The following is a 57671-nucleotide window of genomic DNA, read 5'->3' on the forward strand; positions in this document are numbered from 1 at the left end:
TCAATTGCATTCACATACAACTTGTTTTGATTATTGATGGTCACCGTCCATGTCGGGGAAAAAACTTGTTCACCCTCCAAAGGAAAGCGTGTATAGAAGCCCATGCTGACATCGCTAATCTTATCACCATATTCCAGCCTGTTACTGTTAAACAGCTTCTTAATAGCACCTATTGGCTTGATAAGCGGTTCATCTTTCGTAGGTGAATTCTGCTTAACAAGCATGGTCTGAGTATAAAACAGCATGTCATTATCATCATCTAAATAGACAAGCAGGATGCCATTTTGATTGTAATAAATAGGAACATCATTCTTTGTCTGGAAAAACATCAGAACATTCATATCCTCATTCCAGCCGCCGAACGTATAATCATCAAAAAAAGGAACCCTGTCTTTCATCAATTTAGTCAGCTTGTCACTGCCAGCACCATCAGGTATTGAGACCGGTTCATCAAACCGTGACAGAATCAGTTTGTTATCAATAAGTTTTGTCTGCTGATTATCTATGTCATCAAAAAATGCCAGTTCATGCTCAGTAAAGCTTTTTTGCTTTAATTCAACGTTGGATTCCTCAAAGCTTTTATCGGGTAAATCTGCATTGATTGCGATATCTTCTGAATCCAGTTGCTGTTCAAATGACTTCTCAGCCGTATCCATCGAGGCAACTTCAGTTTCATCCTGTTTATTGATAATCAGCACTGCTAAATAAACATCCAGAATGAGGAAACAGAGGATAAATAGCGTTTTAATTTGCTTCCATTGCATCCTCATCCCCCCCTATGTTCTTTTTCAATAGCATTAAAATCAATTTCCCGCCAGTTGTCATTTCTGTTTATAAACCAGTTCGGCTCCAGGGTAACAGCATCATAATCACTTCGATAAATCAATTGATAACCGATTTTAATATTGTCTATATCAGCCAGGTCATATGTTGAACTGTTCTCAATCATATTGATCACCTTATCGCCGGAGCGAAGTGTTTTTGTCTCATCTTCACTTAAATAATTCGCCAAACTGAATAATGGACGGTTATATTTATGCAGTTCACCCTCACGGTACTGCTGCTCAATCATCGTTGAATAATTATGGCCAAACACAGGATAATTGTCATAAGCTAATTGATAGCGGACGGTGTTGCCAGCCGCAATATCAATTGATGTTAATCGGTAATTGTCAGTCCACCCTAAATGATCATTAATCTGTGATATGCTGCGGGAAAGCAGCTTATCCGGTTGCATTTGCTTAAAGGAGGACTGCAGCGGATTCTGGTATTCCATCGTCCGTCTATTCGGATAAACACGCATAATGCCGCGGGCACTATCTGTGAAGTAGATTTCATTCTTACTGATCCGGTTACGGTTGACATTATCGGGTTCTACAAACATTATATCGACCATATTAATAGAGTCAATCGTCCTGACTGCTCTGTATTCAACAGCTAGCTTCGTACTTTTGGCTGGTATATAGAATGGTTCGTTTGCCTTATCCACCCGTTTAAATTTCTCCAGTCCGTCATACGTCTCCAGTCGGTCCCATAAGCGGTCGTGTTTTTTGGAATTGTTAACAACAGCCGATGCCTGCCGTCGTCCATTTTTCGACATAAAGGTGATATTCAGTGAACTTTTATCCCGATTAAATGTAATGATTAAACGGTCAAACTGCCAATTGGGAAAATTCCTTTTTTCATTAAATGTAAACATATCACCTGCCATAGACATGGGTATAGCGCCTGGAAAGTCAAATTCAACCTGTTTTTTTGCAGATGGCGGCCCATTGCTTTCAACCGTTCGGAAATTATACAAGACCCAGGACTGCATATCCTTATAGAGCGATGCACGATCTGACGGATTAGAAAAGCCATAATAGTGATTGTTATTCCGGAAGATAACCGACTCCGGTTTGGCAAGTTCTTTTATGCTTTCCTCATCTCCGCCAAGATCCGTACTTTCTTGAACAACATCCTCTGTAGAAGTCTCATTATCAGGCTTGTAGGTCCACAGGGTAAAAGAAAGCAATAAACTAGTTCCAATCAGAACCGTCAGTGCAAATGATTTTACTGTTTCCAGATGCATTAGTCACCCCTCCGCTTCTGGTTCTCCAGCGGAAGTGTAAAGAGGATAGTTGTCCCTTTACCTTCTTTGCTTTTTGCCCAAATGCTGCCCTGATGAGCCTCAACGATTTCTCTTGTAATCGCCAGCCCCAGACCTGTACCGCCCAGCTTCCGGGATCTTGCCTTATCCGCACGGTAAAAACGGTCAAATATCTTATCAACTTTATCATATGGTATGCCTGTTCCCTCATCAGTGACCGATGCGAGAAGCTGTCCATTTTGTACTGCTGCATCAAAATGGATGACACCACCCTCAGGAGAATACTTGACCGCGTTGGAAATAACGTTATCCAGTACCTGCACCATTTTATCCTGATCAAGCCAGACATCGAGAGACCCTTCCGGCAGATCACGCTCCAGCGTTATATGTTCTGATACGTTCATTTCAAACCGGTCAATAACGCCATGGAAGAAGTTGATAAAGTCAACCTGTTCCTGATGCAGCGACTCACTTCTATTATCCATGCGGGAAAGCTGCAGAAGATCATTCACCATCCGAATCATTCTGTCAGTTTCATTTTGAGTGACCTGCAGAAATTTCGGTGCGATTGTTTTATCTTCCCAGGCTCCTTCCGTCAGTGCTTCAATATAGCTGCGCATAGTTGTCAGCGGTGTACGCAGTTCGTGCGAAACATTTGAAACAAATTCACGGCGCTCCCGCTCGATTTCCTGCTGCTCTGTAACATCACTCAGCACTGTAATAAACCCGCTCACATCCTGATCCTCATCCGTAATCGTGGAAAACTTTGCCCGGATTTCAAAAATAGTGTTCTCATCACTAAAATCAATGATCATCGAACCGCTGTCCGGAAGCTCAGATATATCCACAGAACGATCCTCCAATTGCAGAACATCAAGCAGGAACTTGCCCTCTGCCTCTTCTGTCTCCTGATGAATGAGCATCCCAGCGGCATCGTTCAGAAGTGTAATATACCCATTGCGGTCCGTTGCAATGACCCCGTCTGACATATTGGATAAAACCAGGCTTAACTTGCGCCTTTCTTCTTCCGTTAAAGCTCTGGAATGTTTTAATTTAGCGTTCAGATCGTTAAACGATTCCGCTAGCTGACCGATCTCATCTTTACCATAGACATTAACTTTTTGCGAGAAATCTTCCCGGGCCATTTTCTGTGCCTGCCCGCGCATTTCCTGAATCGGCCTTGTAATAGCTCTGGCCACCAGAATTCCCAAAAAGGCTGATATCGTAATTGCTAAGGCTGAACCTTTCAGGAAAACACTGTTGATATCATTCAGCTGACTGTAGACACCTTCCAGGGATGCCTCAACGTAAAGTGCTCCGGTCTGTGTATGTTCGTCATCGTAAATCGGGACAGCGCGCCGGTAAATACGATTGTTTTCCTCGTCGTAAACATTACTCTTGTTCTCATTTCCGTTACGCAGAACATTCGTAATGAAATCCTTAGTCGTCTTTTTACCGATATTGCTGCCGCCTGTTGTATCATTTGAGGCAATAATCCGGCTTTGCATATTCATAACCTGAATTTTGACATCCCTCGTATTATTAACCTGCACAATATCCTGTACTTCATCTTCTAATGATGGGGTATCAGGATTATCATCCGACCGGTCCTTACTGAAAGCCTGTTTCAGATTTACTTCCATAATGCCCACAGTTGCTTCGATAGACTCTTCAAAGTTCTCCCGGAGCTCAGTTTCCAGACCGCGGACAAAATAGGCACCGATAATTTGAATCGTGACCAGCAGCAATAATATAAAAATAACGATAAATTTCAGTTGTATAGAACGAAACAGGCTAACCTTATGCATGAACACACCCTATTCCTGCTCGGGGTTACGCAAATAATAACCGACTCCTCTGCGTGTCACAATCCAGGTTGGGTTGCTTGGATTATCCTCGATTTTTTCGCGTAAACGTCTGACAGTCACATCTACGGTTCTGACGTCGCCAAAATAATCATAGCCCCATACGGTCTCCAGCAAATGTTCACGTGTCATCACTTGCCCAATGTGACGGGCCAGATAGTGCAGCAATTCAAATTCCCGGTGTGTCAAATCCACCTGTTCATTGTCCCGTGTCACAGCATAAGCATCCGGGTTGATGACAAGGCGGCCAATCTGAATATTTTTCGTTGGCTGGACAGCATCATCCGGGAGCTGCTGCTGCCGGCGCAGGTTAGCCTTAACCCGGGCAATAACTTCCCGGTTGCTGAAAGGCTTGGTCACATAGTCATCCGCACCAAGTTCCAGACCCAGAACTTTATCGATTTCCGCATCTTTGGCAGTCAGCATGATAATGGGCATTGCCTGTGTTTTGCGAATTTCCCGGCATACTTCATTCCCATCTTTGCCTGGGAGCATGATATCCAGCAATATTAAATCCGGTTTCTCTTCATCTGCACGCTCGATCGCTTCATCGCCGTCATAAGCAACAACGACCTCATAACCCTCTTTTTCCAGATTGAATTGCAGAATATCCGCGATTGGTTGCTCGTCATCGACGACCAGTACTTTATGCGCCATAGCCATCCCTTCCTTTATCACGGTTGTTCAGGCAGTCCGAAACAAATGCTGAAATCAGCTGCCTTCAATACATGCGTCTCTTATCCATTTTACCTTATTTATGCGTAAATGTCTTTTGTTAAATAAAAAAAGTGATGAGCGACTATGGCTCACTTGCCGTCCATAACAAAAGACTGACTCTAACAAGGGATTGAGTCAGTCTTTTCTTCGCTATAATGTTTCTATTATCATTCTAAGGGGCTTGCAGAAATCCGCCGGATATATCGTGGACAACATTGGTTTGCTGGCGATCCGGACCAACAGAAAACGTGACCAAAGGAATACCCGTCAACTGCGAAATCCGCTCCAGATAATGCCGGGCATTTTCCGGTAAATCGTCTATATCCGTCATTCCTGTGATATCGTCATGCCAGCCCGGCATTTCCTCGTATACAGGCTCGCATTCAGCCAGTTTATTTAAATTAGCCGGAAATTCATAAATGGTTTCACCCTGATAAGTATAAGCGACACAGATTTTCACAGTATCAAGGCCGGTCAAAACATCGAGGGAATTAAGTGATAAATCAGTAATGCCACTGACGCGCTGTGCATGCCGGACAACCACACTGTCAAACCAGCCTACGCGGCGCGGCCGCCCTGTCGTTGCCCCGTATTCATGCCCGATCTCACGAATCTGTCGGCCGGTCTCACCATGCAGCTCCGTTGGAAACGGCCCATCACCGACACGCGTTGTATAAGCCTTGGAGACACCAACAACGTGATTGACTTTCGATGGACCCACGCCACTGCCAATGGTAACTCCCCCGGCAATCGGACTGGAGGACGTGACATATGGATAAGTCCCTTGATCAATATCCAGCATCGCACCCTGCGCACCTTCAAACAAAACACGCTGATCATCATCAAGGGCGTCATTCAATAAAACGGACGTGTCACACACATACGGCGCCAGCTGCTGGCCATAGTCATAATATGCCTCAAAAATATCAGCCATCTGGAAAGGTTCCACACCATAAAGCTTTTCCAGCCAGCGATTCTTTTCCTGCAGATTTTGTTCCAGCTTCATACGGAATGTCTCTTTATCCAGTAAATCTGCCACCCGTATCCCGCTTCTGGAAACTTTATCCACATAAGCAGGGCCAATGCCTTTTTTTGTTGTACCAATTTGATGCACGCCTTTTGCCTCTTCCTGCAGGGCATCCAGTGTCAGGTGGTAAGGCAGAATAATATGAGCACGGTTGCTGATTCGCAAATTATCTGTTGCTACACCGTGCTCTTGCAGATAGGCTATTTCATCCATTAACGCCTTGGGATCAATTACCATCCCATTTCCGAGCAAACATGTTTTATCGGCATAGAAAATCCCCGATGGAATCAGATGCAATTTGTAGGTTGTATTCGCAAATTGAATCGTATGCCCGGCATTATTGCCTCCCTGGTAACGGACCACAACATCGGCATTCTGTGATAGAAAGTCCGTTATTTTTCCTTTTCCTTCATCTCCCCACTGGGTTCCAACTACAACGACTGAGGACATAACGTGCACCTCCGTATGTTTTCATTTGTCTTTTCGTCATGAACAGCGTTAGTTTATCATCAAGTTATCAGACTGTCAAAGTAATAAACGAACAATTTATTACTTAATAATTATAATGTTCGATAATGGTATAAAGCTCCAAAAATATAGACTGACTGACAGAAGCGGGTGGAAAACAGTGAGACTTGCCTGCTTGTCTCAGGACTCTAATAAAAAAACAGCTTCAACACGTGAAGCTGTTTTTTGCTCAGGTCTGAGCCGGTTCCGGCGGCACATCATTTTCCGCATAGCGATGGTCAAGGTCAACAAACTTACTGTATTCTTTAACAAAAGCCAGTTCAACATTGCCAACAGGACCATTTCGCTGTTTGGAAATAATGATTTCAATAATATTCTGCTTCTCTGATTCTTCGTCATAATAATCATCACGGTATAAGAACCCCACAATATCGGCGTCTTGTTCAATACTGCCTGATTCACGCAAATCCGACATCATAGGCCGCTTATCCTGCCGTGATTCTACTCCGCGGGAAAGCTGTGACAGAGCAATCAGCGGCACATTCAGTTCCCGGGCAAGTGCCTTTAAGGAACGCGAGATTTCGGAAACTTCCTGCTGTCTGTTCTCCCGGGAATTGCCACTTCCCTGAATCAGCTGCAGATAATCAATGACAATCATACCCAGTCCATTTTCCTGCTTCAGACGACGACATTTTGAACGAATTTCACCGACATGGATCCCCGGCGAATCATCAATATAAATACCAGCATTGGAGAGACTTCCCATAGCCATCGTCAGTTTACTCCAGTCGTCTGCCTCAAGCCTGCCTGTCCGCAAACGCTGCGCATCAATATTGCCCTCGGCACAAAGCATCCGGGAAACAAGCTGATCAGCACCCATTTCCAGACTGAAAATGGCCACATTTTCCTCAGTGTTAATCGCTACATTTTGCGCTACATTTAAAGCAAAGGCCGTCTTACCGACAGATGGACGGGCGGCAATAATGATTAAATCATTGCGCTGGAAACCCGATGTAATCTGGTCTAAATCCCGATAGCCGGTAGGGACGCCCGTTACATCCCCATCATGATGATGGAGCTGTTCAATATTATCATAAACATCGATTAAGACATCTTTAATCACTTTAAATGATTCCGTATTTTTGCGACCGGAGACTTCAAGGATATTCTTTTCTGCTTCATTTAAGACATCTTCCACATTGCTGTCACTGGAAAAACCCGATGATACAATATCCGTTGCCGTCCTGATCAAACGGCGCAGGATAGCTTTTTCCTCAACAATCTGACTGTAATACACGATGTTGGCAGCTGTCGGCACACTGCCAGCTAAGTCTGATAAATAGGCCACTCCGCCAACCTCGTCCAGCTTACTGGCATTCGTTAACGAGCTCGTAACAGTGACAACATCAATTGGCTCACCTTTATCCATCAGATTCAGCATCGTTTCAAAAATCCGCTGATGTGCAGCCCGGTAAAAGTCCTCAGGTAACAAACGTTCAGCTGCTGAAGACAGAGCAGAAGGTTCCAGAAAGATAGCACCGAGCACAGCCTGTTCCGCTTCAATGTTGTGCGGTGGTGTCCGGTCATCGAAAAGTTCACTCATCGTCTTACCTCCTTGTGGAAAGACTGAACGCTGCTCCGCGTCTATAAGTGGTGATTACTGCTCTACAACGTGAACTTTTATGGTCCCGACTACCTCTTTATGCAGTTTGACTGGCACATCCGTGTAGCCAAGGCTGCGAATTGGACTGTCGAGATCAATCTTGCGTTTATCAATTTTGTAGCCATAGACATTGTTCAGCGTGTCAGCGATGTGTTTGGAGGTAATTGAACCAAATAGGTGACCGCCTTCACCTGCTTTAGCCTTAACCTCAATGGACAGATTGGCCAGTTCCTGTTTCAAGAGCTCCGCTTCTTTTTTCTCCTCGTCCGCACGCTGCTGCTCTTTTTTCTTTTTCGCATCTAAGGCCTTCAGGTTGCCAGCTGTTGCCTCATCAGCCAGATTATTTTTTAGCAGATAATTCCGCGCATACCCGTCTGAAACATCTTTTACTTCGCCTTTTTTGCCTTTGCCTTTAATGTCTTGTTTGAATATAACCTTCATTTTATTCCCCTCCTGTAAAGTAATTTTCCAGTATATCTTTCAGCAGTGCATCGGTCTCATCTATGGTTGTATCTGCAAGCTGAGTGGCAGCATTTGTCAGATGACCACCCCCATTCATTTGTTCCATAACCACTTGAACGTTAACATCTCCAAGTGAACGGGCACTGACACCGATTCGTCCGTCACTCCGTTCAGTAATAACGAAAGACGCATTAATACCGCTCATCGTTAAGAGTGTATCAGCCGTCTGGGCAATAAGAACGCTGCCATAGGCTGCACCGGGTTCGCCTTTTGCAATGGCAATCGTATCATAATAGATTTCCGACCGTTCAATTAATCTGCTCCGCTGAATATAAACATCCAGATCCTCTTTCATCAACCGCTGCACGAGAACTGTATCAGCACCTTTAGATCGCAGATAGGACGCTGCATCGAAAGTCCGGGAGCCGGTTCTCAGTGTGAAACTTTTTGTATCAACGATAATACCCGCCAGCAATGCTGTTGCCTCGAGCATTTTCAGTTTTAATTTTTCAGGCTGGTATTCCAGTAATTCTGTCACAAGTTCCGCAGTTGAAGAAGCATAGGGTTCCATATAAACAAGTGTTGGATCCTCTACAAACTCCTCAGCCCGCCGGTGATGGTCAATGACCACTTTATAGTCTGCCATATCCAGCAGATCTTCATGTGCGACCATTGACGGCTTATGCGTATCAACGACAACCACCAGGCTTCGACTCGTAATTAGTGCCTCTGACTCATCCGGGTCAACAAAATGAGACCACAAATCCTCATCCTCTTTTAATTTATCAACCAGCCGATGAACACCAGTATCAACATCATCCGGATCAAATACAACATAGCCTTCCACGTTGCTGGCCTTGGCAATATTTAAAATTCCAATAGCTGCACCAAATGCATCCATGTCAGGTGCCTTGTGGCCCATGATAATCACATTATCACTGCCCTGCACCAAATCACGCAAAGCATGTGAAATCACTCGCGCTCTGACGCGTGTCCGTTTTTCCATTGGATTGGTGCGCCCGCCATAAAAACGCACCTTGCCAGCATCGTCTTTAATAACAACCTGGTCACCACCACGACCCAGCGCCAAATCAAGACTCGACTGCGCCGATTCACCCAAATCAGGTAATTGGTTGTCACCATCACCAATGCCAATACTTAAGGTGATTGTCAAATTTTGTTCGGCATTAAGCTCCCGAACCTCATCAAGAATAGAAAATTTAACCTTCTCCAGCTGCTCCAGTGTTTCCTTAGAGAAAACACCTAAAAATCGGTCCTGTGATATGCGCTTCAGGTAAATCCCATAATCGTTGGACCAGCTATTCAGAATGCCCGTCACTTTGGAATTTAACTGGCTCTTAAGTGTGTCATCCATACTCTGAGTTATTTCTTCATAGTTATCAAGAAAGATAATCCCGATCACCGTTTGCTCGTCATAGTAACGGCTCTCAAGCTTCGATTGGACTGTTCTGTCAAAAAAGTATAAAAGCCGTTCATCTTTTCGGATGATAACTTGAAAATGATACCCATCGATCTCAAGCCACAGTTCATTCGTATTTTCCTGAATTTTAGAGGCCAGATCATCTGCCAGTGCATTTAAAGAATGGCCCACCAGCGTATCATTGTCCATGAATTGATTCATATATGGATTGGCCCATTCTATATGATTACTCTCATTATACAGAAGAATCCCAAGCGGCATTTCCAGCAGAGCTTCCTCTCCAACACGCTTAACACGGTGTGAGAGTGTTGCAATATATTGTGCTGTTTCCTTCTGCCGTCTATATTCTGTTTGGATACTGTAATAAAGAACGGCCGCCAGCACGCATGTCAGTACCAGCCCAAACACCCATTGAAAGTACCAGATAAAGCCAAGAAGTATAACTGAAACAATATAAGTCGCCCATAAATGTCTGCTTAATCCTGATCTTTTTTGAACATCCTGCATATAATCAGCTCCTACTTGAACACCACTTACGTTTTATCATTGGAAATCCGGTCTTTTAAAGAAATGCCTATATCTAATATACCCAACAGACGAATAAGGAAAAGAAAGATAAACGGCAAAAATACGGTCACTATGATGCTAATAATCGGGAGAGCCTTTGACTTATGCTTCTCGTGAGCATAAAAGAAGATAAACGAAAACCCCTGCAACAGCATAAAAATGCCGGTGAGCATCAGCACATTATTAACAGCCGTAAAGACCATGCCGGACGTATCAAGATCAAAAAGCGACAGAATTAACGCAACAAGATAAATCCAGATCAGAGATACCGGTAGATTGAGTAACCGAAATGGCGGGAAACGCAACGCTTTAGAGTCCAAGCGGTCAATCACTTTGTAACTGACCCACTGACTGATCCATGCCAATACAAGTGACCCAATTGCTATCCAGGCCGGCAACAGATTCCGCAGCATCTCCAGCTGATCCGTTACCATATCCATTTGCTTTTCCGTCAAATCCACCAGACCGAATTCGTCCATCATATCCTGACTCGCGTTGATCGACTGCTGCATCATCTGATTAATTTCTGTAACCAGATTCGTCTGAAGAGCATATTGACTGAAAACAAAAAGCAACACCAGACCGAGCACAAAACCAATCGTCCCTCTGGACAGGGTCTCATAAGCAGAAAGATTCCGTCTGATGGCAATTCCGGCCATTATCCCGCCGATCCCCATCACTATTGCCAGTGCCAGACCAAAGACTGAAGTGAGTAAAACTGACAGAGCAGCTGCTGCAAAGAACATCACAATAGCCGGCTTCCAATCATAACGGGAAGCATAGACAGTAAATGGCACAGGCAGCAAAAAGACAGCAACGACTGAAATAACAGGGACAAGACCTGAAATCAGCATTAGAATCATGTACACAGCTGTCAGTATGACGCCATCTTTCAGTTGTCTCGATTGATCCATTAATTGCACCTCTTTAGTTAATAATGAGCTAGTGTATTGACTGCGTCAACGATATGTCAGCGTCAGTATAACAACTTATTGTTATATGGTAACATGATTTCAGCTTTAATTGGTATGTAATTCAGCATATCCAAAATGCCAGCTGCCAAATAAACATGCTATTTACTTTCCTTAAAATTTAGCATCTGCCAAAGAACAACACAAGTTTTCCTGGCCATTTCCAGACTTTTATTTATTACCCGGGAAATATTTACGGAAATTTGTCGATTGGCTGTCAATGATTCGTCATAGCCAACAAATGCCTTAACCGTTATTTTTTATTATAATAAGGCTATTGCAGAAATATTAAACTGGAGATGACAATGTGAAAAAAATATGGCAGACGTTTCTTAACAGTATCAAATTGCCAAAAAAACAAGCCATGCATAAGCTGAATCGAGTTGGGATGGATATAACCATCATCTATTTACTGCTTCTGCTGCTGATCGTCGCCATTCCATCGCTTGTTGATCAGTTGATGGCCAACAATTCTGCTGGTGCACAAATGAATACTGTTTTTCTCATGATTTATTTTTTCATTTTTAATTATTTGCCTTTAGCCATTATGGTTTTTATATTCATTTCACTAATATCCTATATTTTCACAGGCATCGCTAAATTATTACAGCGTCAAGTCCGTTTTCCTATGCTTTGGAAATTGACCGTTTATACAACGACACTGCCATTTTTATTTTATACCTTGCTGGCCTTCTTTGTTAATACCGACAATATAGTCACTGCTTTATTAATCATTTATATTCTTCTGCTCATGATAAAGCTGATAACCATCTATCCGAAGCGGCGAAAACGAAAATAATACCCTGATATCACTGTTCCCTAGCTGCTGACGCCGGGCTGCTTGTCAGCTGCAGAAACAAGAAAACCCGATTCACAAGTTTTCTGTTCAAGTGAATCGGGTTTCTGTTTAGTCTGCCACGTATGGCAATAATGCCATTTGCCGGGCACGTTTAATTGCTGTTGTTAATTTACGCTGGTATTTTGCAGACGTTCCCGTAACACGGCGCGGAAGAATCTTGCCGCGTTCCGAAATAAATTTCCGCAAAAGCTCAACGTCTTTATAGTCAATATGGGTAATACCATTTGCTTTAAAGTAACATACCTTACGACGTTTTGAACGACCACGACGAGCTGCCATTTAGCACCCTCCTTTTAAGTGAAAACAGACCAATGGAGGCATAAGCAATTGTATGCGCATCCTGATGTCTGAACTTTTTAGAACGGCAAGTCATCATCTGATATATCGATAGGCTCGCCATTATCTTTGAATGGATTATCACTCGTTTGTGATGGATTCATCTGGTTCTGATCATGATTCTGAGCTGGCTGTGATCCTTCTGACTGCTGTTCTCTGTTAGGTGCATTGCCTTTTGTCTCCAGGAACTGGACACTATCGGCGACAACTTCGGTAACAAAGATGGTTTTCCCGTCCCGATCATCATACGTGCGCGATTGAAGACGGCCATCTACACCAACCATGCTGCCCTTGCGCATATAATTGGCAAAGTTCTCAGCGGCACGGCGCCAAACAACACAGTTAATAAAGTCAGCGTCCCGGTTTCCCTGCTGATTGGTGAATGGTCGATTAGCAGCGACGGTAAAATTCGCCACAGCGACGCCATTGGGTGTATAGCGTAAATCAGGATCCTTCGTTAATCTGCCAACTAGTACGACACGATTTAACATCAGAACCACTCCCTATTGTTCATCATCTACTCGAATTGCCATGTGACGGATTATGTCATCCGAAAATTTCGCCTGGCGGTCAAATTCATTAACTGGATTTTCATCACCGCTAAATTTAATGACAACATAATAGCCATCACGATAGTCTTTGATTTCATAAGCAAGTCGCTGCTTGCCCATTTCATCAACTTTATCAATTTCCGCCCCATTATCCGTCAGCACGTTGTTGAAGCGCTCAATTAAGCTTGTTTGAGCTTCTTCCTCCATGTCCGGGCGGATGATATACATGATTTCGTATTGTCTCATCCGTTACACCTCCTTTTGGTCTGAGCGGCTCTTTTCCAAGAAAGAGCAAGGAGTAATCTTTTATTTATTACTCACATCACGGTATTATACCAAAATACATACTGAAAAACAAGCATTCGAGAGATCCTGATTTCTTTCTAACACCCTGTCATATCCGTCAGTTGCCTAAACATTAAAGCGAAAATGCATGACATCGCCGTCCTGCACAATGTATTCTTTGCCTTCAAGACGAACCCGGCCATTATTCCGGGCACCAGCCATAGATCCTGCTTCCATTAAATCCTCGTACGAAACCGTCTCAGCGCGGATAAAACCACGTTCAAAATCGGAATGAATAACACCTGCCGCTTGGGGTGCCTTTATCCCTTTAGGGAACGTCCAGGCACGCACTTCCGGTTCACCGGCTGTGAAGAAGGTACCAAGGCCAAGCAGCTGATAAGAGCGTTTAATGAGCTGATCAAGTCCGGATTCAGCAATTCCCAAATCATCGAGAAACATAGCTTTTTCCTCAGCGTCCAGTTCCGTAATTTCTTCCTCAATCTTAGCACAGACGACGATCACTTCAGCATTTTCTTTCGCTGCATATTCCTTAACCTTCTGAACGTCCTCATTCGCATCCGGGTTTTGCACATCTTCTTCACTCACATTAGCAGCATACAATGCAGGCTTTGATGTCAAGAGCTGCAGACCTTTGACCAATTTCCATTCATCATCAGAGAACGTCAGTGTTCGGACAGGCTCTTCAGCTTCCAATGCTTCTTTCAATCTCATAAGAACATTGTACTCAGCCACAGCCTCCTTGTCTTTCTGACGAGCCATTTTTTCGACGCGCTGCAACCGTTTATTAACCGTTTCCAAGTCAGCAAGCATCAGCTCCAGATTAATGGTCTCAATATCCTCCAGCGGATCGATTTTGCCTGATACGTGCGTGATATTATCATCACGAAAGCAGCGTACAACCTGGCAAGTCGCATCCACCTGGCGAATATGCGATAAAAATTGGTTCCCTAAGCCTTCACCTTGACTCGCGCCTTTAACAATTCCTGCTATATCAGTAAATTCAAAAGTTGTCGGAATCGTTTTTTTCGGGTTCACTAATTCACTCAATTGATTCAATCGTTCGTCGGGAACTTCCACAATACCTACATTCGGGTCGATTGTTGCAAATGGATAATTTGCTGCCTCGGCACCTGCTTGGGTAATGGCATTGAATAACGTTGATTTACCAACATTTGGAAGACCAACAATTCCTGCTGTCAATGACATGTCCACTTTCACTCCTTAAGGATTCCGTTCATATGAACGCATCGATCAAGTTCAATTATAGATAGAAGACAACTAAATGACAAGTCATCAAAAAGGAAAAATAAGCACGTAAATATGCTTATTTCCCCCGCCATTGGCCTAATTTCATTATTCTTGCTTCCCCAGATACAAAAAAATAGCCGTTTAGAAGACTAAAACGGCATTTTACACTAATTTTTAAGTTTCGGCATGTTCCACTACTTTTTTTAACTTTTTAGTGAATTGTTTGCGTGGGATCATAACACTGTGCTGACAACCCAAGCATTTGATCCGGATATCCATACCCATACGGACAATTTTCCAGCGATTTTCGCCGCATGGATGCGGCTTTTTCATTTGGACAACATCATTAATGCCGAATTCTTTATCCACCATATCAAATCCTCCTCACATGTCACGCTGCCGCTCGTCACTCGACGATGCCGGTTCCTCGTCACGCGTGTACATAACCAGACGCGGCGCTGGTATTTGAATACCTTGTTTATAAAGGACTTCTTTCACTTCTTTACGAATAATCCGTGCGCCTGCCCATTGATAGGATGGGAGTGTTTCTGCCTTCACTCGGATTGCGTAATGCGACGTTTCCAGAGATTGCACACCCATAATTTCTGGCAGATTAATAATCTCCTCATAAGAAGCAGGCAATGTCGCAGAAACATCCTCAATAATTTGTTCTGCAAGATCAGCATCATTCTCATAAGGTATATTAACGTCAACGATGGCAAGACCGTTATGAACTGAATAATTGGTCACCTGAGTCACATTGCCATTGGGGAGGACGTGCTGTTCACCAGTCCAGCTCATAATTTTAGTCGTACGGACACCGATTTCCTCCACATAACCTTCCACGCCGGATATATAAACATAATCACCAACTGAAAATTGGTCTTCAAATATAATAAAGAAACCAGAAATAATATCCCGCACCAGATTTTGAGCGCCAAAGCCAATCGCAACACCGGCAACACCAGCACCAGCTAGTAAACTTTTAATCGGTAAACCGAAAGCGCCATCCAAAATCATAATAAATGCCATAAAGTAGACGGTATATCTCAATACGTTCTGAATCAGTTTTTTAATCGTAACTTCACGCCGTTCTGTAATACGCAGAGATTGGCGTGCGCGCGACTCAAACAGCCGATTAATAACCCGGTTGCCTATCCGGATTATTAATATGGCCACGGCCAGTATGACAATGGCCTGAAGAATATTCTCAGCGGCTTCCATCCAAAACTTAGCACCGCTGATATAGTCCCATAGTTCCTGAAATTCCTGCAGAATAAAATTCACATGTAACCCTCCGGCAGTCAATCGATAAATCGATTCTACAACACCGAAAGGATTATGAAAAGCAAAGTACGTCATAGCTGCTCCTCAACTTTATGGCGCCAAAGCGGATATAACAACAATCGTGTTAAAACATACAAATTCAAAATCCCATATACCGGGTAAATATAATTGATTAATGTTGAAAAACCAAGCGTTGTCAAAGGAATCATAACGGCGATGCTGAGAGCGGCAAGCATCCACGTTGGTGCATTCCACATACTTTGAATCCTCGTCACCATTCCCAGTATCCCGGAAGCAGCCGTTGTAAAGATTGCAAACCATAACAGAATTGTCATAACGATCAATATTTTAAAAGAGTAATGGTTTAATATTGCAAACAGCGGAATTTCATAAAGAAGCAATTCATCAGCAATCTGAATTAAACTGCTGTTATAAATGAACGAAAGGATTCCTAAAATAAGACCACTTCCGATGGCAGCAATATAAATCTCCCGCTTTGATTTAACCTTATGACCGACGGCCCCCAGTACAGCAATTAACGGCAATATATTAAGTGCTGTAAAAGGAAATGCGGCTGTCCAATTGCGCTGTTCATTGATGTAAGCAAACGGGTTCAGCTCCTGATCCTTAATGAATAACAGTAAAACGAACAATAAACCGCCCAGCAGCAAGGGTAAAACAAGCTGATTCACAGTAAGCAATCCGCTGATATCCCTAAAAAACAAAATAATCAAAGTCACCGCCATAAACAGAACGCCCCACCAGAACGGAATATTAAAGGCCTGTCCAGTCGCACCACTTCCGGCAATCATAACAACAGTTGTCGCCGATAAATATAAAAATATCATAACGTCATACAGTTTACTCAATCGTTTTCCAACGATTATTTGAAGCACTGGCAAATAGTCATTTGATGCTTGATGATAGCTGACATTCATAATCACATAGCAGCTCACCGAGAAAAATACAGCGAATAGCAGAATAGCCAGTCCACTTTCATAACCAAAAAATTGCCATAACTCCTGTCCCGATGCATACCCAGCCCCAATAGTAGCACCGATGATTAAAAACATCCATTTCACGCCTGCATTCAACATGAATTCTCCCCCATTACGCTCATCAATGTATAGTTTTATCATTTTTTCCGTATACTAATATCAATATGTCTGTGGAGGATAAGCTATGAATCTCATGAATCGTTTCGTTTCTAAGAAGGAAAAACTGCAAATTCACCATACGGATTCACTGCTCGTGGACAAGATAACCGATCGCACAACTTCCTGGTTCCCATCCGTTCCCAGAGAATATGTTGTTATATGCATCGGTACAGACCGTTCTACGGGGGATGCACTGGGGCCATTGGCTGGTTCACATCTTGCTGACATGAAACTTAGGCACCTGCATCTGTATGGCACCTTAACAAACCCTGTCCATGCAACAAATATAGTGGATTATATACAGCACATTCATTATTGGCATAAAAATCCCTATATTATTGCTGTCGATGCCTCTCTTGGTAAACCAGCTTCTGTTGGGACGATTATGACGAGTATGGGGGCCGTGAGCCCAGGAGCAGCTTTAAATAAAAAACTTCCGTCCATTGGAGATATTCATATGACAGGCGTCGTCAATATCAGTGGCTTTATGGAACATGCAACATTGCAGAATACAAGACTTGCACTCGTTGTTCAGATGGCACAAAAAATAGCAGCCATATTGGAAACAATTGACCAGAAATTAACGTATACACGTTCAGTTCCGACTGTTCTGACACAACATAGCTTTAATTATCAACAAGACATTTACTGGCAATCAAACCAAAAGGCAGACAATCATCCATTATAAACGGAACGATGTCTGCCCTACTCTGTCTGTCACATATATGATAATTCGATTCAGATTTCTTTCCTTACAGGTATTTGTTTCACATGAAACATTTTCTATACCTATATCCCAGTTAAATCAGCACGCATTGTACAAGGCTCAACATATAATCAGCTGCACAAATGAAAAGTCGATGATTCGTCTCTAAAAAGTTTAGGCCGTAAAAAAGACTGACAGCCTAGTAACGCAGCAGTCAGTCCTATCTTAATATTGATGTTCATTGCAGTCAGAAGGCCTATAGCAACCAGCTTAAATGGCAGCTAACCATCTTATCTTAACTAGTGATCCAATGTTTCTAGAATACGCTCGAGATCATCATTAGAGTAAAATTCAATCTCTATTTTACCTTTGCGTTTTCCCTGATTAATTGAGACAGCTGTACCTAACCGGTCACGCAAAACAGATTCACGCTCTTGAAGAAATACATCTTTTTTGGGTTTAGTCTTTTTCTTTTTTGGCTGTTCGTCCATATTGACGATCAGATCCTCCACCTGACGGACATTCAATTTTTCCTTAAGTATTTTTCTGAAAAGGAACATGATCTGTTCTTCGTTTTGCAGGCCGAGCAAGGCACGCCCATGCCCCATCGACAGTTCACCATTGTTAATGGATGTCATCACTTCTTCTGGCAATGCCAGCAATCTAACTGTGTTAGCAATGTGGGACCGGCTTTTACCCAATCGTCTGGATAGATCATCCTGTGTCATGCCTGACTCATTCATTAAATTATGATAGGCATATGCTTCTTCTATTGCTGTTAAATCTTCGCGCTGCAAATTTTCCAGCAAGGCAACTTCCATCATCTTATTATCGGATAATTTTTTAACAATGGCAGGCATTGTTTCCAGTTCAGCCTTTTTCGCAGCACGGAAGCGGCGTTCACCGACAACAATTTCATAACCTTTAATACTTTCACGGACAATCAGTGGCTGGACAATTCCATATTCCAGTATCGAATCCTTTAATTCTTCAATCGCATCTGCACTGAAGGACTTACGCGGCTGATAGGGATTTGGCCGGCACTCGTTTACAGGTACTTGTTGCACAGCGTCTTCACTTGTTTCCTCCAGTTCAGAAGGAAAAAATGCATTAATTCCTTTACCCAACCCTCTCGCCATGACTGATCACTTCCTTTGCCAGTTCAAGATATACCTCAGCACCCTTGGATTTTGGATCGTACGTTATTATAGGTTCGCCATGACTCGGTGCCTCTCCCAGCCGTATATTCCGTGGTATAACCGACTGATAGACTTTATCCTGAAAATATTTTTTCACTTCTTCAATCACCTGAAGACCAAGATTTGTCCGTGCATCAAGCATTGTCAGCAGAACACCCTCAATCATAAGTGATTTGTTCAGGTGTTTTTGAACCAAGCGTATTGTATTTAGCAGCTGACTGAGTCCTTCCAGGGCATAATACTCACACTGAACAGGAATAAGAACCGTATCCGCCGATGTTAAAGCGTTAAGTGTCAACAATCCTAAAGAAGGCGGACAGTCAATAATAATATAGTCATATAACGGTTTAAGACTTTCCAGAGCTTTCTGCAGACGAATTTCGCGCGATATCGTTGATACTAATTCAATTTCCGCACCGGAAAGCTGAATAGTGGCAGGTATAATGTCTAAATTCTTAACTTGTGTCGCTACGCATACGTTCTCGGCAGGCAGATCTTCCACCAGAACATTGTAAATACACTGATCCATATCAGCTTTATTAATGCCTACGCCGCTAGTCGCGTTGCCCTGCGGATCAGTATCAACAACTAATACGCGATTATCCATGTGGGCGAGACTCGCACTCAAGTTTACGGCTGATGTTGTTTTCCCCACGCCACCTTTTTGATTGGCAATGGATATTATTTTTCCCATGCTGTCACCTACCTAACATCTCTCAATATCATTCTACCACTTTTTCCTTGTGAAGGGCTATTAAAATAAATAATTTACTAGATTTCTGATATGTAAAAACCACTCATCTTCACTATCTAAAAAGATGAATGGCCTTTCATCAGTCCATATCAGGCTGTCTGCCTCTTATTTCTTTTTCGGTATTTTAATCGTTATTTGATAAAAATCATCCATATCTTCTTCGTCTGTTTCAACATCTATGCCTGTATCGGAAACCATATCCAGTGACTGACGGATCGTATTCATAGCAATCCGAATATCCTTACTAACACCTTTGCGTTTAGGCTGTTTCTCGGCGGATTTGGGCTTCTCAACCGGCTGATTTTGTGCTTGAACGTATTCTTCTGTCTGTTTAACATTTAATTCTTTTTCTAAAACATGCTCAAGCACCTGAATCTGTCTATCGGGATCATCCACCTTGCTTAATGCTCGTGCATGCCGCTCCGTAATTTGTTTATCCATTATTGCTGTTTGCACTTGTTCCGGAAGCTTAAGCAATCGTATTTTATTGGCAATCGTTGACTGATTCTTTCCGAGACGCTGCGCTAGTGCTTCTTGGGTTAACGAATGCAGTTCCAATAAACTGTTATAAGCACTAGCCTCTTCAATAACTGTTAACTCTTCGCGCTGCAGGTTCTCAATCAGTGCAACCGACGCAATCTCTGTATCCGTCATACCGCGTATGATGGCTGGTATTGTCTCCCACCCCAGCTTCTCAGCAGCTCGCCACCGGCGTTCACCAGCTATTAGCTCATAACTGCCTTCTTCAATCTCACGAACGACAATTGGCTGAATCATACCATGTGTATGAATCGTTTGCGCAAGCTCCTGTAATCTTTCATCATTAAATACCGCTCTTGGCTGAAATCTATTAGGTACAATGTTATCAGTTGAAAGCTCAATTACTTCATCTGCCTGGTAGTTTTCCTCCATCGGTGTTGTTTCTTCATTTTTATCTCCCATCCCGAATATGCGGTTCAATGGACTTACCACCAGCAAACACCACCTTTAAACTCATGCTCTTTATGCAAAACCATCATATCCCCTTTTATGTGAACGACATGGTATGTTTCACGTGGAACATATCAAAATTGATTAACTAAACGATAAGTGCATCAATTTGTTATGGCCTCCTGATCATTGGCCTGTACCGGCAAACGTTAACTTTATTCTACCACAGATAGACATGAATGAGTATAAAATCGTCATAGAAAAATAATAAGCTGGCAGCTGAAAGTGATGCCTGGAACATCCTTTGTCCATTATCAGGCATCAAATCCAGTATTAATTAAGAGGTTCTTTATTGGGGATCCCTGGCTTTCGCGGATATTTTTTAGGTGTTTCTTTTTGTTTATGTATGGTAATAATAGAACGAATACTTTTCTCCTCCGGTAAATAAAATGTGTGGGGCGTATCCGCGATTCCACCCAGAGTCGTTATAGCCTGCCTTGCATCATTCAACTCGACAGTTCCCTGTGATCCTTTCATAGCGAGAAATTCACCATTCCGTTTAGTCAGAGGCAAGCACAATTCACTTAATACCTGCATTCGTGCAACAGCTCTGGAAATAACGCAATCAAATGACTCTCTAAATTGTTTCTGCCTTCCAAACGCTTCCGCCCGATCATGGTAAACAGCAACATTTTGCAAATTAAGCTGATCAACTAAATAATCCAAAAAATGAATGCGCTTTTTTAATGAGTCAACAATTGTCAATTTAAGCTCCGGAAAACATATTTTTAGAGGGATACCAGGGAATCCAGCCCCGGCACCCACATCACAAACTGACAAGCTTCCGGTAAAATCGTAATAAAACGCGACTGAAAGTGAATCATAGAAGTGTTTCAAGTAGACATCTTCTTCTGCTGTCAGTGTTGTTAAATTAATTTTTTCGTTCCATTCTACCAATATTTGAAAGTAATCAGCAAACTGCTTCTGCTGCGTTTTATTCAAATGAATTCCATAGTCATACAGAGCCTGGACAAATTGGTCAGGTTTCATGAATAAACTCCTTTAATGCTAATTAGCAGTGGCTGTACGAGCGATCTTGCCCTGCTCAATATAGACAAGCAGAATCGAAACATCAGACGGATTGACGCCGGCAATGCGTGATGCCTGCCCGACCGAAAGCGGACGGACTTTTTTGAGTTTATCTTTAGCTTCGTACGCGAGGCCGTCAATAGCGTCATAATCCAGATTATCCGGAATTTTTTTGTTTTCCATTTTAAGCATCCGCTCAACTTGCTCATTGGCTTTTTTAATATAGCCTTCATACTTAATTTGAATTTCTGTCTGCTGCTTAACAACGTCGGGCAGCAATTCATCTGATTCAATGACTTTCTCCAGCATAGCATAAGTGATTTCCGGCCGTTTTAGCATTTTATAAGCATTATCAGCCTCTTTAAGCGGGGAACTATTTGCTTCCTGGAGCATTTGCTGAACAGCTGGCTCCGGTTTAAGCGTGATTTTAGCCAAGCGTTCTTTTTCTTGTTCAACGAGGCGTTTTTTCTCGACAAATTGACTATACCGTTCCTCGCTGATCAGGCCGTAGTCATAACCAACTTTCGTAAGACGTAAATCGGCATTGTCGTGACGCAGAAGCAAACGATACTCAGCCCGCGATGTCAGCAGACGGTAAGGTTCTTTTGTCCCTTTTGTCACAAGATCATCAATGAGAACGCCAATATAGGCCTGTGAGCGGTCGAGAACAAGCGGGTCCCGGCCGGTAACCTTAGCGGCCGCATTAATACCAGCCATGATTCCTTGAGCAGCTGCTTCTTCATAGCCGGATGTGCCATTGATCTGTCCTGCTGTAAACAACCCAGGAACAGCTTTCAATTCAAGGGTTGGCCATAATTGTGTCGGCACAACAGCATCATACTCAATCGCATACCCCATCCGCATAATTTCGGCATTTTCTAATCCAGGAACCGTTTTGACCATCTCATGCTGCACTTCTTCCGGCAAAGATGTTGACAGACCCTGGACGTATACTTCTTCCGTATCTCTTCCTTCTGGCTCCAGGAAAATCTGATGGTGCGGCTTATCATGGAACCTGACAATTTTATCTTCAATTGAAGGACAATAACGTGGACCAGTTCCCCGTTTCATACCGGAGTACATAGATGACGACGTCAAGTTGTCGTTAATAACCTGATGGGTAAACTCATTGGTATACGTCAGCCAGCACGGAATCTGATCCGCTAAATAATCTGTTGTTTCATAGGAAAAGCTTTGCAGTCTTGGTTCACCTGGCTGCTCCTCCGTTTGTGAATAATCGACTGAATGGCTGTTGACTCTTGGAGGTGTGCCCGTTTTAAAACGTGTTAAATTAAGGCCCATGCTGTCCAGATTTTCAGCCAGTTTAATCGAGGCGCGCTGATTATTCGGGCCACTTTCATACTCGAGGTCCCCCATCAGCACTTTACCACGCATAAAGGTGCCTGTTGTGATAATGACCTGATCAGCATAATAAGCAGCTTTTGTCTCGGTGAGAACGCCGCGGCACTCACCGTTTTCCATAATCAGCTCATTGACCATGCCCTGTCTTAGAGTCAAATTTTCCTGATTTTCTAAGACATGCTTCATTTCTTTAATATATAACGGCTTATCTGCCTGTGCCCGCAAAGCCTGCACAGCAGGTCCTTTCCGTGTGTTCAGCATACGCATTTGGATGTGTGCTTTATCAATGACTTTACCCATCACACCGCCAAGTGCATCCACTTCACGAATGACAATTCCTTTTGCCGGACCGCCAAGTGACGGATTGCACGGCATAAAAGCAACCATATCCAGGTTCAGGGTCAGCATTAACGTTTTGGCACCCATCTTGGCTGCAGAGACACCTGCTTCAACTCCAGCATGACCGGCTCCAACGACAATGACATCATAATGCCCGGCGTCATAGACCATCTCTTTCACCCTTTCTGTTTGTTGTACTGATTCTTATATGCTGCCAGGCCTTTATTTACCCAGGCAGAACTGCGAAAACAGCTGATCAATCAGACTGTCACTGGCTGTATCACCAATAATTTCGCCGAGAAGTTCCCACGTACGTCTTACGTCAATTTGTGCAATATCAAGAGGCATCGCCAGCTCAAGGCTTTCCATAGCGTCTTCCAGTGCTTGCTTCGATTGTTTCAGCAATTGAATATGACGAGCATTCGAGACATAGGTCATATCACCTGTCTCAATGTCACCGGCGAAAAATATCGAAGCAATAGCTGAAACCAGTTCATCGATACCTTTCTCTTGAATCAACGAAGCCGTGATGACTGGTTTATCCTCTGCCAGCTGGTTAACCTCATCCATATCAAGCTTTTGCTCCAAATCAGTTTTGTTAATAATAACAATATAGTCCATTCCTTGGACAGCTTCAAACAATTGACGATCTTCATCAGTCAGTTCCTCATTATAATTAAGCACAAACAAGGTCAGATCTGACTCACTAAGCACTTGGCGTGAGCGGTCAACACCGATTTTTTCCACAATGTCCTCAGTTTCGCGAATGCCTGCTGTATCAACCAGTCTAAGCGGTACACCGCGTACATTGACATATTCCTCGATCATGTCGCGAGTCGTACCAGGCACCTCTGTAACAATCGCCTTGTTTTCCTGCACGAGCGTATTCATTAATAATGATTTACCAACATTCGGGCGGCCAATAATCGCTGTTGACAGCCCCTCTCGTAAAATTTTTCCCTGCCTGGAGACCTCCAGCAAGTGGTCAATCTCTTTATAGACTTCTTGCGTCTTCGTCTGCATCATATTATGAGACAATTCTTCGACATCGTCATATTCGGGATAATCAATTGTCACTTCCACTTGAGCAACAGTCTCCAAAAGATCCTGCCTGAGACGCCTGATTAATTCAGACAGATGACCATCCATCTGTTTCATAGCGACATCCATTGCTTTATCCGTCTTAGAACGGATTAAGTCCATAACAGCCTCTGCCTGAGACAGATCAATCCGGCCATTCAAAAAAGCCCGTTTAGTAAACTCACCTGGCTCCGCAATCCGCACATCTTGCTCAAGCACAATTTCCAGCACACGGTTAACTGCGACCATGCCACCGTGACAATTAATCTCCACGACATCTTCACGGGTAAACGTTTTAGGTCCCCGCATAACCGTAACCATGACTTCCTCCACCACATCATTGGTCTTTGGTTCAATAATTTTACCGTGGTGAATCGTATGTGACGCGACTTCAAGCAAGTTTTTCCCTTGAAATAGTCCGGATGTCACAGGAATGGCTTCCTCACCGCTTAAACGGACAATCGAAATCGCCCCTTCGCCAACGGGTGTCGAGATTGCTGTTATCGTGTCTGTTTCCATCATCTCACCCCCCATTCTGTCCGTCAGATTTTATCTATAACTAACACATTATTTATTCACTGACAATACCATAGAATATCATATATTAGCCAAAAAATAAACTTATCCACAGTGTTAATTCGGCCTGAAATTAAAGGGTGTTTATCCACATGTGGATAAACACCCTTTAATCATGGGCATGCTCTCTTTATAAATAGCAAAAAAGAGGACGGGACAAAAGAGGCTTTTATCAAACATGATTCATTCTAAGCTTGATAAGTCTCCCTATACCCCATCCTCGGCTTTAGCTTCGTTTAAGCTGGGTTGATCACAACACATCGATAGGGTTCAGCCCCATCTGAAGTCGTTGAAATGTGCGGGTCACTCTGTAAAGCATTATGGATAATTTTACGTTCAAAGGAAGGCATGGCATCAAGAGCCACTTGACTGTGCTGTCGCTTCACTTGATCTGCCGTTTTCTTAGCAAGACCAACAAGTGCATCATGCCGGCGGCCACGGTAACCTTCTGCATCTACCGTTACGTTGTAAGATGTCCCAGAATTCTTATTCACCACTTGGTCGACTAGATATTGAATAGCGTTGAGCGTCTGGCCACGCTTGCCGATTAACAGAGCAATTTTATCACCGGATAAATCAAATGTAACATGCTTGCCCGATACAGCAGTGGTTACGTCGACCGCTACATTCATCTTGTCCGTGATACTCTGCAGATAAATCTCTGCCGTTTTAATATGATTCTCTTCCATTGTTACTCTGACAACGGCCCGTTTGGAGCCAAACACACCCAGCCAGCCTTTTTTACCTTCATCAATAACCTCAATGTTAACATGGTCCCGCGTGGTGTTTAACTGCTCTAATGCTGATTGAACCGCCTCCGCAATCGTTTGCCCACTAGCAGTTATTTCCTTCACTTTTTACTTCCCCCATTTTCCTGCTTTTTCATCATGGGCTTACGAATGAAAAGTGTCTGAGCAACCATGAACACGTTACTCACGACCAGGTATAATGCAAGTGCTGACGGAAAGATAAACGCAATGACCATAATCATAATAGGCATGATGTACATCATAACTTTCATTTGCGGGTTTTGCGCAGCACCCTGATTGCCGCTCATCATCAATCTTTGCTGCAAGAACATGGCGGCACCTGCTATAAATGGCAAAATATGCAGCGGATCCGGTGAGCCCAGCTGAAACCAGAGAAATGAGCCTTCCTGAATCTCAGGTGTACGCCGAATTGCGTGATATAGCGCAATCAATACTGGCATTTGCACAATAATCGGCAAACACCCTGCAAGCGGATTAACATTATGCTCCTGGAATAGCTTCATTGTCTCTTCCTGTAATTTTTGCTGCGTATTTTTGTCCTTGGAAGAATATTTCTTTTGAATTTCCTGGAGCTTTGGCTGAACCTCCTGCATCGCCTGTGAGCTTTTCAATTGTTTAATGTTTAACGGTAAAACGATCAGACGGATAATGGCCGTGATAACAATAATAGCCGCCCCGTAATTTTCGTTAAATATGTTAGCTATATATTTGATAGCTTCAGATAAAGGGTAAACAAAATATGAATTCCAGATCCCCTCACTCTCTGAAGTGATAGGCTCATTAATCTGGGTACAACCGGAAAGAAGCGCGATCAGTCCAATTAAGGCCACGAGCAGCCAAATTTTTTTACGCAATTTATTTCCTCCTAACTGATTTAAAGCACGGGGAGTTGCCTGCACGCATAGAAGAGTGACAGTGTCATATAAAACCAGCCATCTTCAAGCTTGCTGCGGTTATAAAACCTCTATGTAAGAATCCTTATACAGTTTAGCATTAAGTAAATGCAAGATTCCAGATGAAAACGGAAAACTTGGCTATTTTTTCACCAGCAGCTGTTTTTTACGCAACAAATGAAGAAGACTTTGTTTCACCTGATGAAAATTCATTTGCTTTGTTGGCTGCCTCGCAATAATAATCACATCATAGCACGGTTTGACATGATCCTCCAATTCAATGAAAGCCTGCCGCAAATAACGTTTAATCTGGTTTCTTGTCACGGCATTGCCGATTTTTTTACCGACCGATACACCAATGCGGAAATGCGCTTGATCAGGCTTGTCCAGATAATAAACAACAAGCTGCCGATTAGCAAACGACTTGCCCTGCCTAAACACATATTGAAATTCTCGATTATTTTTAACACGGTATCTTTTCTTCAATCCGATCACCTTCTATTAGCATTCCCCGTCACAGTGGAAAAAAGACCACTGAAAATGTCAGTGGTCTAAGCAGACAATACTTTTCTACCTTTACGGCGACGGCGCTTCAGTACCTGGCGTCCATCTTTTGTACTCATACGTGCACGGAAACCATGTACTTTTTTCCGCTTGCGATTATTTGGCTGATATGGTCGCTTCATTTGTCATACACCTCCCTGAAGAATTTAAACGTTCTAACCACACGTTTGTGGTAACTTAAATAGTATAAAGATAAAACCGGACCCTTGTCAACTTCAACTGGCCTTCTAATTAGTTACCAAGCCATCCACAAGCCCTGTTTTTATATGTCACCCTTTCATTCTAAATCCACAGCAATAATCGACAAGTTACACACATCATACAAGGGTGTGGATAAATTTTATACGCAAGTGCTGAACTTTGTGGACAAATGTCGAAGAGCCGTTGCATGGCTGACTTTTTTCTGGTATTATGTTTGTGTTTCAACATGTGTAAAACGCTAGATGACGCTTTCAATATCCACAGATTGTTAATAACTTGTGGATATCTATTAACACCCCTGTTCATGTATTTATCAACAATCCTGTGGACTTCGTTTATAAATGAAGACAAAACGATTGGTGTCCTCATTCAGTTATGCACAGATAAATTTTATATTTTTTATTGCCTTTCTGTTTTGCGAAAGGGTTTTTCTATCGTAGCCATCTAATTTATTAAAATTGAAAGGGGTGACATGCAGTGGAAAACATCGAAGAACTCTGGGATGCCGCATTAAAAAAAATTGCTGAAAAAATAAGTAAACCCAGCTTTGAAACCTGGCTGAAAAATACAGAACCCAAAGCTCTGGAAAATGATACGCTTACCATTATGGCACCAAATGAATTCGCACGTGACTGGCTCGAAGGCCGTTATACAACATTAATTAATGACATATTACTCGAAATAACCGGTGCCAGACTGTCAGCGCAATTTATTATCCCGGACAGCCAGGAGCCAGCCGATGACGATGAACAACAAAAGAAAGTGCCAACAGATACAAATAAAAAGATGGACTCTCATAAAACAATACTGAATTCCAAATATACCTTTGATACGTTTGTCATCGGCTCAGGAAACCGCTTTGCTCATGCGGCATCACTAGCTGTTGCTGAAGCACCAGCTAAAGCTTATAATCCCTTGTTTGTCTATGGGGGTGTTGGTCTGGGCAAAACGCACTTAATGCATGCCATCGGTCACTATGTAAGGGACCACAATCCGGAAGCCAATGTTGTTTATATATCATCCGAAAAATTTACCAATGAATTTATCAACGCCATTATGGAAAATAAAGCAACCCAATTCCGGAACAAATATCGTAATGTAGATATTCTATTAATAGATGATATTCAATTTATCGCCGGAAAAGAATCAACACAGGAAGAATTTTTTCATACGTTTAATGCCCTTCATGAGGATAATAAACAAATTGTTATCTCCAGTGACCGGCCGCCTAAAGAGATCCCAACACTTGAGGACCGCCTTCGTTCCCGTTTTGAATGGGGACTGATTACAGATATTACACCGCCGGATCTGGAAACACGCATAGCCATTCTGACAAAAAAAGCAAAAGCTGACGGACTGGACATTCCAAATGAAGTTATGCTCTATATTGCTAATCAAATCGATACCAATATCCGGGAGCTTGAAGGCGCCTTAATCAGAGTTGTTGCCTATTCTTCGCTCATTAACGAGGATATTGATGCATCGCTTGCAGCGGATGCTCTGAAGGATATTATCCCAAGCAGCAAACCACAGACAATTACGGTTCATGGCATCCAGGAAGCTGTCGGGGAAAAATACGATGTGAAATTAGATGATTTTGCAGCTAAAAAACGAACAAAATCAGTTGCCTTTCCACGGCAGATTGCAATGTACCTCGCACGTGAATTAACCGACTTATCTTTACCAAAAATAGGTGAGGAATTCGGCGGAAGAGATCATACAACCGTTATTCATGCACACGAAAAAGTTGTCAAAATGATGGAAAATGACACCCTTCTGCACAAAGACATCGAGGAATTAAAAGAAGGCTTAAAATCATTTTAGTTAAATACTTGGGGATATTGTGAATGAAAATGCAAACTTGTGAACATTTTATCCACATGTGTATAACCTTGATTTCATTACGCAGCAATGAGATATCCACATAATCACAAAGCCTACTGTTACTACGACTGTATTTTTATAACTAAATAATTAATATATGCTTAAAAAGGAGAATTCACCTCATGAAATTTACCGTCCAGCGTCAGCAATTAATCGCTAGTGTGCAGGATGTAATGAAAGCCATCTCACCAAGAACAGCTATTCCTATCTTGAGCGGCATTAAGCTTGAGGCTGGTCCTAATGGGATTACACTGACTGGAAGTGACTCAGACATATCAATTGAATCATTTATACCTGCTGAGACCGATGGCATGGTTTATGTCGAACAGATTGAGGCTGGAAGTATTGTGCTGCAGGCACGTTATTTTTCTGATATTGTCCGGAAACTGCCGGAAAAAACAGTTGATATTGAAACAGATAACAAATTTAATGTAACCATTAAGTCCGGAAAAGCGCTGTTTAAGCTTAATGGCCAGGATGCCGGTGAGTACCCGCAATTGCCTGAAGTAGCCAGCAGCAATAGCTTTGACATTCCATCTGACTTATTGAAGAATCTGATCAGGCAAACAGGTTTTGCTGTTTCAACAATGGAAACAAGGCCCATATTAACCGGCGTCAATATTGAACTTGCTGATGGTACACTAAGCTTTACAGCAACTGACAGTCACCGGCTTGCTGCACGGAGCGTTCCCATGGAGAATGCCCAATTCAGCATTTCCAATGTTGTTGTACCGGGAAAAAGCCTTAATGAATTGGCAAAGGTGCTTGATGACGATGATGACAACGTCCAAATCAGTATTACGAATAACCAGATTCTATTCCAGACAAGTCATCTGCACTTTCTATCCAGGCTTCTGGATGGGAATTTTCCAGAGACAGCCAGACTTATTCCTGAACAGAGCCAAACAGTTATTCATGTAAAAACAAAAGATTTAATTAATACAATTGACCGAGCTTCCCTTCTGGCCAGAGAAGAACGCAATAATGTTGTACGTCTTACGACAGAAAATAAACAGGACTTACACATTACAAGTAATTCCCCGGAGGTTGGTCAGGCCTCAGAGGAAGTGCAGCTCCAGGCTGTTGAGGGGGATGATCTGAAGATTTCCTTCAGTGCCAAGTATATGCTGGATGCTCTGAAAGTGATTGAAAATGAAGATGTTCGCATTGAATTCACCGGAGCCATGCGCCCATTCGTACTTAGGCCTGCTGATGACAATTCCGTCTTACAGCTGATTTTACCGGTTAGAACTTACTGAGCTTATTTGTGTATAGCCACATATCACGAGGCTGGAATAAAAGATTCTCTTATGATTCGTCTTTAGGATTGATAACTTTCGAATTTGTCCAGCCTCGTTTTGCCACTTTTAACCACAATCATGAACCTAACGCTTCCCATAACACGAAAACTTTAGTAAAATAGACGGGAGTTAAACGTATTGTTGAATAACGATAAATTTGGTGATGACGATGCAAAATCCTGAAAAAATAACGATTGAAACAGACTATATACCACTCGGTCAGTGCATTAAACTGCTGAATATATTTGACTCAGGCGGCATGATAAAAACTTTCCTGCAGGATGAAGGTGTTTTGGTGAACGGCGAAATGGAACACCGCAGAGGGCGAAAGCTTTATCCGTATGATGTTATTGACATGGGTGATATTGGTGTTTACGTCGTTACAAAAGGTGAATAACGGAGAATTGCCATGCATATTGACCAGCTACAATTAAAAAACTTTCGAAACATTGAAAAGCTGTCAGTCTCCTTTGATGACAAAATCAATATCATTATCGGCGAAAATGCCCAGGGGAAAACAAACCTGATGGAGGCGATTTATGTTCTTGCCTTTACCAAATCCCACCGGACACCGCGGGAAAAAGAATTGATCCGCTGGGAACAGGAATATGCCCGAATAGAAGGCAGGCTGACAAAGCGCGGACAGTCAATTCCGCTGGAGATTATACTGTCAGCAAAAGGCAAAAGAGCCAAACTTAACTGGCAGGAGCAGAAAAAGCTGAGTGATTATATTGGTGGTTTAAATGTCGTCATGTTTGCACCTGAGCATTTATCACTTGTTAAAGGTGAACCCAAAATCAGACGGCATTTTATCGATATGGAACTTGGCCAGATTCAGCCGGCCTACGTTTATCACCTTGGCCAGTATCAAAAAATTCTGAGACAGCGGAACCATTTGCTAAAACAGCTGCAACGGCGCGAAACACAAGATACAACCACGCTCCATGTTTTAACAGATCAAATCGTGCAGCATGCTGCAACACTTGTGGAACGCCGGTTTGTTTTTTTGGATCTGCTGCGGCAGTGGGCCGCCCCGATTCATGAGGGGATCAGCAACGGATCCGAACAGCTCACGATACGTTATGCACCAACGGTTGACGTATCAGAATGGATGACTAAGGCAAAACTGGCAGATATATATGCTAATAAATTCCGCGAACTGCAGGCAAAGGAGATCGAACGTGGTACAACATTGATTGGCCCACATCGCGATGATGTTCATTTTCATGTCAATGCCAAAAATGTACAAACTTACGGTTCGCAGGGGCAACAGCGGACGACTGCCCTTTCTGTCAAACTGGCGGAAATTGAACTGATATGCCATGAAGTCGGGGAATATCCAGTCCTGATTCTTGATGATGTCTTAAGTGAGTTGGATGACTTCCGGCAATCCCATTTATTAAATACGATTCGCGGCAAAGTCCAGACATTTGTTTCAACAACCACGATTGACGGCATCGATGAGCAGACGTTGGAACAGGCACAGTTATTCCATGTCAGTGGGGGCACGATCAACACATGATACTGGGGGGATAGGATGTTTATTCATCTTGGCAATGATAATGTTATTCGCTCCGAAGACGTTGTCTCGATTATTGATTACAGTATTGTAAAATCCTCAAGCATTATGGAAGACATGGTCAAGAAAAAAGCTGACCAGCAGCAAATTTACGGACCAGCTGATGAGGCTAAATCAGTTGTTGTAACCCGTGATACCATCTATTACAGCTCACTATCTGTTCCCACACTTAAAAAACGCTCCAGTATGAGTTCTATGATCAGTAAACTGGATGACTATTCTGATGATATCGAGTGACGTTTGTTTTAACAGCCCATGATGCAAGGAAAACCTATTAAAGTATGTGAAAACATATGGCTTGCCCGGTTCTCAAGCAGGCTATGTTTTTCCAGGAAACGCAGGTGAAAAAAATGTCAGCAGATCAAAATAATTCACATGAACAAGATTATGGCGCCGATCAAATACAAGTGCTGGAGGGACTTGAGGCCATACGGAAACGTCCCGGCATGTATATTGGTACGACAAGTGAGAGAGGATTGCACCATCTGGTATGGGAAGTCGTTGATAACAGTATCGATGAGGCGCTGGCGGGTTTTTGTGATAAAGTCCAGGTCATAATCGAAAAGGATAATAGTATAACGGTGACTGACGATGGGCGTGGAATCCCGGTTGATATTCAGAAAAAGACTGGCAAACCGGCGCTTGAGGTCATTATGACAGTACTCCATGCTGGTGGTAAATTTAACCATAGCAGTTACAAAGTTTCCGGCGGCTTGCACGGCGTCGGTGCTGCTGTTGTTAATGCATTATCCAGTTATTTGGAAGTCTATGTTCACAGAGACGGCAAAGTCTATTATCTTGGCTTTGAAAAAGGTGCACCACAGGGAGATATCGAAGTAGTTGGTGACTCAGACGTGACCGGCACGACAACACATTTTAAACCCGATTCTGAGATTTTCACGGAAACGACAGAATTCAATTTTGACACACTTGATCAGCGTGTGCGCGAATTGGCCTTCTTAAACAAAGGTGTCACGATATCACTCGAAGACAAACGGACGGATGAGGACCCGGTTGAGTATCACTATGAGGGGGGCATCAGCTCCTATGTTGAGTATATTAATCGTGACCGGGAAGTGCTGCATGAACCGTTTTACGCTGAGCGTGAAGACTCGGAAATCATGGTAGAAGTTGCTATTCAGTATAATGACGGCTTCAGCAGTAATATTTACTCCTTTGCTAATAACATTCATACGTATGAAGGCGGTGCGCATGAATCCGGGTTTAAATCCGGGCTGACGCGTGTCATTAATGATTATGCGCGAAAGAATAATATGTTTAATGAGAATGATCCGAACTTAAGTGGTGATGATGTCCGTGAAGGTATGACAGCCATCATTTCCATTAAGCACCCGGACCCGCAATTTGAAGGGCAGACGAAGACAAAACTCGGGAACAGCGAAGTGAAACGTGTGACAGACACCACATTAAGTGAGGCATTTTCCAAGTACTTATTTGAAAATCCGGACATTGCTAAACTTGTCGTTGGAAAAGGCTTAATGGCTTCGCGGGCCCGAACTGCAGCCAAAAGGGCACGTGAATTAACCCGCCGTAAAAGCGCACTTGAAGTAAGTAATCTGCCTGGTAAGCTGGCAGACTGCTCATCACAGGATGCAGCGATCAGCGAATTGTATATCGTGGAAGGTGACTCAGCAGGCGGTTCTGCTAAACAGGGTCGTGACAGACACTTCCAGGCTATTTTGCCTTTGCGCGGCAAGATTCTGAATGTCGAAAAGGCACGGCTTGATAGAATTCTCTCAAACAATGAAGTTCGTGCCATGATTACAGCAATGGGAACCGGCATCAGTGATGAATTTGACATCACGAAAGCCCGGTATAATAAGATCGTTATTATGACTGATGCTGATGTGGATGGTGCGCATATCCGTACATTGCTGTTAACCTTCTTCTATCGCTATATGCGGCCGCTGATTGAACATGGCTACGTTTATATTGCCCAGCCGCCTTTATATAAAGTCCAGCAGGGCAAGACGGCCCGTTATGCTTTCGATGATGATGAGATGCAGCGCATTCTTGATGAATTGCCGAAATCACCAAAACCAGGTCTGCAGCGTTACAAGGGGCTTGGTGAAATGAATGCTACCCAGCTTTGGGAAACAACCATGAATCCGGAAAGCCGGACATTGCTCCAGGTTGAATTGACTGATGCGATGGAGGCCGATCATATTTTTGACATGCTAATGGGCGATAAAGTGGAACCACGCCGTAACTTTATTGAAGAAAACGCCCAGTATGTTCAGAATTTGGATATCTAACCGGCCCTTTTAAGTATGCCGGATTAAACTGATGCCGGCACTTTGATTTAGAATTTGGAGGTAATGGAATGGCAGATGAACAACGTCCAAACGTTCAGGAAATTAATCTCAGCCAGGAGATGCGCACATCCTTTCTCGACTATGCCATGAGTGTCATCGTATCGCGGGCTTTGCCTGATGTTCGTGATGGCATGAAACCTGTCCATCGCCGAATACTTTATGCTATGAACGATCTTGGTATGTATTCAGATAAGCCGCACAAAAAATCTGCCCGTATCGTCGGCGAAGTGATTGGTAAGTATCACCCGCATGGGGATTCAGCGGTTTATGAATCGATGGTTCGTATGGCACAGGATTTTAGTTATCGTTACATGCTGGTGGACGGTCACGGAAATTTTGGGTCCGTCGACGGCGATTCGGCGGCGGCCATGCGTTATACAGAGGCCCGCATGTCTAAAATTTCGATGGAATTACTGCGTGATATTAACAAAGATACCGTAGATTATGCCGATAACTATGACGGAACCGAGCGGGAGCCGGCTGTCTTTCCGGCGCGGTTCCCGAACCTGCTTATTAATGGCGGAGCTGGTATTGCCGTGGGGATGGCAACGAATATTCCACCCCATAATCTGGGTGAGACAATTGATGCCGTACTGGCTGTCAGCAAGGATCCTGAGATTACGATTCAGGAATTAATGGCGTATTATCTTCCTGGTCCTGATTTTCCAACAGCCGGTGAAATTCTTGGCAAAAGTGGTATACGCAAAGCCTATGAAACTGGAAAAGGGTCAGTCGCAATCCGGGCAAAGGTACATATTGATGAGCACGCAAATGGTAAGTCATCGCTGATTGCAACGGAATTGCCATACCAGGTTAATAAGGCGAAATTAATCGAAAAAATTGCTGAGCTCGTCCGTGAAAAACGGATTGAGGGCATCACTGATCTCCGGGATGAATCAGACCGTGATGGTATGCGTGTGGTTATTGAATTACGCCGTGATGTAAATCCAAATATAGTGCTTAATAATCTTTATAAATATACAGCTCTGCAAACGACCTTTGGCATTAATATGCTCGCTTTGGTTAACGGGCGTCCAGAAGTATTAACCATTAAGCAATGCATTGAACACTACCTTGATCATCAGAAGGATGTTATTAAACGGCGTACGGCTTTTGAATTGCGAAAGGCCGAGGCACGTGCTCATATTCTGGAAGGTTTGCGTGTCGCACTTGATCACCTGGATGAGGTTATTTCACTGATCCGCAATTCGAATACGACAGATATCGCACGTGAGGAACTGATGACGAATTACAGCCTGAGTGAAAAACAGGCACAGGCCATTCTGGATATGCGCCTGCAGCGTCTCACAGGCCTTGAACGCGAAAAGATTACCAACGAATATGATGAGCTTCTCCAGCAAATTGCTGAGCTGAAAGCTATTTTAGCTGATGAGGAGAAAGTGCTTGAGATTATCCGGGACGAATTATCGGAGATCAAAGAGACCTATAATGATCAACGCCGGACGGAAATCATTGCTGGCGGAGCGGACTTTATAGAAAATGAAGATTTGATTCCTGAAGAAAATGTTGTTATAACGCTCACCCATCAGGGTTACGTTAAACGCCTCCCTGCATCCACGTACCGGACACAGCAGCGCGGCGGACGCGGCATTCAGGGCATGGGGACAAATGAAAATGATTTTGTGGAACACTTAGTCTCCACGTCGACACATGATACGATTCTTTTCTTTACCAACAAAGGAAAAGTGTATCGCGCGAAAGGCTATGAAGTTCCTGAGTTCAGCCGTACGGCTAAGGGCATCCCAATTATTAATCTGCTCCAGATTGAAAAGGATGAATGGATCAATGCTGCCATTTCTGTATCGGCCTACAGTGATGACTACTATTTATTCTTTACGACGCGATATGGTTTATCAAAACGCACAAAACTGTCACAGTTTGCGAATATACGCAAAGGCGGTCTGATTGCTTTGGGTCTGCGTGATGATGATGAACTGATTTCGGTCCGGTTAACAGATGGAACAAAGGATATTATGATGGGTACCCGAATGGGCCATTTGATCCGCTTCCCGGAAATTCAGGTACGTTCGATGGGACGAAATGCAGCCGGCGTACGCGGCATCTCTCTGCGGGAAGATGATGAAGTCATCTCCATGGAAATCCTTGATGACGGTTATGATGTACTGCATGTGACTAATAAAGGCATAGGTAAACGGACGCCGGAAGAACAGTATCGTATCACCAATCGCGGCGGAAAAGGTATTTTTACGTGCAAATTGGCTGAAGACAGTGAAGTCGTCGCTGTTAAAGCCGTTTCGGGTGAAGAAGACATCATGATGATCACCGTTGCAGGTGTGCTGATTCGCATCCCCGTCGCTGATATCTCCCAGACTGGCCGCAGTGCCCAGGGAGTGCGTCTGATTCGTCTTCAGGAAAATGAAGAAGTCGCAACGGTTGCCAATGTCGAACGAGAGGATAATGCAAGTGCTGCCGGCGATGAGAAAGATGCTGAAGAAACGGAAACAACAGACGAGCAGGATAATGATCAGGAGTCCTAAGTGACTGATAAAACCTAAGCTGACAGGTGTCCCGGCCAACACACTAATACGTTTGTGTTCGCGCTGGGCCACCTTTTCTTTTAAGGAGGCCTGGCCATGCGTGTTAAGCCATCGCAGTTAGTGTCTGGATGTATACTGTTGCAAGACGTGATGGGGAAAACAGCTAAACCAATCATTCCTAAAAACGTGACTTTAACAGACAGTCATATCACAGTATTACAAAAATTTTTAGTTGAAACGGTTGATATCTCAAAAACATTGGCCAGTGGCGAGCCATTTGAACCTGGGACAGCCGATGATGCCGCGCAGCAGTCCCTAAGTGCTCAGCCAGCTGAAGACACCTTTGCTGACAAGTACAAAACAGCCGTTTCGGACTTTAAACAGCTATTTAAAGGCTGGCAGAATCATAATCCTATCGATATTACAGATGTGCGGCAGGTGCTCATTCCTTTATTTGAATCAATTGACCACCCTGGGCGGGCTGTTTTTACATTGCATCAACATGCCTTACAAGAAGACTATATTTATCATCATAGTGTATCTGTTGGCATTCTTTCTGCGTATTTGGCTAAAAAAATGGGCTATGATAAGGGGAGATGGCTGCAGATTGGTTTGGCAGGTGCGTTATGTGATTGTGGTATGGCCCGAGTGAATGATGCATTGCTGCAAGAGGACAGGGCATTGCTTAACCGCGAGCTGAAGGATCTTAAACAGCACCCGGTCTATGGCTATCGCATGGTGGAAAAACTTCCTGCACTCACACAAGATGTGAAAGTGGCTGTGCTCCAGCACCATGAACGACTGGATGGTTCCGGGTATCCACTGGGACTGAAAGATCAGACCATTCATGATTATGCCCGTATAATTGCTGTATGCGATTTGTATCATGCCATGACATGTGAACGCAGTTATCGGGAGAGGCAGTCCCCGTTCGCCGCGATTGAGCAATTGCGGCATGATCAATATACGAAACTCGACCACCACATTGTTAAGTCGTTTATGGATAATTTTGTCAATAGCTCAGCCGGTGCCACTGTCCGGCTTTCAACGGGTCAGGTTGGCGAGGTTGTTTATACGGATGCTCAACAGCCGGCGCGTCCGCTCGTAAGAGTTAACGATACAGGCAGTATTCTGCCCCTGACAGATTACCCGGACCTCAGCATTACAGCGATGTGGGACTAGCCTGATTTAAAGGCTGTCATGCTTTTGCAGCAGAATCCGGCCGAGCATAAGCGGTACTTTTTCTGACGTTATATTTAAAAATGCCTTAACAAAAGAATAATCCTGATCGGGCCGGTCCGTCAGCAGGTCACCCCACCATTCCGGTTCATAACGACAGAGCATGCTCAGGTTATAGAGCAGCAAATAGTGCAGCAGAACTTCTGGTATGGCTAAAAAGTTTTCACGGTGGTACGGAAAATAAAGCTTTTGGCATTTACTGTCTGTGAAAAAGGGGCTGTTTGCTGCAGGCTGAAAAGGCTGGTCTAACGTGACGGCAATACTGGTGCGGTTTGTCTCCTGCCGTTCGATGGCCGGCACAAAGGGTTTAATCCGTTTAATCAGGGCATTGGCCGTTATGTGATAGCTGTCCAGCAGGGATGCAGGAAACTGCAGCTGCCCGCCTCCTGCATCACCGACAGCTGCGAGTTTCTGTTTCCTTTGAAATGTCCATAAAGAATCCATTTCCGGGATCAGACTTAATAGCTGAGCCATAGTCACTTTAGTAAAAGGTGGCTCGTTTACAGCAAATAAATATTTTGCTGCATAAGGATACAATCCATTATTCTGAAGCTTGACTTCATCCGCCATAAATGTATAATCTCGCTTTTTCCGTTTACGTGCCGATACACCGTGGGCGAGTATTGCTGTGGATTCAGGGTAGTCTGGCCTTACCGTCAACAAAGCAGCCTTCAGCAGATGACTCATGCCATAGAATAACAACAGCGGCTGCAGCAGTGTTTCCAGCTGTTTTCCGGTTTCGTAAAAACGCAGTCCGTGATCGAGATAATTGATAAAGGCGTGAGTGTTTTCAAAACTTTTGACCTCAGCATTAACACCTTCCAGCTGCTGATAACACCTATATAAAAAGGACTGGGAGGTCTGCTGTGACTGGAGATACGTATAAAAGTCCTTTACGTGCTGTGTGTCCATCGTCTTTCCTCCTTTAGTAATCTGATTTTTTTAAATTAAATTTCTTTTATTACAATCATTCAAGCATATTGAAAAAGCCGAAGAGTTGGCGTATTGTATATACAAATAGAATCGAGGGTATGTACCACCTATTTGCCTAGTTTCACCAGAATCACCAATCATAATCATGCCATAGGGCCTATGGATAGAAGGAGGATTAAACATGCGTGATGACAAGTTTGCCAAAGAAGGATTAACATTTGATGATGTGCTTTTGATGCCGGCCGAGTCGAATGTCCTGCCGAATGAAGCGAATACCAGCCTATATCTTTCAGACAGGATCAAGCTGAACACGCCTCTCATCAGTGCCGGAATGGACACAGTTACTGAGGCTGACATGGCTATTGAAATGGCCCGGCAAGGCGGTCTGGGCATCATTCATAAAAACATGTCGATTGAGGATCAGGCAGAGCAGGTTGACCAAGTAAAACGGTCCGAAAGCGGCGTCATTACTAATCCATTTTTTCTGACACCCGAGCACCAGGTTTATGATGCCGAACACCTTATGGGGAAATTTCGCATTTCTGGTGTTCCGATTGTCAATAATCATGAAGATCAGCAATTAACTGGTATTTTAACGAACCGCGATCTGCGTTTTATTCTGGATTATGCCATGCGTATTCAGGATGTCATGACGCACGACAATCTGATAACCGCTCCTGTTGGGACAACCTTAAAAGAAGCTGAACACTTGCTGCAGAAACACCGGATCGAGAAGCTGCCGCTGGTTGACGATCAGGGCAAGCTTGAAGGATTAATTACGGTCAAGGATATTGAAAAAGCGATTGAGTTCCCGAGTGCTGCAAAAGATGATCAGGGGCGTCTGCTCGCAGGAGCTGCTGTTGGCGTTACGGGAGATGCTATGACGCGGATTGAAAAACTTGTTGAAGCGGGTGTTGATACCATTGTTATTGATACAGCCCATGGTCATTCAGCAAGTGTGCTTGAAAAAATCCGCACAGTACGTGCAGCGTACCCGGACTTGGCGATTATCGCCGGAAATGTGGCAACAGCTGAGGCTACGGAAGAATTGATTAAGGCTGGTGCAACGGTTGTTAAAGTGGGAATCGGTCCTGGTTCAATCTGTACAACCAGAGTTGTTGCAGGCATCGGTGTCCCGCAAATAACAGCTGTTTATGATTGTGCAGTTGCAGCCTCGCGGTATAATGTCCCGGTCATTGCTGATGGCGGCATTAAATACTCAGGTGAGATTGTCAAGGCCCTTGCAGCAGGTGCGCATGCTGTGATGCTGGGCAGTATGTTTGCGGGGGTTACGGAAAGCCCTGGCGAGATGGAGATTTTTCAAGGCAGATCGTATAAAGTTTATCGCGGCATGGGGTCCGTCAGTGCTATGCAATCAGGCTCTAAAGACCGCTATTTCCAGGACGCAGAAGATGCTAAAAAACTTGTACCTGAAGGCATTGAAGGCAGAACGGCCTATAAAGGACCACTCGCTGATACGATCCATCAGCTGATTGGCGGATTGCGCGCAGGCATGGGTTATTGCGGAACAGCCACAATTGACGCTTTAAGAGATGACTCCCAGTTTATCCGGATTTCCAACGCTGGCCTGCGGGAAAGTCATCCACACGATGTGCAAATCACAAAGGAATCACCAAATTATTCATGAGGCTGAGATACTAAAAACGTCTGTCGTACAACAAAAAATCAGGTGAATGAATAGTCCCGATAAAAGGGCTCTATGACGCCTGATGGGATGAATAGATAGGGCTTTTTCCCTGTCTATTTTTTCCCGTGTTTTTATGATAAACTATCAGAAGTATCATAATAATTGACTTTAAGCAAAAGGTGGAGGTAGAAGAGAGTGACACACAACGTGAAGAAACGGTTGTCACTATTACTGGCAGTGGCGGTAATGGTGACAATAATAGCGGTGCAGCCGTTAGCCGTAAAAGCAGCAGACGAAGTAGACATCGAGGGCGGATCAGCGATACTGGTCGATTATGACACGGGGAAAGTTATGTATGCCAAAAATCCCGATACGTCCCTGCCTCCAGCTAGTATGACCAAGCTAATGACCGAATATCTTGTGCATGAAGCTATTGATGAAGGTCAAATCAGCTGGGATACAACAACAAAAATCAGTGACTACGTTTATAGCATATCTGCCGACACAGCTACTTCAGGCGTTGGCTTGAAGAAGGATAAGGCCTATACAGTTAAAGAATTGTATGATGCTATGGCGATTAATTCAGATAACGCCACAACGATTGCTCTGGCTGAATTGGTAGCTGGATCTGAAGGTGAATTTGTCAAGATGATGAATGACAAAGCAGATGAAATCGGCATGACGGATACGAAATTTGTTAATTCAACCGGACTCGCCAATTCCTCTCTTGGTGATAATGTGCCTGAGGGAACTGACCCGGATGCCAATAATCTGATGTCATCCCGCTCGGCAGCATTACTCGCATATCGTCTGGTACATGATTATCCAAAGGCTCTCGATGTGACGAAGAAACCTTCAATTAAATTTGAAGGCAAGAAGGTTACGAATTGGAACTGGATGCTTGATCATGATAAGGATGCTGCCAGTTCATTGCGCCAATTCTATTATAAAGGGGTGGACGGCTTAAAAACTGGCCACACCGACCTTGCTAAATATTGCTTTACTGGCACAGCAGAACGGAATGATAATCGTTTGATATCTGTTGTGATGAAGACGAAAAGTATGGAAGCACGTTTCAAGGAAACAGCCAAACTTTTGGATTATGGCTTTAAGCAATTTGAAACGGAAGAAGTTTTCCCAGCCGGTTTCAAGCTTGATGATCAATCGTCTGTCTCTGTTGCAAAAGGCAAAGCTGACACAGTTGATGTCGCTACAAAAGAAGCATTCAAGACGCCGGTTAAAGGAGACGAGGCTGACGATTACAGTCTGACATATCATTTGGATAAGGATAAGCTGAATGACGCTGGTGAACTGACGGCACCAGTTGAAAAAGGTGACCAGGTCGGAACAGCCGAAATCAGCTACGATGGTGATCATGATTACGGTTATATCACGTCAGGTGATGGTAAAAAAACAGTTGCGTTAACAGCTCAGAGTACAGTTGAAAAAGATAACTGGTTTATGCTGACACTTGGCGCTATCGGCAGTTTTTTTGGTAATATTTTTCATACAGTCGCTGATACAGTGAAAGGCTGGTTTTAACTGAAAGGGAACAGGTTAATGATTGGAAAGGCTCGATTACTCAAGTGAGTTTACTTAGAGCAGGAGGGGTTTACATGGATGAGCAGAAGCAAGGGGCAGTTGAAATGCCGCAGCGCGGTGTTATTATGGATGTTGTTAATGCTGAACAGGCTAAAATAGCTGAAGATGCCGGAGCCGTTGCGGTTATGGCACTTGAACGTGTTCCATCAGATATTCGCGCAGCGGGTGGTGTAGCGCGCATGGCCAGCCCGGAGATTACGAAGGAAGTTATGAACGCCGTTTCGATTCCGGTTATGGCAAAAGCGCGGATTGGCCATATAGTCGAAGCACGTGTTATGGAAGCGATGGGTGTTGATTATATTGACGAGAGTGAAGTTCTGACACCAGCAGATGATACTTATCATATACAGAAGTCGGCTTATACCGTTCCGTTTGTCTGCGGCTGCCGCAACCTGGGTGAGGCTGCCCGCCGTATGACAGAAGGTGCTTCGATGCTGCGTACAAAAGGTGAGCCGGGTACAGGCAATATTATCGAAGCAGTGCGCCACATGCGCCAGGTGCAGTCGGAAGTCCGGAAACTTACAGCAATGTCCAGCGATGAAGTGATGACATACGCAAAAGAAATAGGCGCCCCATATAACCAGCTTCTGGCCATTAAAGCACAAGGCCGTCTGCCTGTAACCAATTATGCAGCTGGCGGTGTTGCAACACCAGCTGATGCAGCCTTAATGATGGAACTGGGAGCAGATGGTGTGTTTGTCGGATCTGGCATTTTTAAGTCTGATAATCCGCAGAAGCTTGCTAATGCCATAGTCCAGGCAACCTCTCATTATACCGATTACCAACTGATCGGTGAGCTGTCGCAGGATCTTGGAACAGCTATGAAAGGGATCGATGTTGGAACATTGGAAGGACAGGACCGTATGCAGGAGCGCAGTGAATAGATTTTTCATCTGGTGGTATAATGCCTATACTTGCATATGTTCTTTAAATCAGCTATCCTTTAACAAAATGATTAAACAGTTATGACAGGAATCAGTAACATGCTGGCTTTAACCCAGAGAGTCGGTGGCAGGTGGAAACCGATGAAAGCCGCATGTGAATCCATCCTTGAACTGACTGGCTGAATGCAGCTTAGGCCAGTCCGGCAATCGCCGTTATCGTGTTAAAGCCGGAAGCATACTGATGCTTCAATAAGGGTGGCAACGCGGGAAGTAAACTCCCGTCCCTGTTTTATCAGGGACGGGAGTTTTTATGTTGCTGGAAGACATACCAGAGAAGAGGAGCGATGACGATGCTGGATCTGAAATATTTGCGGAATAACTTTGAGGAAGTCGAGGCAAAGTTAGCTCACCGCGGTGAGGATTTATCTGAACTGAAACGATTTCGGGAACTTGATGAGCGGCGCAGAACGCTCATTTCGGAAACCGAAAAACTGAAAGCAAAGCGCAATGAAACATCCAAACAAATTTCAGTCCTGAAAAAAGAACAAAAAGATGCGGAAGAGACGATTCAGGAAATGCGGGAAGTCGGCGAGCAAATTAAACAATTGGACTCAGAACTAAAGGAAATCGAGAGCACATTGGAAACCATTATGCTGTCCATCCCGAATATTCCCCATGAAAGTGTGCCAATCGGTGATGATGAGGATGATAATAAGGAAGTGCGGCAATGGGGCAATGTGCCATCCTTTGATTTTGACAAACAAGCACACTGGGATATTGCTGATGACTTGGACATTCTTGATTTTGAACGGGCTGCTAAAGTAACCGGAAGCCGTTTTGTATTTTATAAAGGATTAGGGACACGTCTGGAGCGGGCCTTAATCAACTTTATGATGAACTTGCATGCTGATGAACATGGTTATACAGAAATGATGCCGCCGCAGATTGTTAATCGCACAAGCCTGACCGGGACTGGACAGTTGCCCAAGTTTGAGGAAGATGTGTTCAAACTGGAAGATCATGATTATTTTCTGATTCCAACTGCGGAAGTGCCGGTTACCAACTTTCACCGGGATGAAATTCTAGCGAGTGATGAGCTGCCTAAGAAATATACAGCCTATAGTGCTAATTTCCGGTCTGAGGCTGGATCTGCGGGCCGGGATACACGCGGACTGATTCGCCAGCACCAATTTAATAAGGTCGAGCTGGTTCATTTTACACTGCCGGAGGATTCATATGAAACGCTGGAAGTGCTGACGGGTCACGCTGAAACAGTGCTGCAGCGGCTGAACCTGCCGTACCGGGTTATGAGTATGTGCACTGGTGACCTTGGCTTCACGGCTGCCAAGAAATATGATATTGAAGTCTGGATGCCAGCGCAGGATACGTACCGGGAGATATCATCCTGTTCTAATTTTGAGGACTTTCAGGCGAGACGTGCAGGCATTCGTTTTCGGCGTGAGCCAACCAGCAAACCGGAATTTGTTCATACATTGAACGGTTCGGGAGTCGCTGTTGGCCGGACTGTTGCTGCCATTCTGGAAAATTACCAGCAGGAAGACGGATCGGTTGTTATTCCGGAGGTGCTGAGACCGTATATGGGCGGAAAAGACATTATCAAGCCCTAGAACAAATCACATGAGGCTGGGAATCAACTCTAAAAACGCGTGACAGTAACATAAGCGGGGGAGATCCCAGTCTCTTTCCCTTAATTAGCATAAGAGCCACAAAAATTTACTATAAATCGTTGACATGAGCTCACGTACATGGTAAATTATAATCTGTCTTCATTATGGAGGTATACCCAAGTACGGCTGAAGGGATCGGTCTTGAAAACCGACAGGCGGGTCAAACCGCGCGGGGGTTCGAATCCCTCTACCTCCTCCATTCATTTAAATCGCATAAAATTTGGAGATAATAATACCACCTAACCGTTACAATTCGTTGTAGCGGTTTTTAAATGTAGTGTACACTTTATTTTTTGAAACTTGACAACATTCAATCGAACGTGTATAGTACATAACCATACACTGCATATACCTCATTTCAGCTTGTTAGCGTCATCATATTTAAACGGTGAAGAGGTCAGTAGCAAAACGCTCCCGAAAGAGATTGGAATTCACCGGCTGCGAAATTCCATCGGTTCTGGCGCTTGTGAAACCTGCCTTGGAGTTGTCAGATAAACCTGACCGCAGCTTTACTGCGTTATCATAATCAAGTGGGCATGCCCAGGCATGTCAACAAAGGTGGTACCACGGAAACACCCTGTATCCGTCCTTTAGAGGGATGGACACAGGGTGTTTTTTATTAGATTGGAGGAGGTCTGACTATGATTGAAAAAATGGCTTTTATTGGAGCAGGGTCGATGGCGGAGTCAATTCTAACAGGCATTTTGGCCAGTGATTTTTTGGCAAAGGAACGAATTTATGTCACGAATAAGTCTGATCACAATCGGCTGGCATTTTTAAAAGATCATTATGCCGTTAAGCAAACGGATGATACTAAAGAAGCGGCGGCGGGTGCTGATGTGGTGGTTATAGCTGTTAAGCCTCATGATCTGGAGGATGCTGTCACATCAATTAAGGACTGCTTAAATGCTGATCAGCTGCTTATTTCGGTTGTAGCAGGCGTCTCCACCGATGCCATTTCTGGGTTGCTGGATCAAAAGATACCGATCGTCCGGGCAATGCCCAATACATCATCAGCCGTCGGGCAGTCGGCCACAGCAGTTACGCGCGGAGATTTTGCCGGAGCGGGTGATTTACAGACAGCCCTGGCCTTGTTCAATACAATTGGAACAGCAACAGAAGTAGCGGAGACGTCCATGCATACTGTGACCGCGATTTCAGGAAGCGGTCCTGCCTATGTGTATTATTTGGTGGAAGCGATGGAAAAGGCAGCAGTGCAGACTGGTCTGGATTATGACACAGCCCATGATTTAATCACACAGACGATTATAGGTGCGGGTGAAATGCTGCAGACATCAAGCTTGAGTCCGTCTGAGCTGCGGGACAAAATCACGAGTCCTGGCGGCACCACTCAGGCTGGACTGGAAAAATTAGACGATCATCATGTTCAAGCAGGTGTCGAAAAGTGTGTTGAGCACGCACGCGAACGGTCAGTGGAATTGGGGAAAAAGCTATAAGCACATCCCTATTCCATTTGCGTTTTCAGGTCACAGACGAGCTTTCCACTTATGTGACTGTTCGATAGAATTTCCGACTTTCTCTAATATGGGCTCAATTGAAGCTTCTTGTTCCAGTAAATCGTAATCGGAAATATCAATACGCAGAATTGGGCAGGCGTTAAAGTTATTAATCCAGTCTTCATAACGGTTATAAAGTTCTTCCCAATAAGAAGTTGGTGTGTTTTTTTCCATGTCGCGGCCGCGATTTTGAATGCGCTCGATAATGCTGTCAAACGAACCTTCCAGATATATCAGCAGATCCGGGTGCGGGAAGTATGGGGTCATGACCATGGCTTCAAACAAGTTTGTATATGTTTCATAATCTGCTTTGGACATCGTGCCATTATCGTAATGCATTTTGGCAAAAATGCCAGTATCTTCATAAATCGACCGGTCCTGGATAAAACCGCCGCCGTATTCGAAAATCTTTTTTTGTTCTTTAAATCGTTCAGCCAGGAAATAAACTTGCAGATGGAAGCTCCATCGTTCAAAATCCTCATAAAATTTGCCGAGATATGGATTTTTATCGACTTTTTCAAATGATGTTTTGAAATTTAGCGCGTTTGCCAATGCTTTGGTCATAGTGGATTTCCCGACGCCGACCGTACCAGCCACTGTAATAATACTGTTATGCGGAATGCCATATTTATCTCGTAAATTCATGATTATGAGCTCCTTTTATGTGCGGATTAGCCTGAAAATCAGTCAATTGTTTGGTTACACGGTTAATGATGGCTTCAAGGTCCTGTTGATAGCTGATAAAGTCCATGTCATCACCGTTAATCCGAATAATCGGGATATCTGGGTGACGTTTTTCGAATTCGTCCATATAGAATTCATAGTCCTGTGCAATCTGAGCCAGGTAGGACGTCTCAATATTTTGTTCAATAACCCGTCCACGCAGGCGGATACGTTTTAAAATGGTATCCAGACTGGCATGCAAATATATCACGATGTTGGGTAAGGGCATGTCCTCTGTTAGTATCCCATAAATTTGTTCATATTTGGTGAACTTATCAGAAGGCAGGGTTCGCCTGGCAAAAATCATGTTTTTAAATATATGATAATCAGCGATAACGCCTTGGTTTTGCTTGAGGTAATAGCGTTCAGTATCTTCCAGTTGCTTATAGCGGTTGCAGAGGAAAAACATTTCTGTCTGGAAGCTCCACTCCTCGATGTTGTCGTAAAATTTTCCCAGAAATGGATTTTCGTCGACAATTTCTTTCAATAGATGGACGTTTAGATAAGCCGACAATTTTGCGGCTAGTGATGTTTTCCCAATGCCAATCGGCCCTTCAACCGCAATAAACGGTGCCTCTGCCATAACATTCCCTCCCGTCAGATGAAGATTATTCGACAGACGACCCTAATTCTAGCATATAAAAAAGACCAGTTCCATCTCAAAACAGCTTTCACCTTTGCATTTTACTTTAAATTTTGTATAATATATTATGTGCTTTTTCATCAGCCGTACAGCTATTTAAGTAATTGGCCGTGTGATTAACATGCCCCTGTAGCTCAGCGGATAGAGCGTTGGCCTCCTAAGCCATGTGCGCAGGTTCGATTCCTGCCGGGGGCATCAAAAACACCGCTATGGCAGGACTTGTGACCGGTGATATAGTCGCAAGCCTTACTGGCCATCACACGGATTCGACTTAGTAAAATAGAACAGAGGACGGTTCATTTTTAGCCCTCTTTCCGTTTCTTAACTCGGAAAGGGGATTTTTGTATTTCCGGTTCAAAACACAAAAACAAGCCAATTGTGAAGCGTAGAACAGTACCGCAGGAGTTAACAGATACAAGTATTAATTTAACGCTCACAGATGCCTTGGAGTACGTTATTTCATTTAAAAAATCAGTGGGATGCCGGCAGCGCACTTTAGATGATTACAGAATTGCTTTTAACGATTTTTCCGAATACCTAGACGAGAAACAGCCGGAATTTTCATTGTGAAAGTATTTGTGATTCATATTGCTATTTTGGATGTTAATTTTAAAATAATTAAGATTTATTTATGGAATTTTTTTGAAGGTATTAAAATGTTTATGCTAAAATATACGCAGTGTAAGCATTGTTAAGCACGCGGACCAGATAGCTTAGTAAAAGGGGTATAATGGGAAGCTAACGAGCAGAAGGGTTAGGGGCTTATTCAATGAGATACTTCCTGAAGTTAAATGTTATTAGTATTCTATACGCTCTTATGATATTTGTTCCTCTTGAACTTATGCTAAATGTGTATAGAATTAGCAGATTAACAAATTGGGAAATTGGCACGGTTAATATTTTGACTGGTGTAATATTAATCGTCGACGTTATAGGTGGTACAATACTACTTGTTTTCTTAACAAAAAAGTGGCTGGGTGAGCGAAAAGCAAACTTTTGGACAGTCATCCTATGGGTACCCTATTTTGTTCTGTTTATTTATATATTCGCATCCTTATTTCCGATAACTTATGGTGGAGATGCCCCTAATCCTGTTACTGGTCTTTTAGCGATGGGAGGATTTATTGTCTATCCGTTTTATATACTAATTCTCAACTTTTTTAGTATGATCAGTGGTGATAAAACGATTAAGACTGCCTAAATAAAAAGGATTGTGCAAAATTGTACTTAACGAAACGGGGGCAGTTGTGGAATAAAATACTGCTCTCTAAAGTATTGAAACGTCTCTTTCTTTTTAAAAAGTTAAAATGAAAACTAAAATATAACCAACGCAGGAGGGGAAAGCATCAATAATAAGATTAAACTGTTTATATACATAATAATATTAACTCTCTTGTGCAGTGGATGTACCTCTGAGTCGGATGGTCTAATTCCTGATAATAATTATGCTCAATTATTTATAGAAAAAAAGCTATCCGAAGATGTCGAATATAAAAAAATATGGAATAAGGAAAAGCTGAACAAAGTCAGAGATTCACTTAATTCTGTTTCAGTAGAATCTCCCGGAAGTCAAAAAACAAAAGAAATTAAAAATAATTTAAATGAAAAAGGAGCATATATATTATCATTCTTGACGCAAAAGGATTTAGATAATAGAACGACAGAATCAGTTTTTTATTTAGCTTTATTAGAAAATGGACGTATTGTTTATTCCGATCATAATGACCACGATGAAATGAGGATACGATTAATGTCCGTAAAAAAGAAACCTAAATTAGTTAAAGGAATTATTGAAAAGCTTTACAATACCGAATAGAATACCTAAACCCATAAAGACCATCAAAAATAACTAAGAATACGAATGAATAAGGGCAAACTCTGCATTTCTGGAGACTTTTTGGTAGTAAAACCCTCAATTCGATTGAGGTGATCCATAGTGTCACTATTCAGCTAATCCGCAGCATAAGCAGTTAACACTTTTTTCGCGTTGTGTACGTTCACTAAGTTGCGATGATTAGAGTCCATCTCGACGTAAAAAGGCGCAATTCCAGCGAAGTGAATTGCGCCTGTCGTTATATGCATTTTGTGTGTTTTATTCGGTGGTGCTGGTTTCATCTTTTGCTGATTTCGGCACATCCGAATGCCCGGTGTCGAAGGATTTCTGATCTGCTTTATGTTTATTCAAATCAGAGTGACCGCTGGATACATAATCGTCCAGTAACGCTTTTAAGTCGATGCCGGTCGTTTCTTTCAGCGATTCCTGAATACCTAGCATCGTTGTCGTGACGTTATTCGCCACTTTGGATGAGCCGCCTTGCGAGTCGCTGCCGCCCATGTCGATAACCTTCATATCCTGAATTTGCGCAATAGGGGCAGCGACTTTCTCAGCATACTCAGGCAGGACGTTGATAAGCATCTCCACAACCGCTGCTTCGCCGTATTTCTCCATCGCCTCGGCCATGCGTTCTTTGGACTCCGCATCGGCCAACCCCTTCTGGCGAGTGACTTCTGCTTCTGACTCCCCTTTGATGCGTTCCTTTTCCGCTTCTGCTTCGGCTTCTTTCGTTACTTTATATGCATCAGCGTCAGCAATCGAGCGCCTGCGTTTGTTTTCTTCCTCTTCCAGTTCGACTGCACGCTGCTTTTCAATGTATTGCACCTTCAGTTCTTCATCTTTCACCTGCTGGGCAAGCCGCTGCCGTTCCAGTTCACCTGCCTGCTCAGCATTAGCATTGGCGCGGTTTGTCTCTTTCTGAAATTCGGCCTCTTTAATGTCTTTGTCTTTTTTAGACTGGGCAACCACTGTCAGGCGATGATTTTCTTCTTTTTGCGCCTCTTGGTCGTTTTGGGCCTGATAGATGCGCGTTTCTTTTTTGGCGTCGGATTCCGCTTGGTTGGCTTGCTTTTGCACCTCGGCAATATGCGGTCGGCCCAATGCATCAATATAGCCATTTTCAGTATCAACATCTTCTACATCATTCAATGCAAACGATGTGATTTCAAAGCCCATGCCTTTCAAATCGGATTCAGCAATCTTCTTGACCTGTGTGTTAACCTCTTTAAAATCATTGTAAATCTTCTCAATGGAAAGTGATGCTATAATAGCCCGCAAATGGCCATTCAAAACGTCCTTAAGTTCCTCCTCGCGTTCATTCTGCTTTTTGCCGAGAAATTTTTCTGCGAAGTTTGCCATGATTTGCAGTTCACTTCCGATACTGATAACGGCTGTGCTGACGACCCTTACTGGAATCCCTTCTCTTGTATATGCTTTTTCAGAATCCACCTTTAGCTGAAATGATGTCAGATCAATAGGCGTTGCTGTCTGGAACATACGCAGCCGATACCCGCCGCCGCGAATAATTTTGACCGAGCGGCCATTTTCATCCTGAAAAATGTTTCGCTCCTTCTCCGGATCACCTAGCTTGGGTCCTGTGACAATCAAGGCTTCATTGGAACTTGCGGTTTTGTAGCGAATCCGAAAAATAATAAATGTAATAATCCCTGCAATGAGTGCTAGGGCTACAATAATTGCCAGAATTATTAAAGTCAGCGCGTTCTCAAAAATAAAATAACCCCCTTAAGACATATTAAGTATTTCACTTATTTATTCAATAACTGCTTTCTCAAGAAATTTTCGCTTCTATCATAGTATTCACATCAGCGCTATTTTAGAAGTTTGGCAAAAGTTAATTGTTACAATGACGCGCTTATGCTGATTATCTTCTGCGATGCGAGCCTGATTGTCATCGACGATAATGCGGTGAATTCCAGTGTCGAAGCCGAACTTGACGAAGATGATGATCGCCGTATTTACGAAGTTGAATTAGAAATGACAGATGGAGGAGAGGCAGAAGCAGAAATCGATTCCCCTGATGCTGGGGTGTTCGCTGAGCTGCCTGCTTGGCTGAGGATAGCTGGTTTACTATAATCATTAATGTGATCATTTTAAGCAGATCTTTGCCAGGATATCAATCACTGTATTGGTTAACATAACCTGAGAAGGAGTGATTTCTAATGGGTAAAAATATAGCAACTGTTATCACTGATATGTTTGAAGATGTTGAGTACACCGAGCCAGCTAAAGCTTTTAAAGATGCTGGGCATCATGTCGTAACGATTGGCGATGAAAAAGGACGCCAGGTTACGGGCAAAAATAAAAAAGAGACTGTCACGATTGATGAGCCGATTGATCAGGCTGATCCGGATGATTTTGATGCCCTCTTTATCCCGGGTGGTTTTTCACCGGATGTGCTGCGTGCGGATGAACGTTTCGTTAAATTTGCGAAACAGTTTATGGATGAGAAAAAGCCAGTATTTTCCATCTGCCACGGTGCGCAACTGCTGATTACGGCAAAAGCGCTGGAAGGGCGCGATGCTACTGGTTTTAAATCGATTCAGGTGGACATGGCATATGCAGGTGCTAATGTCCATGACCAGGAAGTTGTCGTCTGCAGCGATCAATTAGTCACAAGCCGCGAGCCGGACGATATTCCTGCATTTAACCGGGAAGCATTGAAACTTCTGGCCAGCTGATAAACACTAAGAATCCCCAGACCCGCTGCTTTCAAGCGTCCTGGGGATTTTATTTATTTTTTAGTGATCGTGAAGTTATCCTCTAAAAGCAGCCAGTTCTGCGGGAAAGCGAGACCTAATTTCCAGTAGCTGATGCCCAGGAGACCCTGATCCTTAATTAAGTCGAATTTCGCCTGAATGGAACGGGCGTCTTCAAACCACACATCATGCTGGCTGCCCCCATCGTCGGTATACGTATAGAATGGTGCCTGTGCTACTGTGTCATATCGAATGGCTGTCTGCTGTTTGTGTGCCCGTGACAGAGCCTGCTGCGGGCTGAGTGCTTCAGCTGGTTTATTTTCAGTATAGGGAAGTGTCCAGTCATAACCGTAAAGATTCTGACCGAGCAAAATTTTATTGGCTGGCATGACACTGACAGCGTAGTTAATGACATCTCGTACTTCATCGATTGGTGAGACTGCTCGGGGCGGACCGTAGCTGTAGCCCCACTCATATGTCAAGAGGACAACCATATCGACAATCTCACCGTGGGCCGCATAATCATGGGCCTCATACCAGGCACCTGTCTGCTCACTGCTTGTTTTGGGCGCGAGAGCTGTAGATAGCATAAGCCCCTCGTTTGCTAGACGCTGTTTCGCTTTTCGCAAAAAGGTATTATAGGCTTCCCGGTCGTCTGGTGCTAAAAATTCAAAATCAAAATGAACATCCCGGAAGCCCGTTTGTTTAGCTGTATTAACGATGTTGTCCAGAAGCGTATTTTGCACTTTATTGACTGTCAGGATAATGTGGCCAAGTTCACGGCTGAATTCGCCGTTTTCCAGATTTGCCACAACCAGCATAAGTGACGCATTGCTGTTTGATGCTATTTGATTGAAATTATCCAATAGCGGTGCTGTGAGTGTCCCGTCACGGCTGACCTCGTAGCTGAACGGGGCCAGATAAGTAAGATGGGGTGCCGCTTTTTGAGCACTGTTAATTAATGTATCTGACACATTGTCACCCATTGGTTCGATATACGCATTGCTTGTTATGTCAGGCTTTGGCTGTTCGGGAATGTATAAACGCGTTCCAATGGACAGGCTGCTGTTCACTGGTATTTGGTTGACCTGGGCCAATTCATCAGCAGACAGGCCAAACTGCTGACCAATCGTAAACAAGGTATCACCCGGCTGTACAAAGTGAAATTGTCCGGCGATTGGAATGACCAGTGATTGGCCGACAGCGAGTTTATCCGGTTTTTTTAATTCATTGGCATCAATCAGATCATTCAGTGAGGTGCCATATGTACTGGCAATGTCATTCAGTGTATCACCTTGACTTACAACATGAATCTGCAAATAAACCCCTCCTAAAACAGCTGTTTCCTTATACAACTGTATGATGCCGTTCAGGGCTATATGACCTTAAATGGGATCGGTGGCTGCTTTCATGACGGTGCGCATTAAATAAAGTGAGTACTCAGTCCCCTCTTTTTCCTCGGATGCCGTACAATTTTGCGGGATGTGCATGGTATAGCCGTACATATAAGCATCCTTAGCCGTGAATAAGAGGCAAATATCACCAGCAATCCCTGCCATAATGAGGTGCGTTTTACCAAGTTCCATCAGCAGAGACTGCAGCGGTGTTTGAAAAAAGGCGGAATGCTGAGGCTTGATCAGAAAAAAGTCCGAAGCATCCGGCTTAATGTCCTGAATGATGTGCTGATTCGCTCCATTTTCGCATGTGCTGGTAATTCGTTGCGGATCAGCCTGCCAGATGCCATAATGATCATTAACGTAGATAAGAGGCAGATCCTGGTCTCTTGCAAACTGCTTCAGCTTTTTCACATTAGGTAATATCTGATTGGTATGGCTGAGCAGTTTATCACCGCCTTCAAAAGCAAAGTCATTTAGCATATCAACCAATAAGATGGCGCATTTATCGAGCGGTATTGTCATAGAAAAACTCCTTTCCAGTCTTTTTCAGTTTCTCCTGAACAGCTAATTTCAAACGTTGCGGGGTGTTATTGATGGATGATGAAGGCTTCATGCAAGAAGCAATCCGACAAGCTTATAAGGCGAAACAGATGAATGAAGTTCCCATCGGAGCTATTATCGTCTATAAGGGAGACATTATTGCCCGTGGCTATAATGTCCGGGAAACATCAAAGACGGCCTTATCCCATGCTGAGCTTATTGCCATCAGTGAGGCTAACCGTCATATGGGAAGCTGGCGGCTTGAGGATTGTACATTATATGTCACGCTTGAACCGTGTCCGATGTGTGCTGGTGCCATTGTGCAGTCCCGGATGAAACGGGTTGTCTATGGTGCCCCTGATCTGAAAGCGGGATGCGCCGGAACGCTTATGAATCTGCTGGAGGATGAGCGGTTCAATCATCAGGCTGAGGTAACCAGCGGCGTGCTTAAGACGACGTGCAGCAGCCTGCTGACGGACTTTTTCAGAGATCTGCGTGAACGCAAAAGCCGTAATGATGACTGAGCCCCCATCTGCCGGTGAAAAACGTGCAAATTGCAGCCACCTGAATGATTATTATTGCATTTTGGCCTGATAGTGATTATAATAATGAGTGCCGTGCTAAGCGGGGAGTTAGCGGTGCCCTGTACTCGCAAGCCGCTACAGCGAGGCCGAATTCCCATGCAAGGTTGGGTGTCTTCGAGGCCTGCCTCAACGGAGTGGTGTTGACGCCCAGGTCCTGCGCAACAGGAACCCATGAACCCTGTCAGATCCGGAAGGAAGCAGCAGTAAGTGGTTATTCTTGTGTGCCGCGGACAAACCTGAGCCGAGCCATGAACTTGGGTAACGCTTGGGGATGCCTGATCGATCATGGGTGCACGGTATACATAATGAAAAAAGACTGCATCAATGCCCTGTTATGGACAATTGATGCAGTCTTTTTATACTGATTGGCACGACGTATGAAATAATGGTTTATGGTTCACATTTACTTATAAAGTCGCGTATAATTGAATTAGCATTTATGAAAGGGAAGCATCCACTATGACCTATCAGGCACTATACCGTGTGTGGCGGCCGAAAACGTTCGAGGACGTTGTCGGACAGGGCCATATCACGCAAACACTGCAAAATGCGATTAGACAGGAAATGTTTTCGCATGCCTACATCTTCTCTGGTCCGCGGGGAACAGGGAAAACAAGTGCTGCGAAAATCTTTGCAAAAACAATTAATTGTGAACAGGCGCCAGTCAGTGAACCGTGTAATGAATGTGCTTCCTGCCGCGGTATTCAGGATGGGTCGATTTCCGATATTATCGAGATGGATGCCGCTTCGAATACCAGTGTTGAAGATGTTCGCGAAATACGTGATAAAGTCAAGTATGCTGCCAGTTCAGTTCCTTATAAGGTGTATATTATTGATGAAGTGCACATGATTTCCACGAGTGCATTTAACGCTCTGCTGAAGACATTGGAAGAGCCTCCGAAGCATGTTGTCTTTATACTGGCAACAACCGAGCCGCATAAAATCCCGCTCACAGTCGCTTCCAGATGCCAGCGCTTCGATTTTAAGCCGATATCCAATCAGACAATTGTTGACCGGCTGCGAACGGTTATTGAATCAGAAGGCATAGCGGTGACAGATGATGCACTTGGAACCGTTGCCCTCACGGCAGAAGGCGGCATGCGGGACGCCTTGAGTGTTCTGGATCAGGCCATTTCCTACAGTGGTGATCAGGTTGAACTGGATGATGTTCTAACTGTAACCGGCGGTGTCGCGCAGGGGATTTTAACCGATGTTGTACGAGCTATGTATGCGTCTGATGCACAAAAGGCCTTATCACTGCTTGATGAACTCATTCAGAACGGGAAAGATCCGGCGCGTTTTGTCTATGATCTGATCTACTTTCTCCGTGATGTACTCCTGTATAAAAGTGCTCCGTCACTTGAGCGTATATTGGAACGGGCGATCGCTGATGAACCGTTTGAGCAGCTGGCGCGTGACGCAGGGGATGCGTGGCTCCAGGAAGCCATTACCCGTCTGAATCAATGTCAGCAGGAGATTAAATGGTCAACCAGCCCGAAAGTATTTATCGAGATTGCGATCCTGGCGATCACCAATCAGAACAGCCAGACCAGTGAAGCGGATACTCCAGTAACCCAGGCTGCTGATACAGAAACGGTAACAAAGCTGACAGGCAGAATCGAGCAATTGGAGAAAGAACTGACAAATCTGAAGGAAGCACCGGCGAGTGCTGCATCACAGGCACCAGCGAACGAACCAAAACGGTCAGCCCCAAGGCCGGCCAAGAATGGCTACAAGGTTCCCCATGAGAAAATCCGCCGTGTACTGGATGCTGCCGAACGTCCGATTCTTAAAGAAATTCAGTCTCAATGGGCTTCGTTTTTAAGTCAGCTGAAATCGACAAGTGCCCCAGCACATGCTACAATACAGGACAGCAAACCTGCCGCTGCATCAAGCGACAGTCTCGTTGTTCAATTCAAATACGATATTCATTGTTCCCTGTTTTTGGATAACCGGGAAACTGTGGAATCGGTTCTTACAAATGTAACGGGCAAAAAACAGACCATTATTCCGATTCCCGCAAAAGAATGGCAGGAGCTGCGCAATGACTATATAAGCAAGCAAGAGACAGCAGAACCGAACGATGATCAGCAGGAAGAGGAATCTCTCATAACCGAAGCACGAAAATTGGCTGGAGATGATCTTCTGGAAATTCACGATGAATAAATTATTTTGAGGAGGCGTTTTCCATGAAAGGCAATATGAACAATATGATGAAACAAATGCAGAAGATGCAGAAGAAAATGGAGCAGGCTCAGGAAGAGCTGCAGGAGATGACCTTTGAGGCGACATCCGGAGGCGGCATGGTTAAGGTAACGGCTAGCGGCAAGCGGGAAATTACAGATGTGCAGGTTTCTGAAGACGTGGTTGACCCGGATGATGTCGATATGCTGCAGGACCTAATTTTAACCGCTACAAACGATGTTCTCCAGCAGATTGAGGATAAAACGAATGACACGATGGGCCAGTTTACGAAAGGTATGAATTTGCCCGGCGGGATGTTCTAATGTCATCCGAAAGATGCCGGCAGACATGTTGAATGAACGCCGAAGCATCATTCAGGAAAACAATTTGAATGGACGCCGTGTTTTTCTGCGAGGAGGCGTATCATGTATTATCCGGAACC

56 protein-coding genes, 2 tRNA genes, 1 other RNA gene and 1 other annotated feature (2 of these 60 cut by a window edge) are annotated in these 57671 nt (G+C 43.8%); of the genes, 27 read left to right on the forward strand and 32 right to left on the reverse strand.

The window, feature by feature from the left end; all coding sequences use genetic code 11:
- The 9 genes from ACFQU8_RS04480 to ACFQU8_RS04520 all read right to left on the reverse strand — a co-directional run.
- On the reverse strand, positions 1–764 hold the 5' portion of the coding sequence (locus ACFQU8_RS04480) for a two-component system regulatory protein YycI (RefSeq protein WP_382357983.1). 157 nt of this gene lie to the left of the window's left edge; 764 of the gene's 921 nt are visible here — the first part of the coding sequence; the start codon lies at positions 762–764; its stop codon lies off the left edge, out of view.
- A 2-nt stretch (positions 765–766) separates the two neighbouring features.
- On the reverse strand, positions 767–2071 hold the full coding sequence (locus ACFQU8_RS04485) for a YycH family regulatory protein (protein WP_382357984.1): 1305 nt from the start codon (positions 2069–2071) through the stop codon (positions 767–769).
- A complete protein-coding gene (walK, locus tag ACFQU8_RS04490) occupies positions 2071–3897 on the reverse strand; it encodes a cell wall metabolism sensor histidine kinase WalK (RefSeq protein ID WP_382357985.1) in 1827 nt (608 codons plus the stop codon). The genes ACFQU8_RS04485 and walK overlap by 1 nt, the downstream gene beginning before the upstream one ends.
- A gap of 9 nt (positions 3898–3906) precedes the next feature.
- On the reverse strand, positions 3907–4611 hold the full coding sequence (gene yycF, locus ACFQU8_RS04495) for a response regulator YycF (RefSeq protein WP_382357987.1): 705 nt from the start codon (positions 4609–4611) through the stop codon (positions 3907–3909).
- A gap of 232 nt (positions 4612–4843) precedes the next feature.
- The gene (locus ACFQU8_RS04500) at positions 4844–6148 is read right to left on the reverse strand and encodes an adenylosuccinate synthase (protein ID WP_382357988.1); all 1305 of its coding nucleotides are present in this window, start codon (positions 6146–6148) and stop codon (positions 4844–4846) included.
- A 247-nt stretch (positions 6149–6395) separates the two neighbouring features.
- Positions 6396–7769, reverse strand: coding sequence for a replicative DNA helicase (gene dnaB, locus ACFQU8_RS04505; protein ID WP_382357989.1), 1374 nt, complete (start codon positions 7767–7769; stop codon positions 6396–6398).
- A gap of 54 nt (positions 7770–7823) precedes the next feature.
- Complete coding sequence (gene rplI, locus ACFQU8_RS04510) at positions 7824–8270, reverse strand: 50S ribosomal protein L9 (protein WP_382357990.1); 447 nt, start codon at positions 8268–8270, stop codon at positions 7824–7826.
- Position 8271: 1 nt separating this feature from the next.
- Complete coding sequence (locus tag ACFQU8_RS04515) at positions 8272–10239, reverse strand: DHH family phosphoesterase (RefSeq protein ID WP_382357991.1); 1968 nt, start codon at positions 10237–10239, stop codon at positions 8272–8274.
- A gap of 26 nt (positions 10240–10265) precedes the next feature.
- Positions 10266–11213 carry a YybS family protein gene (locus tag ACFQU8_RS04520; RefSeq protein WP_382357992.1) on the reverse strand — a complete coding sequence of 316 codons (948 nt, stop codon included), beginning with the start codon at positions 11211–11213 and terminating at the stop codon, positions 10266–10268.
- 364 nt (positions 11214–11577) lie between these two features.
- Here ACFQU8_RS04520 and ACFQU8_RS04525 point away from each other — a divergent pair, with 364 nt between their 5' ends.
- Positions 11578–12069 carry a YIP1 family protein gene (locus ACFQU8_RS04525; protein WP_382357993.1) on the forward strand — a complete coding sequence of 164 codons (492 nt, stop codon included), beginning with the start codon at positions 11578–11580 and terminating at the stop codon, positions 12067–12069.
- A gap of 108 nt (positions 12070–12177) precedes the next feature.
- On the opposite strand, the gene rpsR is transcribed toward ACFQU8_RS04525, so the two are convergent.
- From rpsR to ACFQU8_RS04560, 7 genes are all read right to left on the reverse strand, one after another.
- Positions 12178–12408 (reverse strand): 30S ribosomal protein S18, encoded by a 231-nt coding sequence (gene rpsR, locus ACFQU8_RS04530; protein ID WP_382357994.1) that lies wholly within the window; start codon positions 12406–12408, stop codon positions 12178–12180.
- A gap of 77 nt (positions 12409–12485) precedes the next feature.
- Positions 12486–12956: a single-stranded DNA-binding protein gene (gene ssb / locus ACFQU8_RS04535; protein ID WP_382357995.1), complete on the reverse strand. Its 471-nt coding sequence runs from the start codon at positions 12954–12956 to the stop codon at positions 12486–12488.
- 12 nt (positions 12957–12968) lie between these two features.
- Positions 12969–13262, reverse strand: a complete 294-nt coding sequence (rpsF, locus tag ACFQU8_RS04540) for a 30S ribosomal protein S6 (RefSeq protein ID WP_382357996.1) — start codon at positions 13260–13262, stop codon at positions 12969–12971.
- A 165-nt stretch (positions 13263–13427) separates the two neighbouring features.
- Positions 13428–14528, reverse strand: a complete 1101-nt coding sequence (gene ychF, locus ACFQU8_RS04545; protein WP_382357998.1) for a redox-regulated ATPase YchF — start codon at positions 14526–14528, stop codon at positions 13428–13430.
- A gap of 216 nt (positions 14529–14744) precedes the next feature.
- Complete coding sequence (locus tag ACFQU8_RS04550) at positions 14745–14942, reverse strand: DUF951 domain-containing protein (RefSeq protein WP_382357999.1); 198 nt, start codon at positions 14940–14942, stop codon at positions 14745–14747.
- Between the two features lie 12 nt (positions 14943–14954).
- Positions 14955–15857 carry a mechanosensitive ion channel family protein gene (locus ACFQU8_RS04555; protein ID WP_382358001.1) on the reverse strand — a complete coding sequence of 301 codons (903 nt, stop codon included), beginning with the start codon at positions 15855–15857 and terminating at the stop codon, positions 14955–14957.
- Between the two features lie 71 nt (positions 15858–15928).
- On the reverse strand, positions 15929–16954 hold the full coding sequence (locus tag ACFQU8_RS04560; protein WP_382358002.1) for a YkvI family membrane protein: 1026 nt from the start codon (positions 16952–16954) through the stop codon (positions 15929–15931).
- 85 nt (positions 16955–17039) lie between these two features.
- Here ACFQU8_RS04560 and yyaC point away from each other — a divergent pair, with 85 nt between their 5' ends.
- Complete coding sequence (yyaC, locus tag ACFQU8_RS04565) at positions 17040–17702, forward strand: spore protease YyaC (RefSeq protein WP_382358004.1); 663 nt, start codon at positions 17040–17042, stop codon at positions 17700–17702.
- Between the two features lie 317 nt (positions 17703–18019).
- On the opposite strand, the gene ACFQU8_RS04570 is transcribed toward yyaC, so the two are convergent.
- The 10 genes from ACFQU8_RS04570 to rpmH form a co-directional block, all read right to left on the reverse strand.
- A complete protein-coding gene (locus ACFQU8_RS04570) occupies positions 18020–18859 on the reverse strand; it encodes a ParB/RepB/Spo0J family partition protein (protein WP_382358006.1) in 840 nt (279 codons plus the stop codon).
- Entirely contained in the window at positions 18840–19613 is a 774-nt protein-coding gene (locus ACFQU8_RS04575) for a ParA family protein (protein ID WP_382358008.1), read from the reverse strand. The genes ACFQU8_RS04570 and ACFQU8_RS04575 overlap by 20 nt, the downstream gene beginning before the upstream one ends.
- Positions 19614–19778: 165 nt before the next feature.
- The gene (noc, locus tag ACFQU8_RS04580; RefSeq protein WP_382358010.1) at positions 19779–20645 is read right to left on the reverse strand and encodes a nucleoid occlusion protein; all 867 of its coding nucleotides are present in this window, start codon (positions 20643–20645) and stop codon (positions 19779–19781) included.
- 291 nt (positions 20646–20936) lie between these two features.
- A complete protein-coding gene (rsmG, locus tag ACFQU8_RS04585; RefSeq protein ID WP_382358012.1) occupies positions 20937–21653 on the reverse strand; it encodes a 16S rRNA (guanine(527)-N(7))-methyltransferase RsmG in 717 nt (238 codons plus the stop codon).
- A gap of 18 nt (positions 21654–21671) precedes the next feature.
- Positions 21672–23564 (reverse strand): tRNA uridine-5-carboxymethylaminomethyl(34) synthesis enzyme MnmG, encoded by a 1893-nt coding sequence (mnmG, locus tag ACFQU8_RS04590; protein ID WP_382358014.1) that lies wholly within the window; start codon positions 23562–23564, stop codon positions 21672–21674.
- Between the two features lie 51 nt (positions 23565–23615).
- Complete coding sequence (mnmE, locus tag ACFQU8_RS04595; protein WP_382358016.1) at positions 23616–24992, reverse strand: tRNA uridine-5-carboxymethylaminomethyl(34) synthesis GTPase MnmE; 1377 nt, start codon at positions 24990–24992, stop codon at positions 23616–23618.
- Between the two features lie 293 nt (positions 24993–25285).
- Complete coding sequence (gene jag / locus ACFQU8_RS04600) at positions 25286–25903, reverse strand: RNA-binding cell elongation regulator Jag/EloR (protein ID WP_382358017.1); 618 nt, start codon at positions 25901–25903, stop codon at positions 25286–25288.
- A complete protein-coding gene (spoIIIJ, locus tag ACFQU8_RS04605) occupies positions 25900–26673 on the reverse strand; it encodes a YidC family membrane integrase SpoIIIJ (RefSeq protein ID WP_382358018.1) in 774 nt (257 codons plus the stop codon). Before spoIIIJ ends, jag begins: the two co-directional genes overlap by 4 nt.
- 180 nt (positions 26674–26853) lie before the next feature.
- A complete protein-coding gene (rnpA, locus tag ACFQU8_RS04610; protein WP_382358019.1) occupies positions 26854–27198 on the reverse strand; it encodes a ribonuclease P protein component in 345 nt (114 codons plus the stop codon).
- Positions 27199–27263: 65 nt separating this feature from the next.
- A complete protein-coding gene (gene rpmH, locus ACFQU8_RS04615) occupies positions 27264–27398 on the reverse strand; it encodes a 50S ribosomal protein L34 (protein ID WP_382358020.1) in 135 nt (44 codons plus the stop codon).
- Positions 27399–27954: 556 nt separating this feature from the next.
- Between rpmH and dnaA the strand changes: the two genes are divergently transcribed.
- The 8 genes from dnaA to ACFQU8_RS04655 all read left to right on the forward strand — a co-directional run bounded on the left by dnaA (position 27955) and on the right by ACFQU8_RS04655 (position 38278).
- Positions 27955–29301 carry a chromosomal replication initiator protein DnaA gene (dnaA, locus tag ACFQU8_RS04620; RefSeq protein WP_382358021.1) on the forward strand — a complete coding sequence of 449 codons (1347 nt, stop codon included), beginning with the start codon at positions 27955–27957 and terminating at the stop codon, positions 29299–29301.
- Between the two features lie 182 nt (positions 29302–29483).
- Positions 29484–30620 carry a DNA polymerase III subunit beta gene (dnaN, locus tag ACFQU8_RS04625; RefSeq protein WP_382358022.1) on the forward strand — a complete coding sequence of 379 codons (1137 nt, stop codon included), beginning with the start codon at positions 29484–29486 and terminating at the stop codon, positions 30618–30620.
- 205 nt (positions 30621–30825) lie between these two features.
- On the forward strand, positions 30826–31059 hold the full coding sequence (locus tag ACFQU8_RS04630; RefSeq protein WP_382358024.1) for an RNA-binding S4 domain-containing protein: 234 nt from the start codon (positions 30826–30828) through the stop codon (positions 31057–31059).
- 12 nt (positions 31060–31071) lie between these two features.
- On the forward strand, positions 31072–32184 hold the full coding sequence (recF, locus tag ACFQU8_RS04635; protein ID WP_382358025.1) for a DNA replication/repair protein RecF: 1113 nt from the start codon (positions 31072–31074) through the stop codon (positions 32182–32184).
- A 15-nt stretch (positions 32185–32199) separates the two neighbouring features.
- Positions 32200–32478 carry an extracellular matrix regulator RemB gene (remB, locus tag ACFQU8_RS04640; RefSeq protein ID WP_382358026.1) on the forward strand — a complete coding sequence of 93 codons (279 nt, stop codon included), beginning with the start codon at positions 32200–32202 and terminating at the stop codon, positions 32476–32478.
- A gap of 113 nt (positions 32479–32591) precedes the next feature.
- Positions 32592–34517: a DNA topoisomerase (ATP-hydrolyzing) subunit B gene (gene gyrB, locus ACFQU8_RS04645; protein ID WP_382358027.1), complete on the forward strand. Its 1926-nt coding sequence runs from the start codon at positions 32592–32594 to the stop codon at positions 34515–34517.
- A gap of 68 nt (positions 34518–34585) precedes the next feature.
- Positions 34586–37096, forward strand: coding sequence for a DNA gyrase subunit A (gyrA, locus tag ACFQU8_RS04650; RefSeq protein WP_382358028.1), 2511 nt, complete (start codon positions 34586–34588; stop codon positions 37094–37096).
- A gap of 96 nt (positions 37097–37192) precedes the next feature.
- Entirely contained in the window at positions 37193–38278 is a 1086-nt protein-coding gene (locus tag ACFQU8_RS04655) for an HD-GYP domain-containing protein (protein WP_382358029.1), read from the forward strand.
- A 6-nt stretch (positions 38279–38284) separates the two neighbouring features.
- Here ACFQU8_RS04655 and ACFQU8_RS04660 read toward each other — a convergent pair whose 3' ends face one another.
- Positions 38285–39247, reverse strand: coding sequence for a YaaC family protein (locus tag ACFQU8_RS04660; protein WP_382358030.1), 963 nt, complete (start codon positions 39245–39247; stop codon positions 38285–38287).
- Between the two features lie 202 nt (positions 39248–39449).
- On the opposite strand from ACFQU8_RS04660, the gene guaB reads away from it, so the two are divergent.
- The 6 genes from guaB to proC all read left to right on the forward strand — a co-directional run bounded on the left by guaB (position 39450) and on the right by proC (position 46547).
- The gene (guaB, locus tag ACFQU8_RS04665; RefSeq protein WP_382358031.1) at positions 39450–40916 is read left to right on the forward strand and encodes an IMP dehydrogenase; all 1467 of its coding nucleotides are present in this window, start codon (positions 39450–39452) and stop codon (positions 40914–40916) included.
- 195 nt (positions 40917–41111) lie between these two features.
- Entirely contained in the window at positions 41112–42458 is a 1347-nt protein-coding gene (locus ACFQU8_RS04670) for a serine hydrolase (protein ID WP_382358032.1), read from the forward strand.
- A gap of 74 nt (positions 42459–42532) precedes the next feature.
- On the forward strand, positions 42533–43402 hold the full coding sequence (gene pdxS / locus ACFQU8_RS04675) for a pyridoxal 5'-phosphate synthase lyase subunit PdxS (RefSeq protein ID WP_382358033.1): 870 nt from the start codon (positions 42533–42535) through the stop codon (positions 43400–43402).
- Positions 43403–43474: 72 nt separating this feature from the next.
- Positions 43475–43691, forward strand: a binding site (T-box leader).
- Between the two features lie 61 nt (positions 43692–43752).
- Entirely contained in the window at positions 43753–45030 is a 1278-nt protein-coding gene (serS, locus tag ACFQU8_RS04680) for a serine--tRNA ligase (RefSeq protein ID WP_382358034.1), read from the forward strand.
- Between the two features lie 166 nt (positions 45031–45196).
- Positions 45197–45289 (forward strand) — tRNA-Ser (locus ACFQU8_RS04685).
- A gap of 442 nt (positions 45290–45731) precedes the next feature.
- Complete coding sequence (proC, locus tag ACFQU8_RS04690) at positions 45732–46547, forward strand: pyrroline-5-carboxylate reductase (RefSeq protein WP_382358035.1); 816 nt, start codon at positions 45732–45734, stop codon at positions 46545–46547.
- Between the two features lie 30 nt (positions 46548–46577).
- Here proC and ACFQU8_RS04695 read toward each other — a convergent pair whose 3' ends face one another.
- Together ACFQU8_RS04695 and ACFQU8_RS04700 are read right to left on the reverse strand one after the other, a co-directional pair.
- Positions 46578–47252, reverse strand: a complete 675-nt coding sequence (locus tag ACFQU8_RS04695) for a deoxynucleoside kinase (RefSeq protein WP_382358036.1) — start codon at positions 47250–47252, stop codon at positions 46578–46580.
- A complete protein-coding gene (locus ACFQU8_RS04700) occupies positions 47236–47913 on the reverse strand; it encodes a deoxynucleoside kinase (protein ID WP_382358038.1) in 678 nt (225 codons plus the stop codon). Before ACFQU8_RS04700 ends, ACFQU8_RS04695 begins: the two co-directional genes overlap by 17 nt.
- A gap of 183 nt (positions 47914–48096) precedes the next feature.
- Between ACFQU8_RS04700 and ACFQU8_RS04705 the strand changes: the two genes are divergently transcribed.
- The 4 genes from ACFQU8_RS04705 (at position 48097) to ACFQU8_RS04720 (ending at position 49789) form a co-directional block, all read left to right on the forward strand.
- Positions 48097–48168, forward strand: a tRNA-Arg gene (locus ACFQU8_RS04705).
- A gap of 183 nt (positions 48169–48351) precedes the next feature.
- Positions 48352–48543 carry a hypothetical protein gene (locus ACFQU8_RS04710; protein WP_382358039.1) on the forward strand — a complete coding sequence of 64 codons (192 nt, stop codon included), beginning with the start codon at positions 48352–48354 and terminating at the stop codon, positions 48541–48543.
- A gap of 199 nt (positions 48544–48742) precedes the next feature.
- A complete protein-coding gene (locus ACFQU8_RS04715) occupies positions 48743–49174 on the forward strand; it encodes a hypothetical protein (RefSeq protein ID WP_382358040.1) in 432 nt (143 codons plus the stop codon).
- Positions 49175–49366: 192 nt separating this feature from the next.
- A complete protein-coding gene (locus ACFQU8_RS04720; protein WP_382358041.1) occupies positions 49367–49789 on the forward strand; it encodes a hypothetical protein in 423 nt (140 codons plus the stop codon).
- A 276-nt stretch (positions 49790–50065) separates the two neighbouring features.
- On the opposite strand, the gene ACFQU8_RS04725 is transcribed toward ACFQU8_RS04720, so the two are convergent.
- Complete coding sequence (locus ACFQU8_RS04725) at positions 50066–51538, reverse strand: flotillin family protein (protein ID WP_449280299.1); 1473 nt, start codon at positions 51536–51538, stop codon at positions 50066–50068.
- A 144-nt stretch (positions 51539–51682) separates the two neighbouring features.
- On the opposite strand from ACFQU8_RS04725, the gene ACFQU8_RS04730 reads away from it, so the two are divergent.
- Both ACFQU8_RS04730 and ACFQU8_RS04735 read left to right on the forward strand, forming a co-directional pair.
- The gene (locus ACFQU8_RS04730) at positions 51683–51901 is read left to right on the forward strand and encodes a PepSY domain-containing protein (protein ID WP_382358043.1); all 219 of its coding nucleotides are present in this window, start codon (positions 51683–51685) and stop codon (positions 51899–51901) included.
- Positions 51902–51987: 86 nt separating this feature from the next.
- Positions 51988–52506 carry a type 1 glutamine amidotransferase domain-containing protein gene (locus ACFQU8_RS04735; RefSeq protein ID WP_382358044.1) on the forward strand — a complete coding sequence of 173 codons (519 nt, stop codon included), beginning with the start codon at positions 51988–51990 and terminating at the stop codon, positions 52504–52506.
- Between the two features lie 53 nt (positions 52507–52559).
- On the opposite strand, the gene ACFQU8_RS04740 is transcribed toward ACFQU8_RS04735, so the two are convergent.
- Positions 52560–53843 carry a glycoside hydrolase family 18 protein gene (locus tag ACFQU8_RS04740; RefSeq protein WP_382358046.1) on the reverse strand — a complete coding sequence of 428 codons (1284 nt, stop codon included), beginning with the start codon at positions 53841–53843 and terminating at the stop codon, positions 52560–52562.
- 66 nt (positions 53844–53909) lie between these two features.
- On the reverse strand, positions 53910–54443 hold the full coding sequence (locus ACFQU8_RS04745; protein WP_382358047.1) for an isochorismatase family cysteine hydrolase: 534 nt from the start codon (positions 54441–54443) through the stop codon (positions 53910–53912).
- Between the two features lie 71 nt (positions 54444–54514).
- Here ACFQU8_RS04745 and tadA point away from each other — a divergent pair, with 71 nt between their 5' ends.
- The 5 genes from tadA to recR form a co-directional block, all read left to right on the forward strand.
- Positions 54515–54985, forward strand: a complete 471-nt coding sequence (gene tadA, locus ACFQU8_RS04750; RefSeq protein WP_382358048.1) for a tRNA adenosine(34) deaminase TadA — start codon at positions 54515–54517, stop codon at positions 54983–54985.
- Between the two features lie 91 nt (positions 54986–55076).
- Positions 55077–55342, forward strand: an RNA gene (ffs, locus tag ACFQU8_RS04755) — signal recognition particle sRNA large type.
- Between the two features lie 162 nt (positions 55343–55504).
- Complete coding sequence (gene dnaX / locus ACFQU8_RS04760; RefSeq protein WP_382358049.1) at positions 55505–57211, forward strand: DNA polymerase III subunit gamma/tau; 1707 nt, start codon at positions 55505–55507, stop codon at positions 57209–57211.
- A 23-nt stretch (positions 57212–57234) separates the two neighbouring features.
- Positions 57235–57552 carry a YbaB/EbfC family nucleoid-associated protein gene (locus ACFQU8_RS04765; protein WP_382358050.1) on the forward strand — a complete coding sequence of 106 codons (318 nt, stop codon included), beginning with the start codon at positions 57235–57237 and terminating at the stop codon, positions 57550–57552.
- 102 nt (positions 57553–57654) lie between these two features.
- Positions 57655–57671 carry the beginning of a recombination mediator RecR gene (recR, locus tag ACFQU8_RS04770; protein WP_382358051.1) on the forward strand. 580 nt of this gene lie beyond the right edge of the window, so only the first 17 of its 597 coding nucleotides appear in the window; the start codon lies at positions 57655–57657; the stop codon falls past the right edge of the window.

The organism is Lentibacillus kimchii (assembly GCF_042666895.1).
GTDB lineage: Bacteria > Bacillota > Bacilli > Bacillales > Amphibacillaceae > Lentibacillus > Lentibacillus kimchii.

Bases quoted from the DNA above. Each gene is read 5' to 3' on its own strand.
- ACFQU8_RS04485 (WP_382357984.1), bottom strand. From the start codon at position 2,071: ATGCATCTGGAAACAGTAAAATCATTTGCACTGACGGTTCTGATTGGA.
- walK (WP_382357985.1), bottom strand. From the start codon at position 3,897: ATGCATAAGGTTAGCCTGTTTCGTTCTATACAACTGAAATTTATCGTT.
- yycF (WP_382357987.1), bottom strand. From the start codon at position 4,611: ATGGCGCATAAAGTACTGGTCGTCGATGACGAGCAACCAATCGCGGAT.
- ACFQU8_RS04500 (WP_382357988.1), bottom strand. From the start codon at position 6,148: ATGTCCTCAGTCGTTGTAGTTGGAACCCAGTGGGGAGATGAAGGAAAA.
- dnaB (WP_382357989.1), bottom strand. From the start codon at position 7,769: ATGAGTGAACTTTTCGATGACCGGACACCACCGCACAACATTGAAGCG.
- rplI (WP_382357990.1), bottom strand. From the start codon at position 8,270: ATGAAGGTTATATTCAAACAAGACATTAAAGGCAAAGGCAAAAAAGGC.
- ACFQU8_RS04515 (WP_382357991.1), bottom strand. From the start codon at position 10,239: ATGCAGGATGTTCAAAAAAGATCAGGATTAAGCAGACATTTATGGGCG.
- ACFQU8_RS04520 (WP_382357992.1), bottom strand. From the start codon at position 11,213: ATGGATCAATCGAGACAACTGAAAGATGGCGTCATACTGACAGCTGTG.
- rpsR (WP_382357994.1), bottom strand. From the start codon at position 12,408: ATGGCAGCTCGTCGTGGTCGTTCAAAACGTCGTAAGGTATGTTACTTT.
- ssb (WP_382357995.1), bottom strand. From the start codon at position 12,956: ATGTTAAATCGTGTCGTACTAGTTGGCAGATTAACGAAGGATCCTGAT.
- rpsF (WP_382357996.1), bottom strand. From the start codon at position 13,262: ATGAGACAATACGAAATCATGTATATCATCCGCCCGGACATGGAGGAA.
- ychF (WP_382357998.1), bottom strand. From the start codon at position 14,528: ATGTCATTGACAGCAGGAATTGTTGGTCTTCCAAATGTTGGTAAATCA.
- ACFQU8_RS04550 (WP_382357999.1), bottom strand. From the start codon at position 14,942: ATGGTGGATAAAGAATTCGGCATTAATGATGTTGTCCAAATGAAAAAG.
- ACFQU8_RS04560 (WP_382358002.1), bottom strand. From the start codon at position 16,954: ATGTTGAATGCAGGCGTGAAATGGATGTTTTTAATCATCGGTGCTACT.
- yyaC (WP_382358004.1), top strand. From the start codon at position 17,040: ATGAATCTCATGAATCGTTTCGTTTCTAAGAAGGAAAAACTGCAAATT.
- ACFQU8_RS04570 (WP_382358006.1), bottom strand. From the start codon at position 18,859: ATGGCGAGAGGGTTGGGTAAAGGAATTAATGCATTTTTTCCTTCTGAA.
- ACFQU8_RS04575 (WP_382358008.1), bottom strand. From the start codon at position 19,613: ATGGGAAAAATAATATCCATTGCCAATCAAAAAGGTGGCGTGGGGAAA.
- rsmG (WP_382358012.1), bottom strand. From the start codon at position 21,653: ATGAAACCTGACCAATTTGTCCAGGCTCTGTATGACTATGGAATTCAT.
- mnmG (WP_382358014.1), bottom strand. From the start codon at position 23,564: ATGGTCTATGACGCCGGGCATTATGATGTCATTGTCGTTGGAGCCGGT.
- mnmE (WP_382358016.1), bottom strand. From the start codon at position 24,992: ATGGAAACAGACACGATAACAGCAATCTCGACACCCGTTGGCGAAGGG.
- rpmH (WP_382358020.1), bottom strand. From the start codon at position 27,398: ATGAAGCGACCATATCAGCCAAATAATCGCAAGCGGAAAAAAGTACAT.
- dnaN (WP_382358022.1), top strand. From the start codon at position 29,484: ATGAAATTTACCGTCCAGCGTCAGCAATTAATCGCTAGTGTGCAGGAT.
- ACFQU8_RS04630 (WP_382358024.1), top strand. From the start codon at position 30,826: ATGACGATGCAAAATCCTGAAAAAATAACGATTGAAACAGACTATATA.
- recF (WP_382358025.1), top strand. From the start codon at position 31,072: ATGCATATTGACCAGCTACAATTAAAAAACTTTCGAAACATTGAAAAG.
- remB (WP_382358026.1), top strand. From the start codon at position 32,200: ATGTTTATTCATCTTGGCAATGATAATGTTATTCGCTCCGAAGACGTT.
- gyrB (WP_382358027.1), top strand. From the start codon at position 32,592: ATGTCAGCAGATCAAAATAATTCACATGAACAAGATTATGGCGCCGAT.
- gyrA (WP_382358028.1), top strand. From the start codon at position 34,586: ATGGCAGATGAACAACGTCCAAACGTTCAGGAAATTAATCTCAGCCAG.
- ACFQU8_RS04655 (WP_382358029.1), top strand. From the start codon at position 37,193: ATGCGTGTTAAGCCATCGCAGTTAGTGTCTGGATGTATACTGTTGCAA.
- ACFQU8_RS04660 (WP_382358030.1), bottom strand. From the start codon at position 39,247: ATGGACACACAGCACGTAAAGGACTTTTATACGTATCTCCAGTCACAG.
- guaB (WP_382358031.1), top strand. From the start codon at position 39,450: ATGCGTGATGACAAGTTTGCCAAAGAAGGATTAACATTTGATGATGTG.
- pdxS (WP_382358033.1), top strand. From the start codon at position 42,533: ATGGATGAGCAGAAGCAAGGGGCAGTTGAAATGCCGCAGCGCGGTGTT.
- serS (WP_382358034.1), top strand. From the start codon at position 43,753: ATGCTGGATCTGAAATATTTGCGGAATAACTTTGAGGAAGTCGAGGCA.
- proC (WP_382358035.1), top strand. From the start codon at position 45,732: ATGATTGAAAAAATGGCTTTTATTGGAGCAGGGTCGATGGCGGAGTCA.
- ACFQU8_RS04695 (WP_382358036.1), bottom strand. From the start codon at position 47,252: ATGAATTTACGAGATAAATATGGCATTCCGCATAACAGTATTATTACA.
- ACFQU8_RS04700 (WP_382358038.1), bottom strand. From the start codon at position 47,913: ATGGCAGAGGCACCGTTTATTGCGGTTGAAGGGCCGATTGGCATTGGG.
- ACFQU8_RS04715 (WP_382358040.1), top strand. From the start codon at position 48,743: ATGAGATACTTCCTGAAGTTAAATGTTATTAGTATTCTATACGCTCTT.
- ACFQU8_RS04730 (WP_382358043.1), top strand. From the start codon at position 51,683: ATGCTGATTATCTTCTGCGATGCGAGCCTGATTGTCATCGACGATAAT.
- ACFQU8_RS04735 (WP_382358044.1), top strand. From the start codon at position 51,988: ATGGGTAAAAATATAGCAACTGTTATCACTGATATGTTTGAAGATGTT.
- ACFQU8_RS04745 (WP_382358047.1), bottom strand. From the start codon at position 54,443: ATGACAATACCGCTCGATAAATGCGCCATCTTATTGGTTGATATGCTA.
- tadA (WP_382358048.1), top strand. From the start codon at position 54,515: ATGGATGATGAAGGCTTCATGCAAGAAGCAATCCGACAAGCTTATAAG.
- dnaX (WP_382358049.1), top strand. From the start codon at position 55,505: ATGACCTATCAGGCACTATACCGTGTGTGGCGGCCGAAAACGTTCGAG.
- ACFQU8_RS04765 (WP_382358050.1), top strand. From the start codon at position 57,235: ATGAAAGGCAATATGAACAATATGATGAAACAAATGCAGAAGATGCAG.